Here is a 57,671-nt window from a genome sequence, read left to right on the forward strand (position 1 = left end):
TATGCGCGAGGTTACCGACTGCGGCCTGAGTTTTTTAAGTGACGTAAAATCGTGTTGAGGCCAACGCCCATAATGCGGGCAGTTGCCCGGCATCCAACGCCATTCATGGCCATATCAATGATTTTCTGGTGCGTACCGGGTTGAGAAGCGGTGTAAGTGAACTGCAGTTGCCATGTTTTACGGCAGTGAGAGCAGAGATAGCGCTGATGTCCGGCGGTGCTTTTGCCGTTACGCACCACCCCGTCAGTAGCTGAACAGGAGGGACAGCTGATAGAAACAGAAGCCACTGGAGCACCTCAAAAACACCATCATACACTAAATCAGTAAGTTGGCAGCATCACCCTGGATGCCTTCATTTATATTTTTTGCCTTTTGACTTACCCCAGTAGCTTTTGAAACAACATCAAAAGTTAAGGTAATTTCTGCCTTATTTATTTTTCCTATATCCATCTCTGTAAAAGAGTTTTTTTTATCATACAAGATATGTGCAGGGTCAGAAGAAAATGTAGCCCTCAAATATATGTCACCAGCATCAGCATGGTATACATAATAGGTTTCCCTAGGAAATTCTATACTAAATACAGTTCCCCCCCCCCATGTCAAATAAATTTCTACATATAGGCTTATGCGTAAATTTAAAATTGGATATATTGACAACATTGCCTTTCATATTATTAAGCTTTAATTCATCGCCAGACACATAGGTTTCAGCCCCATTAGAAATATAACAATGACTACTTGCACCAAAACTAATTAATGCAATTAAAAAAAACAAATATTTCATATCCACCTCTCACCGACAAATATAAACTTTACTTTCATCAATCGTTTTGCCGAAAGTGATTGAGCATGAAAGTCCCTGTTGTTTATCGACCGCCACTTTTATCACCGATGGCACTTCATTGGTGCGAATAAAAAGCTGGCTTCCCTGGCCTACTACGCCAATATTGTGTCCATGATTGTCTTCAACTTCATAACCAAACGTCAGCGGTAAACCATCAGGGCGCTGCGCCCGGATATACCACGGTTTACGCTGGTCAGTATCAAATGTTGTCAGCACTACCGCACCGCGATATGGCGCAACGTTGCGGCGGTTCCCCTGCAGATCGGTTTCACTATTGGTATTGGACACATCCAGCATCAGATGGTTTTCGCGATAAGGCGTTAAGCCGTCGTAAACCACCACGCCATTGTGGTCAGTGGTGCGATATTTCTGCCCGTTCACATACGCCCCTTCCAGACCAGGCGCATGCATGACGGCAAACGTTTCTGACAGTCTGTTGGCTAAATTCACGCCACCAGACCAGGCCACAAGGCCACCTGAAATACTGCCGCCAGTTTGTGTGTATTTAGACGACTGACTGTAGCTGCCGTTAAGCGTCGCAACTGGCGCATTCCACGTCAGATTGCCGCCTGCTGTTGTTTCACTACCCTGCCGCTGATGGCTCAGATTCACCCCATAGTTAAACTGATCGCGACTGCCTGCGGTGCCCGAAAGTCCGGTATTGTTGGACGCAAAACCATCATCATCAAACGTCGTGGAATTAGACACATATAAATGCCTGCGTGGAGCGCTAATATCATCTCCCCAATCGAAAGGTATAGAGATAAAGACGTTAAAACGTTTATCTTCATGATGATCTTCATCGTAAGTCTGGCTGGCGGAAAAGGTATAGCTAATCCGTTGCCAGCTATTGGAATAACTCACCTGATAATCTTTACTGTTACCGCTCCGTCCCCAGTAATCGCGCCACAGCGTACTGAGCGAAAACGAGCCCCAACCTTGCGGCAAAGACTGGCTGACGTTAGCCGAAAAGCTGTTTTTACGACCAAAATCATTCTGGTAATAATCCGCGATGTCGTACACATCATTTTCATCGCGATGGTAGTTGTTCTTATTGTTTGCCCAGACATGATCGTTAAATGTCCGATAATCCCGTGATGAGTAGCGATAAGCTGCCAGGCCAAAACGGGTGGCGGTTTGCGTCAAATATTTGTTATAGGCAATCTGGTAGCTCTGCCCGTCAAACACATCACCATTATCCTGTTTGCTGTGCGATTGTGTCGCATCGACGGAAATCGCGCCGATACGTGTATTCCAGCCGGTTCCAAGCGTAAACGCATTGTAGTTATCTGCCAGCATGGTGCCGCCATACAGCGTTAACAGATTATTCAGCCCGTATTGGTAGCTCATCTGCGCAAAATCGGTCTGGTTGCTGGCGCCTTCGATATGGCTACGTCCAGCGGCAAAATCATATTTTGAGACCCCCGGCTGCAGCATATTGGGCACCGCAGCGTACGGTACCAGATAGGTTGTTACCGAGCCGTCAGCCTCTTTGATACTGACGTCAAGATCCGCTCCCCCTCCAGCCAGCTGCAAATCAGCAATGGAGAACGGGCCAGGCGGAACCTCTTTCTGGTAAACCACAAAACCGTTTTGTTCGATGGTAACCAGCGCGTTGCTTTGCGCAATCCCCTGAACCAGCGGCGTAAAATTCTGCTTTGAGTTTGGCAGCATCTGCATATCGCGATACAGCCGCACGCCACGAAAGCGCACTGCGTCAAAAATATCTGATGAGGTATACATATCCCCGGCACGCAGAGTGCCCAGAATTTGCGGGATGCCACGTTCCAGATACAGGGTATTACTTTTCCACTCCCCGTTGCTGTCATCGGTTTTGTTATAGCTGGCATCGGAATGCAACTGCCAGCCCAGCAGATTTAACCCACTGGTAAAGCGTGCATAGGTACTTTTACTGTTACCAGAATCCTTATAGTCGCTGTAATACTGGCTGGCATAGTACGAGGTATAGAAGGCATTGATGCCACGATCCCAGTTTTCCGGAGGAACATAGCCATTCTCAAGCTCATCGACATACGCCTGCGGTACGCTGAGATCAAGACGAAACGTGCCGATATTCCAGGCGTAACTGCCTCCCTGTACCGCCTGCTTTAGGGTTGGGCATTCATTCTGCTGGTCCAATGCTTGTGTATTTATCCCCAGACGCGTTAATGCGTCACGGGATAAACAGGTGTCATCCGGATTATCCTTAACGGTTATTTCATACTTACCACGCCACTGCTTATTGACGTAGATATCAATATCATATTGGCCTGGCAGTGGTTGGTTATCATCGAGGCGAAAATTTGAGACTTTTTCGCCTTTCATACCGCCCATCATAAAGTGGGTGTCAAACGTATCTTCTGCGGCCTGGGCGTCAATGCCAACCAACAACAGCAGTATTGCCGAAGCAAGCGGAGTCATCCTTAACATAACCAGCTCCTGTTATTTTAGGCTGACGTTATCACTAATATAATTGCCGTGATCGTCAATAATGGTCATTTTATACTGATTGGCATTAGTATTTTTCAATACCACATTCGCACTGGAGAGCGGAGCAAGCATAATACTTTCATTGTTGATTTTGACATTATTAGCTTTAACTTCTGTCACCGTAACCCAGTTAGCAGCATCATTTCTGATAGAATAACTATTACCACTGCGTGTTAACGCCAGTTTATGGAAAGTATTTTTATTAACGGCGGCAATACCTTTTGGCCGATAAAAAAGTTTAATTCGATTCTGCATGGCGAATTTGAGTACATTTTTTCCGGCGCTATCAGGATTATTCGGTGGAATATCCAGTACATTAAGAAAAAATAAACTCTCTTTATCGTTAGGCAGCGTATTCGGCATTTTTTTAATTTTCAACTGCTGGCCTGAATCTCCGGGAATCTTCGCTACTGGAGGTGTAAGCATAAAGGGTACGTTAATTTTTTCCGGCGGTAATGACGTATTGCCGTCATCAATCCATGATTGCACCAGTGACGAACGCTCCCCTTGGTTCATCAACTGTACCAGAACTTCATTTTTTTCTGCTGGGTAGATTACGCGAGTACCATAAATCACGATCCCTGCGTGTCCAGAAAAAGAGCATATCACAAGCATTGAGATAAATATTCGTTTCATACGGTGCCATCCAAAATAATGCCGGTAATAATTACCGGCAAAATAATTTATTCAGCCGAAACAGAAAAAGTGACTGTGGCGCTAAGTTGACCATTTTTAACCGGATTTAAATTCAATCGAGAATAGTCGGCATCAAAATTCAAAGTATAGATCTCCCCTTCCCCTCCCAGCGTTTTATTTAAAGATGAAATATCAATAACGCCAGTTTTATCAATATGCTTTTCGTCCATTTTAAGTTTGAAACCAACGTTAGTATCCGCCCCTGTTGACGGTTTAATAATGCCGCCATCACCAAAAACAACATTTGTGATATTAATGCTTGTTAACTTCGAATTCCCAGGGCAAATTATCTTCATATTTGTTGCTTTTTGGGCATTGCCTTCAACCACCTCCCCGACCGCTTTATTGGCGAAAAGTGATGCATCAACGGCATTCAATTGAAGAATTTCAGAGTCTTTGCCACTGTCAAAATAGCAAGAAGATCCTTTAATTTCCCCATTAATAGTTAGAGTACCCTCTTCATTATTAGCAGCAAAAACCCCAGCGCTCATAAATACAGCAGACAAGACAGCAGCAGAAATAATTGAACGTTTCATAATATCTTCCTTAATGAATTAATTTCGATTTGTTAAGAGGGGTTATCTCTTGAAATTAAATTCTCACAGGTGAAACGTTGCCGCAATGTAAACACGTTGTTTTATTGATTTAAAACAAGTTACAAATCGCAATATACATGTAACAAATAAATCAGGATTTGTATTATTTTCAGGATTAATAAATTTATGCGATTAACTGTCTGGATAAATTTATTCTATGCATAGAAAACCACATATCATTCATTAAAATGATATGTGGTTAATAAAGGCGTTCTTTTTAATCGTAGCGATTGAGTACGATCTGTCGCGTGGTATCGCCAGGGACTGTAACCATTTCCGTCACCACCCCACGTGCTGGTGAAGAAGCGACATTGTTAACAGTTGAAAAATGGAACGTCTTACCACACCGCTGTTGCACGTCGTTATTCACAACATCGGTACTACAGGTTGGTTCGGTTACTCGTCCACTGATTGTTAAGGTCGCGGTATCGGAAGCAAACGCAGATGCACTTATTCCATAAGTCAGAATTATAGTTCCCATCAGCGAGCTAATTTTCATTTTTATCGTCACCTCTGTGGTTAACATCAAATAATATGCAGATGGCCTGTCAGCGTAATACGGGTGAAACGCGCTGTTCAATCCAATGGAAATTATAGATTAATGAGATCAATTTGATCAATTACAATGATGCATTGAGGGCGTTCATTCAGAAAAAGACATGGTTTATTAAGGCAGGATGAAATATATCGTGGACTTTTTAGCTCAATATATTCACCACATCAATATATTATTGATGTGGTGAATATTTGTAACACTGTTAATTACACGGCGCGGAAGGCGATCTCACCAGGGATAACTTCTCCCTGCCAGTAAAGCTGGGCAGCAACACGCCCTGCCAGGCTGCGGTAAATCGCGGTGAATTCACTGTCGGGACGACTGATAACCGTCGGCATACCGCGGTCGAGATCTTCACGCAAGGAAATATGCAGCGGCATTTGTCCCAGCAGTTGGGTATGATACTGCTCGGCCAGTTTCTGCGCGCCACCCGTGCCGAAAATCGGTTCATGATGACCGCAGTTGCTGCAAATATGCATGCTCATATTTTCAACAATACCCAGCACTGGTACTTCCACTTTTTCGAACATCACGATGCCTTTTTTCGCATCGATCAGCGCAATGTCCTGCGGCGTAGTCACCACAACAGCACCCGTTACCGGAATGTTCTGCGCCAGCGTCAACTGGATGTCACCCGTACCCGGCGGCATATCCAGTACCAGGTAATCCAGATCTGGCCATAAGGTTTCCTGCAGCATCTGCAGCAGCGCTTTACTGGCCATCGGGCCGCGCCACACCATCGCGTTATCGTCAGTGACCAGATAACCAATGGAGTTCGTCGCCAGACCGTGAGACATGATCGGCGCCATATGAGTGCCGTCTGGCGAGGTTGGACGCTGATTTTCCGCACCAAGCATTGTCGGGATAGACGGACCATAAATATCGGCGTCCAGAATACCTACCTTCGCTCCTTCCGCAGCCAGCGCCAGCGCCAGGTTCACGGCGGTAGAGGATTTACCCACACCGCCTTTACCCGAACTGACGGCGATGATATTTTTCACACCATTAATACCCGGCTGGTTTTTCACACGCTTCAGCGTCGCGATGTTATGCGACAGCTTCCAGTCAATGGCTTTCGCACCGGTAATGCGCAGCAGATCGGCGCTACATTGCTCTTTTAAGTCCTCAAACGCGCTATGCCAGACAAACGGCATGACCAGCTCAACGTGCAACGTGTCATCCATCCAGGCGACGTGATGCAACGCTTTAAGCGTCGTCAGATTATGCTTCAGGGTTGAATGCTGAAAATTCGCCAGCGTCCCGGCAACCATCGCGCGCAGGGTCTCTGGTGATTTGGCCTGGGATTGTGCGTTCATCCCGACTCCTTTTTGTTGTTCTGAATATACAATAGTCACCAGGTAGTTTACTCCAACCGCAACAATTATTCATTTACGGATAAATGCCCTTATCGCTTGGCGCAGTAATTACCATTTTGGTACTATCAAAGCCCTTTTCACTACAAAAGAAGTAATTGCCCACTATGACTCAAGTCGCGAAGAAAATTCTGGTAACGTGCGCGCTGCCGTACGCCAACGGCTCAATCCACCTCGGCCATATGCTGGAGCACATCCAGGCTGATGTCTGGGTCCGTTACCAGCGAATGCGCGGCCACCAGGTTAACTTCATCTGCGCGGACGACGCACACGGTACGCCAATCATGCTGAAAGCACAGCAGCTTGGGATCACGCCAGAGCAGATGATCGGTGAAATGAGTCAGGAGCATCAGACTGATTTTGCAGGTTTTGACATTAGCTATGACAACTACCACTCAACGCACAGCGAAGAGAACCGTGAGCTGTCTGAGCTGATTTACACACGCCTGAAGGAGAACGGTTTTATTAAGAACCGTACGATTTCCCAGCTTTACGACCCGGAAAAAGGTATGTTCCTGCCGGATCGTTTCGTTAAAGGCACCTGCCCGAAATGTAAATCTCCGGATCAGTACGGCGATAACTGTGAAGTCTGCGGCGCAACCTACAGCCCGACTGAACTTATCGAGCCGAAATCCGTTGTGTCTGGCGCGACGCCGGTAATGCGTGACTCCGAGCACTTTTTCTTTGACCTGCCGTCGTTCAGCGAAATGCTGCAGGCGTGGACGCGCAGCGGTGCGTTGCAGGAGCAAGTGGCGAACAAAATGCAGGAGTGGTTTGAATCCGGCCTGCAGCAGTGGGATATTTCCCGCGATTCACCGTACTTCGGTTTTGAAATCCCGAATGCACCGGGCAAGTATTTCTACGTCTGGCTGGATGCGCCAATTGGCTACATGGGCTCGTTCAAAAACCTGTGCGACAAGCGTGGCGACACAACCAGCTTTGATGAGTACTGGAAGAAAGACTCCGACGCCGAGCTGTATCACTTCATCGGTAAAGATATCGTCTACTTCCACAGCCTGTTCTGGCCTGCCATGCTGGAAGGCAGTAATTTCCGTAAGCCGACCAACCTGTTCGTTCACGGGTATGTGACGGTAAACGGCGCGAAGATGTCCAAGTCTCGCGGAACCTTCATTAAAGCCAGCACCTGGCTGAAACACTTTGATGCCGACAGTTTGCGTTACTACTACACCGCGAAACTCTCTTCGCGCATTGATGATATCGACCTGAATCTGGAAGACTTTGTCCAGCGCGTTAACGCCGATATCGTTAACAAAGTGGTCAACCTGGCGTCGCGTAACGCGGGCTTTATTGCTAAGCGTTTTGACGGCATTCTGGCTGCTGAACTGGCCGATCCGGCACTGTACAAAACCTTTACCGACGCCGCAGCGGTAATTGGCGAAGCGTGGGAAAGCCGTGAATTCGGGAAAGCAATCCGCGAAATCATGGCGCTGGCCGACGTGGCGAACCGCTACGTTGACGAACAGGCACCGTGGGTCGTGGCTAAACAGGAAGGCCGTGACGCCGACCTGCAGGCAATTTGCTCCATGGGTATTAACCTGTTCCGCGTTCTGATGACGTACCTGAAACCGGTACTGCCGACGCTTGCTGAACGTGTTGAGGCATTCCTGAACAGCGACCTGTCCTGGGATGCCATTGAGCAACCGCTGCTCGGTCACAAGGTCAACACCTTTAAGGCGCTCTACAACCGTATCGACATGAAACAGGTAGAAGCGCTGGTGGAAGCCTCCAAAGAAGAAGTGAAAGCCGCAGCCACACCGGTGACCGGCCCGCTGGCGGATGACCCTATCCAGGACACTATCACCTTTGACGATTTCGCTAAAGTTGATCTGCGCGTGGCGCTGATTGAAAACGCCGAGTTCGTGGAAGGTTCCGACAAACTGCTGCGCCTGACGCTGGATCTTGGCGGTGAGAAGCGTAACGTCTTCTCCGGTATTCGCTCCGCCTACCCGGATCCGCAAGCCCTGATTGGTCGCCAGACTATTATGGTGGCGAACCTGGCGCCGCGTAAGATGCGCTTCGGTATCTCTGAAGGGATGGTGATGGCAGCAGGCCCTGGCGGAAAAGACATCTTCCTGTTAAGCCCGGATGACGGTGCTAAACCTGGTCAGCAGGTGAAATAACAAAAAAGCCGGAGATAATCTCCGGCTTTTTTTTGTTTTTTTCCGGCTGTCGGCTTCGCCTTACCCGGCCTACAAATCCCGTAGGTCCTGCAAGCACCGCGCCGCTGGCCAAAAATCACGACTTCGCGTTATGTACTCGCGCAGTTAAACCGCGCAAGAAATAGCGCAAGAATTGATCGCCACATTCGCGATAGTTCTTATGGTCCGGTGCACGCATCATCGCGGTGATTTCCGGCATCGATACGCGAAATTTCTGTTCGGTCATGATGGCCAGAATATCATCAGTTTTCAGTGAAAACGCGATACGCAGTTTTTTCAGCACCGTATTGTTGTTAACACGACGTTCAATCGCCAGTTCCGGCGCAGAATCATCTTTGCCACGCAGATGATAGATAAGACCGTTCAGGAAACCGGAGAGAATGATATCCGGGCAGCGAACAAACCCGTCCTCATCTTCTTTTGTCATCCAGGTGTCGAAACCTGCTGAGGTGGATTCCATCTCAGCAAGCGCAAGAATGCGCACCATATCGTTATTGTTCGCTTTCAGGGTGTAGCGCAGGCTACGAAGAATATCGTTACTTAGCATAGAGCCTTCAACTGTCGGTGATGCAATAGCGCGCAGTGTACCAGTTTTACAGGCCAATCGCCTCTTTTAGACTTTTGAGGTACCGACGGCTCACCGGGACAGTCAGTCCGTTACGTAAAATCAGCTCAGCCTGACCGTTATCTTCCAGACGGATCTCCTGCAAATGGGCCATGTTGACCAGGTATTGTCGGTGGCAGCGCAGCAGCGGAGTACGGCTCTCCAGCGTTCTGAGCGTCAGCTCGGTGAATCCTTCTTTGCCATCGCTACTGGTCACATAAACGCCGCTCATCCGACTGCTGACAAACGCCACATCATCCATTTGCAGCAGATAGATTCGGCTATGACCGCTACATGGAATGAACTTAAGCGCCTGCTGATGTTCCGGCAGTAACGACACATCCTGCTTCGTGCGCTCCTGACGTAAACGGATCAGCGTTTTCTCCAGCCGCGTTTCTTCAATCGGCTTAAGCAGATAATCAAAGGCATGTTCTTCAAAGGCTTTCACTGCATATTCGTCAAAAGCGGTGAGAAAAACGATATACGGGCGATGCTCGGGATCCAGCATACCCACCATTTCCAGCCCGCTGATACGCGGCATCTGGATATCGAGGAACAGCACATCCGGACGCAGCTTATGTACTGCACCAATGGCCTCTACCGCATTCGAACACTCTCCGACTATCTCGATGTCGCTTTGCTCCTGTAACAGGATCCGCAGGTTCTCCCGCGCTAACGGTTCATCATCGACAATCAGCACTTTGATCATGCCAGTTCCTCCAGGGGAAGTCGTAAAGTAATTCGGGTAAAGAGGTCAGGCTCACAGGCTACGCTGATGCCAAAATCATCGCCAAACCGTTCCCGCAGGCGTTTGTCCACCAGACTCATTCCAAGCCCGCTGGACTCAGTCGTGGGCTGATACAGTCCGGCATTATCTTCAATATCCAGCATCAGATACTGCCCTTCCTGACGAGCCGTGATAGAGACTTCTCCGGTATCAAGTAGCTGGGAAGTGCCATGCTTAATCGCATTCTCGACTATCGGTTGCAGAGTAAACGCAGGCAATTGCTGATACGCAAGCGCTTCCGGGACCGTTAAGGTCACCTGCAGACGGGACTGGAATCGTGCCTTTTCAATTTGCAGATAGGCATTTACGTGTTCAATTTCATCAGCCAGCGTCACAATTTCCGACGGTCGTTTTAAATTCTTACGAAAGAAAGTCGAGAGATATTGCACCAGTTGGCTGGCCTGTTCGCTGTCACGACGGATCACGGCTTTAATCGTATTCAACGCGTTAAACAGAAAATGGGGATTAACCTGAGCGTGCAGAAGTTTGATTTCTGACTGCGTCAGCATCGCTTTTTGTCGCTCATATTGTCCGGCCAGGATTTGCGCGGAAAGCAACTGGGCGATCCCTTCTCCCAGCGTGCGGTTAATTGAGCTAAAGAGACGGTTTTTAGCCTCATACAGTTTAATCGTCCCCATCACCCGCTGGTTTTCACCACGCAACGGGATCACCAGCGTCGACCCTAATTTGCATTGCGGATGCAGTGAACAGCGATAAGGCACTTCATTACCATCGGCATACACGACTTCTCCGGTTTCAATCGCCCGTTGGGTATATGAAGAGGATATGGGCTTGCCTGGCAGGTGGTGGTCATCACCAATGCCGGTAAACGCCAGTAACTTCTCGCGGTCAGTAATCGCCACCGCACCGATATCCAACTCTTCATACAGCACCTGAGCGACCTTCATGCTGTTAACCTCGTTAAATCCCTGTCGCAGAATCCCCTCCGTAGAGGCGGCAACTTTTAGCGCAGTGGCAGAAAACGCCGAGGTGTATTTTTCAAACATCGCGCGTTTGTCGAGCAGAATACGCATAAACAACGCAGCGCCAACGGTATTGGTCACCATCATCGGCGCGGCAATGTTACTGACCAGGTGCAAGGCATCCTCAAAGGGACGCGCAATCAGCAAAATGATCAGCATCTGCACCAGCTCGGCGACAAAGGTAATCGCGCCCGCAGTCAGTGGACTAAACACTTTATCAGTACGGCCACGTCGGGTAAGGACACTGTGTACCAGTCCCCCAAGCAGGCCTTCCACGATGGTCGAAATCATGCAACTGAGCGCCGTCATGCCCCCCATCGAATAGCGATGAAGACCGCCGGTCAGGCCAACAAGTCCCCCAACAACAGGACCGCCAAGCAGACCGCCCATCACCGCGCCGATGGCGCGAGTATTCGCAATGGAGTCTTCAATATGCAGCCCAAAGTAGGTGCCCATGATGCAAAAGATGGAGAAGGTGACGTAACACAGAAGTTTGTGCGGCAGTCGTATAGTGACCTGCATCAGCGGGATAAACAGGCGCGTCTTGCTCATTAGCCACGCGATAACGAGAAACACGCACATCTGCTGAAGCAGCAGCAACACCAGATTAAACTCGTACATACCCGCCAACCACACATTTCTTAAAAGCGCGTAACATACATGGGCTGCGCGTAACTTTCTTTGAACTGTTGCAAAAAAACAGGAATTTGTGAGAACGATCACTCGAAAGCGCGAGTATGACGACAATCTCACCCTTCTTTTGATCAAAAAACAGACAAAACTACCTGGTTCGCAAAAGAGCGTCTAAAGTAAAACTGGGACCTCGCGAGCAAGAGTGAGACAACGATGGCGCTTTACACGATAGGTGAAGTGGCTTTGCTTTGTGATATCAACCCTGTCACTTTACGTGCATGGCAGAGGCGTTACGGATTACTAAAACCTCAGCGTACAGACGGGGGGCATCGCCTGTTTAACGATGCGGACATTGACAGGATCCGTGAGATAAAACGCTGGATAAATAATGGCGTTCAGGTCAGTAAAGTTAAAATGTTACTCAGCAATGAGAACATTGATGTGCATAACGGTTGGCGTGAGCAACAAGAAACGCTATTGAGCTATTTGCAAAGTAACAATTTGCACAGCCTCAGGTTGTGGATCAAAGAGCGTGGTCAGGATTACCCTGCGCAAACGCTCAATACGCATTTGTTTATTCCCTTACGCCGACGTCTGCAATGCCAGCAGCCCATTCTTCAGGCGCTATTGGGGATCCTTGACGGTGTGCTCATCAATTATATTGCGATTTGCCTTGCCTCGGCGCGTAAAAAACAGGGTAAAGATGCCCTGGTAGTCGGCTGGAATATCCACGATACCACCCGCTTATGGCTGGAAGGCTGGGTTGCCAGCCAGCAAGGATGGCGTGTTGATGTACTGGCCCACTCGCTCAATCAGCTACGGCCCGAACTGTTTGAAGGACGCACCCTGCTCGTCTGGTGCGGAGAGAACCAAACCCCTGCACAACACCAACAACTGGATGAGTGGCGCGCGTTAGGTCACGATATTTATCCACTCGGTATTTAATATTTTATTAACAAACGTGTACAATCCTTGAATTCACATAAGGAGTACAAAATGAGCGCAGCTAAAATCGGTGTTATAACCCTCTTCCTGCTGATGGCCATCGGTGGTATCGGCGGCGTGATGCTGGCAGGTTATACCTTTATTTTACGTGCCGGGTAAGGTAGTACGCTAATCGCTCAAACCCGCGATCGACAATGACTGCGGCCAATGCGACCAGCAGCGCCCCCTGGATCACATAGGCGGTATTAAACCCGCTTAACCCGATAATAATCGGTGTTCCTAACGTATTCGCACCAACGGTAGAGGCAATCGTTGCGGTGCCAATATTAATAATCACTGACGTGCGAATCCCGGCCAGAATAACCGGTGCCGCGAGCGGAAGTTCGATTTTGCGTAGCCGCTGCCCCTGACTCATGCCCATCCCGCTGGCGATATCTATTACGCTGGCAGAGATCCCTCCCAGCCCTGCCAGCGTTGCCTGTAAGATCGGTAACACCCCATACAGGATCAGCGCGATAATCGCAGGCTCCGGGCCAAACCCCATCACCGGTACGGCGATCGCCAGCACCGCAACCGGCGGAAAAGTTTGCCCCACCGCGGCAATCGTTTCAACCAAAGGTCTGAACTCTACTCCCCATGAGCGGGTTACCGCTACACCTGCCCCAACGCCAATAATGACAGCAATCAGGCTTGAAATGCCCACCAGCGTGAAATGCGCCAGCGCCAGTGCCATAAAGCTCTCTTGCTGATAAACAGGACGCGGCAATTGGGGAAATAACGCGCTGAACAGTGTCTGGCTGTGGGGCAATCCCACCAGCAACACCAGGAACAGCGCAATGAGCCACAGCAGAGGATCAAACAGATGTTTCACTGTGCGGTGTCTCCGAAAGCAGATCGTGAAAATGCAACGTACCACGGGCCACGCCCTGGGCATTAACCACCGGCAACGCATCACAGCCACGGGCGACAAAAACAGATAACGCATCACGTAACGTCATCTCGTCCACCAACGGCTCACCGGCCAACTGTTCACCACGACGGGTAAAATCTCCCACCGTGCGCAATGACAGCAGTCTTACACCCAGTTCACTGTGGCCAAAAAAGGTCCGCACGAAATCATTCACCGGAGCCGTCAACATCGACAGCGGCGTGCCCTGCTGCACCACCTGGCCCGCATCCATTAACACCAGGTGCTCCGCCAGTCTCAGCGCTTCATCGATATCATGCGTCACCAACACGATGGTACGACCCAACAGACGGTGGATACGCGTCATCTCCTGCTGTAGCGCACTGCGTGTTACCGGATCCAGCGCGCCAAAAGGTTCGTCCATCAGCAATACCTGAGGGTCAGCCGCCAGCGCGCGTGCCACACCGACCCGCTGCTGTTGGCCGCCGGAAAGCTGATGCGGATAGCGGTGACGCAAATCCGTTTCCAGCCCCAGCAACGCCATCAGTTCTTCTGTTCGGTCATCAATACGTGCACGTGACCACTTCTGCAGCTGTGGTACGGTGGCAATGTTCTGGGCGACAGTCCAGTGTGGAAATAAGCCAATCGACTGGATGGCATAGCCCATACGTCGTCTTAATTCCAGCACCGGCAGGCTACGGATCTCTTCCCCGGCAAAACGGATCTGCCCACTGTCATGCTCGACCAGCCGGTTGATCATTTTCAACGTGGTGGATTTCCCCGAACCGGAGGTCCCAATTAATACCGAAAAGCTCCCTTCGCCTAAATGCAGATTGAGATCGCTCACGGCCTGTTGCTGGTTATAGGTTTTATTGACATGGCTAAATTCAATCATCGTTTGTCACCTTCAGCAGCGCTAAGCCTAAATCAAACAGCGCATCAATCAGCACTGCCAGTACCACCACCGGAATCACACCCAGTAGCACTAAATCAACGGCGCTACTGAGCAGTCCCTGAAAGACCAACGCGCCAAATCCGCCAGCCCCAATCAATGCGGCAATGACCGCCATCCCCACCGTCTGTACCATCACCACCCGCAAACTACGCAGGAAAACGGGTAGCGCTAACGGAAGCTGCACCGAAAGAAAACGCTGACGCGCGCTCATCCCCATCGCCCGCGCACTTTCCATCACATCACGCGGAACCTGATTCAGCCCGGCCACCACGCCACGAACCAGTGGCAATAAGGCATACAGCACCAGCGCAATCAGCGCCGGCGTCAGGCCCGTTCCCGCTACGCCGAGCAAGCTAAGCCACGGGAAATGCTTAACCAGTCCGGCAAGCGGCGCGATCAACAAACCAAACAACGCGACGGAGGGGATCGTCTGGATGATATTCAGCACAGCAAATATTGGCCCCTGACGCGAAGCAGAAAAGGTGCACCAGATGCCCAGCGGCACACCAATACACAGCGCAGGCACCACTGTACCGAACAGAATAGTCAGGTGCTGCGCCAGAGCATCATCAAAGACATCATGGCGGTTGGCATATTCTTTGAGCAGAGAAAGATCGTTAAGGGTGCCGGTCAGAAGCAGCGCCACTGGCACAATGACAATTTGCGCATGCAGCACCCAGCGCCACAGCGGCTGAGCGGTGATACGCCGAATGGCGTCACTGCCAGCCAGCAACAACACCCCTAGCCCAAGCCAGAAACCGCTCCCCAGGCTGGTTCTGGCGACAGAAGTTCCCGTCTGAGCCAGATGCGTTGCCGTTTTCCCGGCCATAAACAACGCCGCTATCACCAGTAACTGGACAACAACCAGCGTCAATACACTGCCGGATTTACCGGGTATGAAGCATAGAACCACGAGCAGTAAAAGTGTCGCCGCCAGTCCCCACGCCATGTGGGGCCAGACCTCCCAGAGTTGGCAACCTTCACCGGAAACCAGACGATTAGGGGCATAACTGATGAAAGGAAGCGCGGCTGCGGCCACGGTCAGAACCACCAGCAGCAATAGCACCCGATTAACGGATATCTTCGACACAACTCGCACCTGCTGCAAATCCGTTACTTCACCCATCCTTTTTGCTTCAGGTAATCTGCCGCGACTTTTTTCGCATCCAGCCCCTCAACGGCGATACTGGCGTTGAGCTGCTGCAGCGTTTTTTCATCCAGGCTGGCAAATACCGGCTGTAGCCATTCCCCCATTTGCGGGTAGTCTTTCAGCACCGACTCACGCACGACGGGCGCTGGCGCGTAAATCGGCTGAACCCCTTTAGGATCGCTTAATGTTTGCAGCCCCAGCGCGGCAACAGGGCCATCGGTTCCGTAAGCCATTGCGGCATTAACTCCGGAGGTCTGCTGCGCCGCAGCTTTAATTGTCACTGCGGTATCGCCCCCTGCCAGCGACAACAATTGGTTCTGATTGAGTTTGAAGTCATACGCTTTTTCAAACGCAGGCAGCGCGTCAGCCCGTTCGATAAATTCAGCAGAGGCGGCAAGTTTGAACGTTCCCCCGTCTTTCAGGTAACGGCCTAAATCAGCAAGGGACTCAAGTTTGTTCTTTTGCGCGACATCCTGGCGTACCGCAATGGTCCAGGTATTATTGGCAGGTGCAGGAGTAAGCCAGACCAGCTTATTTTGCTCTGCGTCCAGCTTTTTCACTTTGTCGAATCCAGCCTGCGCATTTTTCCACGCGGGATCATTTTCATCTTTAAAAAAGAATGCGCCATTACCGGTATATTCCGGATAAATATCCAGCTCACCGGAGGTGATTGCCCCACGCACCACTGGGGTGGTACCAAGCTGTATTTTATTGACAGTTTTCACGCCATGGCTTTCGAGCACCTGCAAAATAATGTTGCCGAGCAGCGCCCCTTCGGTATCTATTTTTGAACCGACCGTGACGGGTGACGCGGCCTGTAAGGGCAAGCTTATCGTCGCTAACAGCGCCAGCGAACCCACCCAAACTTTTGAGATTATCATGCAGCTCTCCTCATTCTTTTACGGCCCCTTTCAGAGACTTGAGGAAAAAGCATAGTCGAAAAATCAGGGCTTAACCTGGCAATTGGGGAGTAAGAGAGGGATTCGTTAGCAGTAACGAGATGAGAAATAAGAAGCAGACACGGCGCGTACGCCTAAAGATAAAGGCCGGAAACCCGGCCTTTATTCGCTAATCAATTACAGCAGCTCAAATTCGCCCTGCTTCACTCTGGCAGAATCCACGCCGATAAAGACGTTAAACTTGCCCGGTTCGGCATCGTATTGCATACGCTGATTCCAGAACTTCAGCGCTTCAATGTCTATCGGGAAGCTGACGGTCTGGGTTTCACCTGGCTTGAGGTTCACTTTCTCAAAACCTTTCAGCTGTTTGACCGGACGACTCATTGAAGCGGTCACATCCTGCAAATACATCTGAATAACCGTTGCACCTTCGCGCTTGCCGGTGTTGGTCACCTGCACGCTGGCCGTCACGGTCCCGTCACGCTTCATCGTTGGGGAGGAGAGCTTCACATCAGAAACCGTGAACGTGGTGTAGCTCAGACCATAGCCAAAGGGATACAACGGACCATTCGCTTCATCAAAGTAGCGCGACGTGTACTTGTTCGGCTTGTCCGCATTATACGGGCGACCGGTATTGAGATGGCTGTAATAGACCGGGATCTGTCCAACAGAGCGCGGGAAAGACATCGGCAGCTTACCTGACGGGTTGTAATCACCAAACAGCACATCGGCGATGCCGTTACCGCCTTCCGTCCCGGCAAACCAGGTTTCGAGGATCGCATCGGCCTGTTGATCTTCTTTAACCAACGCCAGCGGACGACCGTTCATCAGCACCAGCACCAGTGGTTTACCGGTTGCTTTCAGCGCGGCAATCAGGTCACGCTGACTCTGTGGAATAGTGATATCGGTGCGGCTGGAAGCTTCATGCGCCATACCCTGCGCTTCGCCGACTACCGCAACCACCACGTCAGACTGCTTCGCTGCGTTCACGGCTTCATCGATCATCGCCTGCGGCGAGCGCGGGTCAACCTTCACCGCCTCTTCATACAGATTGAGGAAATCGACAATGCCTTTGTCGTTGGTGATATTCGCCCCTTTGGCGTACAGCACTTTGCCCTTATCACCGACGGCATTTTTAATCCCAGTCAGTACCGTTACCGACTGATCGGCAACACCGGCAGCGGACCAACTGCCCATCACATCACGCTTGCTGTCGGCCAACGGACCGACGACTGCCACGGTGGCGGATTTTTTCAGCGGCAACGTTTCCAGACGGTTTTTCAGCAGCACCAGGCTTTCTCGCGCTACTTCACGCGCCTCTTTACGGTGCAAACGGCTTTCCGCGTTGGTGTCCTGTGGGTCAGATTCTTTGGCCCCCAGATGACTGTACGGGTCATTAAACAGCCCCATATCATATTTTACATTCAGTACATGACGCGCGGCATCATCGAGTTCCGCCATCGTAACCTTGCCCGACTTAATCAGCCCCGGCAGATACTTACTGTAATACTCATCGCTCATACTCATATTGATGCCGGACTTGATCGCCACACGCACCGCATCTTCAGGATCGGAGGCGGTACCGTGCTTAATCAGTTCCTTAATCGCGCCGTGATCGGAAACGGTAATACCCTTAAAGCCCCATTCATCACGCAGCACGTCTTTTAGCAGCCAGGCATCAGAGGTGGCGGGCGTCCCATTCAATGAATTAAGCCCCACCATCACCGCACCGCTACCGGCATCCAGTCCGGCCTTGTATGGCGGCATATAGTCGTTGAATAAACGCTGCGGACTCATATCCACAGTGTTGTACTCTTTTCCGCCCTCAACGGCGCCATAAGCAGCGAAGTGCTTGACGCTGGTCATCACTGAATACCTGTCGGCCGGGCTTTTCCCCTGCATCGCTTCCACCATGGTTTTGCCCATGATGGCGGTCAAATACGTATCTTCACCAAAACCTTCGGATGCACGGCCCCAACGCGGATCGCGAGAGACATCGACCATCGGCGCCCAGGTCATATTCAGACCATCGTCTGCGGCTTCATACGCAGAAATACGGCCAACGGTTCTGACCGCATCGAGATTAAAAGAGGACGCCAGGCCGAGACTTATCGGGAACACAGTACGTTGGCCGTGCAATACGTCGTAGGCAAAAAAGAGAGGAATTTTCAGGCGGCTGAGTTCCATCACCTGATCCTGCATTTTGCGGATATCCTGGCGCGTGACGGTGTTAAAAATCGCCCCAACCTGTCCATCTTTGATCATCTCGCGGATGGCTTCTTTCGGGTTATCAGGTCCGACGCTTATCAACCGCAATTGCCCGATTTTCTCATCCACGGTCATCTGTTTGAGTAAATCGGTCACAAACGCATCCCGCGCTTCAGGCGTCAGTGGATGGTTACCAAACAAGGTGTCCGCCAGCGCTGGTTGCAACGCCAGGCCCACAGCGACACCTACAGAACATAGCCATTTCATGTTGATTCTCTCTTAATTTCTACCCGACGAGGCAGCGAAAATATAACAAAAACCGCAGCTTGCCGTAAGCCTAAACGGGAGTGGGGAAGAAAGCTAAGGATATTCTCTGAATTTTCAAAACCAGCATGAATCAGTGGGATACAACACAGAGACAATGCGAATGAGAAAGCGTATTGTCATACATAGCGCTATGCTTGTTCCTGATATTGAGTCCCACCACAAGGAGTGGAGAATGTCTTCCATTACAACAATTGATAATAAAGCGTTTCTGACTGAATTGACCCGACTGGTCGGCCATTCACACCTGCTCACCGAACCGGCCAAAACTGCCCGTTATCGTAAAGGCTTCCGCTCGGGCCAGGGCGATGCGCTCGCCGTCGTATTCCCTGGCTCGCTATTAGAGCTGTGGCGTGTCCTCAACGCCTGCGTCTCGGCTGACAAAATAATCCTGATGCAAGCCGCCAATACCGGTCTGACCGAAGGCTCTACGCCTAGCGGCAATGATTACGATCGCGACATCGTTATCATCAGCACTCTGCGCCTCGATAAGCTGCACGTCATCGGCAACGGTGAACAGGTGCTGGCTTATCCCGGTACGACACTTTATTCGCTGGAAAAGGCGCTCAAACCTTTTGGCCGTGAGCCACATTCTGTGATCGGCTCTTCCTGTATTGGCGCTTCGGTAATTGGCGGCATTTGCAACAACTCCGGCGGATCGCTGGTGCAACGTGGTCCGGCATACACAGAAATGTCGCTGTTTGCGCGTATTGACGAACAAGGTAAATTGCAGCTGGTCAACCATCTGGGTATCGAGCTGGGTCAGACTCCGGAGCAGATCCTGAGCAAACTTGATGACGAGCGGATCAAAGATGATGATGTCCAGCACGATGGGCGTCATGCACACGATCACGATTACATCACCCGCGTCAGAGATATTGAGGCCGATACGCCGGCACGCTATAACGCAGACCCTGAGCGTTTGTTTGAATCTTCTGGTTGCGCCGGAAAGCTTGCGGTGTTCGCCGTGCGCCTGGATACCTTTGAGGCTGAGAAAAACCAGCAGGTATTTTATATCGGTACCAACCAGCCAGAAGTGCTGACAGAAATCCGTCGTCATATTCTGGCCAAATTTGAACATCTGCCGGTCGCGGGTGAATATATGCACCGCGATATCTATGACATCGCCGAAACCTATGGCAAAGATACGTTTCTGATGATCGACAAACTCGGCACTGACAAAATGCCGTTTTTCTTTACGCTGAAAGGCCGCACCGATGCGATGCTGGAAAAAGTGAAAATTTTCCGCCCGCACTTTACTGACCGGGCGATGCAGAAGTTTGGCCATTTATTCCCCAGCCATTTACCGGCACGGATGAAAAGCTGGCGTGATAAATACGAACATCACCTGCTGTTAAAAATGGCCGGTGGCGGTGTAGCTGAAGCACAAAGCTGGCTGACTGAGTTTTTCAAAACTGCCGAAGGTGATTTCTTTGCCTGTACGCCGGAAGAAGGTAGCAAGGCATTTTTGCACCGCTTCGCAGCGGCGGGCGCGGCCATTCGATATCAGGCCGTCCATGCGGATGAAGTGGAAGATATTCTGGCGCTGGATATTGCGCTGCGTCGTAACGATACCGAATGGTATGAGCACCTGCCGCCGGAAATAGACAGCAAACTGGTGCACAAACTCTATTACGGCCACTTTATGTGCTATGTTTTCCATCAGGATTACATCGTGAAGAAAGGTGTGGATGCTCACGAACTGAAAGAGCAAATGCTAGTGTTACTGCGTGAGCGCGGGGCACAATATCCTGCAGAACATAACGTGGGGCATCTGTATAAAGCACCTGAAACATTGACGCGTTTTTATCGCGAAAACGACCCGACCAACAGTATGAATCCGGGTATTGGCAAAACCAGTAAGCAGAAGTACTGGAAAGAATCGTAGGCCCGATAAGCGTAAGCGCCATCGGGCACGTTGCCGGGGGCGCTTCGCTTGCCCGGCCTACGGTTTAATCGTTTTGCGCGGTTTGCTCACCTGTCGCTGAACCCGCTGCCGCCATCTGTGCGGCTTTTTGCTTTTTATAGCTCAGCGCCGCGGCCGGAACAGGCATCACCTTGCCGGTTTCGATCCAGGTGCGTAAACGACTGGCATCAGCAAAGTGGGTATATTTGCCAAAGGCATCCATGACCACCAACGCTACCGGCTTGTTATTAATAACCGTACGCATCACCAGGCAGTGACCAGCGGCATTAGTAAACCCAGTTTTGGTGAGCTGAATGTTCCAGTTATCACGGTACACCAGATGGTTGGTGTTACGGAACGGCAACGTATAAGCCGGATTAGCAAAGGTCGCCATGTCTTCACGCGTCGTACTCAACTGACCAATCAGCGGATACTGCTTGCTGGCAATCAGCAGTTTAGTTAAATCACGCGCCGTCGAGACGTTATGAATCGATAACCCGGTCGGTTCCACAAAGCGCGTCTGGGTCATTCCCAACGACTTCGCCTTCGCATTCATCGCCTTGATAAATGCGTTATAACCGCCCGGATAGTGGTGCGCCAGGCTTGCCGCTGCGCGGTTTTCTGAGGACATCAGCGCCAGTAGCAGCATATTCTTACGACTGATCTCACTGTTCAGACGCACACGAGAGTAGATGCCTTTCATTTCCGGCGTCTGACTGATGTCAACTTTCAGTTTTTCATCCAGCGGCAGTCGTGCATCAAGCACCACCATCGCCGTCATTAATTTGGTAATCGACGCAATCGGACGCACGAGGTCCGGGTGGTTCGAATAGATAACTTTGTTGGTATTCAGATCAACAATCATCGCACTACCGGAAGCAATCTCAGGTTGAGATGCCGCTGCAGTAGTCGCCGTTTTCGCTACGGCTTGGGGTGCAAAAGGAACAGCCAGCACCAGGGCAAGACTTAATAATGAAACTCGGAATTTCAGCATGATGAGGTTTCTGATAATGGTTCACGCACGTCACAACGCACACCGCCTGAAATAAGGATTATCTCAGGCTAGCTCTGGCATCATAGCGATCCGGCAGGTTTGCCGCTACAGAAGAATCATCTCGAAATGCTGCGTTGCTGACTTTTACGCCAACAACGCAGCACAGACAGGTTGTACGCCTAGAACAATCGGTACCCGTAACCCCACAGGATCACCGTAATCGCCAGCAGAACCTCCAGCACCAGCACGCCAATCGCCAGCGTTGAACTGGAAAAGCTCAGCCCTTCTTCTTTAGTGATATTCAGGAACGTTGGAATACCGAGATAGAGTAAATAGCCGGTGTAAAACAGCGCGATGGTTCCCACGAGCGCACACAGCCAGACCAGCGGATACAGCGCCACCAGCCCGCTTAAAAACAGCGGCGTGGCAACATATCCGGCAAAGACCATACAATGCGCCAGCGACGGGCGTCGCGAGTAATTACGCGCCATCCACCAGATAACTCTGCCCATGATGGCCACACCCGCCAGCATCACGCCGTAAAACAGAATTGCCATCGCAAATCCGGTAAACAGGGATAACTTCAGTATATTGCCGTCGCCAAAATTCCAGCCAATTTGCGTGGTGCCAATAAACGCACAAATCACCGGGATTGCCGCCATCAGCAGTACATGGTGGGTATAGTGATGCGAAACACTTTCGTTTTCGCTGTTGATCACGTGCATTTCACGATCGGGATGGGAAAACAGCCCCCAGACATGGTTCATACCGCCCCCTTCTTGTCAGCTCCGGACCTCAACACTTCAAGTATAATTCAGCTTTTGATTATTTTATGTACACATGAAAAATACCGATACGCTGAGTTGCTGCTTTTCCGGCATGAACTATTCACTGGGTGTATGCTATGGAACGTGGAGGTCATACAACGTATGGATATAACGCATTATGTTGAGCAATACGGCTATGCGGCGCTGATTATTGGCAGCCTTGCCGAAGGCGAAACCATTACCTTGCTAGGCGGTGTTGCTGCGCATCAGGGAATTCTTAAATTTCCGCTGGTGGTACTCTCCGTCGCGTTGGGTGGGATGATTGGCGATCAGTTACTCTTCTTACTTGGGCGTCGTTTTGGCGGCAAAATCTTACGTCGTTTCTCGCGTCATCGGGCAAAAATCCACTACGCGCAGAAGATGATCCAACGGCGTCCCTACCTGTTTGTGGTCGGCACGCGCTTTATGTACGGTTTTCGCGTCATTGGCCCGTTGCTGATTGGGGCCAGCCACCTGCCACCGAAGATTTTCATCCCACTGAATATCCTGGGGGCGTTTGTCTGGGCATTGCTGTTTACCACGCTCGGCTATGTGGGCGGTGAAGTGATTGCCCCATGGTTGCATAGCCTCGACCAGCATATTAAACATGGGGTGTGGTTGGTTCTGGTTATCGGCGTTGTAGTGGCTGCCCGCTGGTGGATGAAACGGCGAAGTAAACGCAAAGAACACGCAAATTGACCCGACAGAGGCTTCTGCCGGGTCAGACTATCAGGAGGCGCGGTAACCGCCGCCCAGTGCGCTGGTCAGCTGTATAGAAGCATCCAGCCACTGTCCCTGCAGAACCAGACCATTAAGCTGTTCGCGTAATGCCGGAATTTTGGCCTCGCTAACCCGGGAACCCGCAATAATACCGGCGCTATATCGTGCCTGCGCAAGCCCCACGACGCGCTGTGCGTCATGTTCAATTTGCTGCTGATGCTGGTTCTTCTGCGCCAGCGTTTCTACCTGTGATGCCGCACGCGCCACGTCATTCACCGCATCGACCACTGCCTTGTTGTAATTTGCCACCGTCAGGTTACTCTGCGCTTTCGTGATATCGAGATTCGCATTCAGTCTGCCGCTATCAAAAATAGGCAGCGTCAGTCCAGCCGTCACGCCCATCTGCTGTGCGGAATGGCGGAATAAATCGCTCAGATGCAGCGCATCCTGCTGTAAAAACGCCATCAGGTTAACGTCCGGATAGAATGCCGCTTTTGCCACATCAATGCTGCTCAGCGATGACTCGATGTACCAATGCGCGGCCTGTAAATCAGGGCGGCGGGCCAGCAGCGAATAACCAAGCTGTGACGGTAGCTGGCTTTCTACCGCCGGTAGCGTCGTTGCTTTAAGCTTCATGACGGAAGATTGCGAGTTGGTCAGTGCGCTCAGCCGCGCCTCTATCACCTTCATTTTGCCGCTGACATCGTTCAGCTGCTGCTCCGTTTTACTGGAATCGATATCCGTCTCAACACCTTCGACAGAAGAGGTAATCCCGTTTTGATACAGTTGACGATCGACGGTGATGACGTTCTGTTGCTCGGTTTTAATCTGCGTCAGCACGGTTTTAAGCGCCGCCTGTGTCTGCCACTCCCAGTACAAACGCGATACGCCGCTCGCCAGTAGCTGGCGAGTTTGCTCACGTTCAGCCTCACGCGCTTTCACCTCGCCAATACGCGCCGCCACTTCAGCCCGGTTTTTACCCCACAGATCCAGGTTCCAGCCTGCGGTTAAACCAAAGGTTCCATTGGTGTACCACGGCCCGGTCGTGCCTGCAGCAGGATCGGTAATGGCAAACGGTCCCATTAAACCTTCTGCCGACATTCTTTGACGTTCAACGTCTGCGGAAAAATCAACTTCTGGACCATCCTGCGCCTTAACCGCTTTAGCCTGCGCTTCTGCCAGTTGAATGCGCTGTTCTGCTACCTGCATGTCTGGAGAATTCTTCAGGGTGCTGTCAATCAACGCATTCAGCTGTGGATCGTGATACGCCTTCCACCATTGGCTGTCCGGCCAACCATTTTTTAATGCCGCGGGCAACGCGGAGTCAACGTTCACAGCGGGCGTCTGCTGTGACAGCGATTGACGATTGTCATGCATAGGCGCACAACCGACCATCAAAATAAGCAGCGGCAAACATGCCGTTGCAACAAGAACAGAGTTACGATTCATGGGAATATACAGGTAAGAAAAGATGCACAGAGAGTACGACTTATCGCATTCTCTTTTTTAGTTACGCGTGGCAATACATCTTTTGAAATAAAATCACATAGTAAAGAAACATATACATGGTAAATGGTTCTGTCAAAATAATTCCAATAAATTATAAATGGAGGCGTAATGTCACAAAATATCTATGATGACCCGACATTCTTTGCCGGATATGCCACGCTGGATCGTTCAGTAAAGGGACTCGACGGCGCACCAGAGTGGCCAACAATACAAGCCATGCTCCCTCCCCTACAGGGAAAAAATATTCTTGATTTAGCTCACTGGCACTGCATTATTTGCACGATATAGAACGATTATTGCAAACCATTTACCAATCATTAATACCGTGCGGAATGCTGGTTTTCTCCGCTGAACATCCTATTTATACCGCGCCGCTCAGCCAGGGGTGGATTAAAGATAAAACCAGGTTTGGATGAATGGGGTCCATCGGTTGAACAAATTGCCGCCATCCGGCAATAAATCAGGCAACACTTGTGATGGCCTGAATCGCGCGTGCAATATCCGGTGAATTATTCAAAGCCCGAATTTCCTGAAACAGTTCTGTCGCTTCAACATATTCTTTACGAAGATAGCCCAGCCACTGTTTGATACGCGCCACATGATACAGCCCGGTATCACCTTGTTTTTCCAGTCGGGTATATTTTTGCAGTAACGTCACGACTTCAGGCCATGGCATACGCGGTTCATTATATTTCACCACGCGACTCAAATTCGGGATATTAAGCGCACCGCGCCCGATCATGACGGCATCGCATCCGCTGATGGCCATACAGTCCTGTGCGCTTTGCCAGTCCCAGATCTCACCATTCGCGATAACCGGGATATTGAGACGCTGGCGAATCTCGCCAATGGCCTGCCAGTTAATGTACTCGGCCTTATAGCCCTGTTCTTTGGTTCGACCGTGTACCACCAACTCGCTGGCACCGGCCTGCTGGACGGCATCAGCAATTTCGAATTGCCTGTCACTGCTGTCCCAGCCCAGACGCACTTTTACCGTCACCGGTAAATGGGCCGGAACCGCATCACGCATGGCCTTAGCGCCACGGTAAATCAGCTCAGGGTCCTTCAGTAACGTTGCGCCGCCGCCGCTGCCATTCACCAGTTTCGACGGGCATCCACAATTTAGATCGACGCCATACGAACCCAGCTCAACCGCGCGGGCTGCATTTTCTGCCAGCCACTGCGGATACTGCCCCAGCAGTTGTATACGCACCGGCGTACCGGATGTCGTGCGGCTGGCGTTAAGCAGTTCAGGGCAAATGCGGTGAAAGACTTTTACCGGCAGTAGTTGATCTACCACGCGAACAAATTCGGTGATACAGAGATCATAATCATTTACTTCAGTCAGCAGCTCGCGCACCAGTGAGTCGAGCACGCCTTCCATCGGCGCCAGTAAAACACGCATATTGTTACCCGCAAAAAAGAGAGGCGCTATGGTAACGTCTCTATGCAGGAGATTAAAGCGTCTCAGCGCCGGGCACAGATTTGGTTATGCTGATTGGGGGTATTGCCTGATGTTCCTGATATCTATTTCCACTATGCTTAGAATTCATGATGTGATCGGTAGCACGTTTTAAAGTTTAATTGTATGATGAATCAGTCTCGTCAAGGGTTTCAATTATGAGCAAGTCACTGAACATTATCTGGCAATATTTACGCGCATTCGTCCTCATTTATGCCTGCCTCTACGCAGGTATTTTTCTTGCATCACTGCTGCCTATAACGATTCCAGGCAGCATTATCGGCATGCTGATTCTGTTTGTATTACTGGCATTACAGATCTTACCAGCAAAATGGGTAAACCCAGGGTGCTACGTACTGATTCGTTACATGGCCCTGCTGTTTGTCCCGATTGGCGTGGGGATCATGCAGTACTTTGACTTGCTACGCGCACAATTTGGTCCGGTCGTGGTGTCCTGCACCATCAGTACACTGGTCGTATTCCTGGTAGTGAGCTGGAGCTCGCACATTGTTCACGGCGAACGCAAAATCGTTGGCCAAAAAGGGTCTAAACAATGATGTCGTATATCTGGTGGTCGTTACCCCTCACCCTGGCGGTATTTTTTGCTGCACGTAAGCTGGCAGCGCGATTTAAAATGCCGCTATTGAACCCGTTGCTGGTCGCCATGGTGGTGATTATTCCCTTTCTGATGCTGACCGGTATCCCCTACGATCACTACTTCAAAGGCAGCGAGGTGCTGAACGATTTACTGCAACCTGCTGTCGTCGCGCTAGCCTATCCGTTATATGAGCAGCTGCACCAAATCCGTGCCCGCTGGAAATCAATCATTGCTATCTGTTTTGCCGGGAGCGTTGTGGCGATGGTAACAGGTACAACAATCGCTTTGTTGATGGGCGCATCACCGCAAATTGCCGCGTCTATTATGCCTAAATCGGTAACCACGCCTATCGCTATGGCTGTGGGTGGCAGTATTGGCGGCATTCCAGCTATCAGCGCCGTATGCGTTATTTTTGTCGGTATCCTCGGCGCCGTATTTGGCCATACCCTGCTTAATGCGATGCGTATTCGCACCAAGGCCGCTCGTGGGCTGGCCATGGGCACCGCTTCGCACGCCCTGGGCACAGCTCGTTGTGCGGAACTGGACTACCAGGAAGGCGCGTTTAGCTCACTGGCGCTGGTGATTTGCGGGATTATTACCTCATTGGTTGCCCCATTCCTGTTCCCGGTTATCCTGGCAGTGGTTGGCTAATCTGCATTTTTAAGCTGTTTATTTGCGATGCGTTGCACATTTTTCATTTAAGTTTCATTAGTTGCATAAACAATGAGATTTGGATTACATATAAAGCCCTATCAGGCCCGTAAACTACGGTTCCATTACATTGTTATGAGGCAACGCCATGCATCCACGTTTTCAAACTGCTTTTGCCCAACTCGCGGATAACTTGCAATCAGCCCTGGCCCCTATTCTGGCGGATGTACATTTCCCCGCCATGCTGACGGCTGAGCAGGTTTCTTTGCTGAAACGTGAATCGGGACTGGACGAAGACGCGCTGGCATTCGCTCTGCTGCCTTTAGCTGCGGCCTGCGCGCGTACTCCGCTGTCCAACTTCAACGTTGGCGCAATCTCACGAGGTATCAGCGGAACCTGGTATTTCGGTGGGAATATGGAGTTTCTTGGTGCCACAATGCAGCAAACCGTTCACGCCGAGCAGAGCGCCATCAGCCATGCCTGGTTACGTGGCGAAAAAGGACTCGCTGCGATTACCGTCAACTACACCCCTTGCGGGCACTGCCGTCAGTTTATGAATGAGCTGAACAGCGGACTGGATTTACGTATTCACCTGCCTGGGCGTGAACCACACGCACTACGCGACTATCTGCCGGACGCTTTTGGGCCAAAAGATCTCGACATCAAAACGCTGTTGATGGATGACCAGGATCACGGCTTCGCGCTGCAAGGCGATGCGCTGACCCAGGCGGCGATTGCCGCCGCCAACAGATGCCACATGCCGTACAGCAAATCCCCGAGCGGCGTGGCGCTGGAGTGTAAGGATGGTCAAATTTTCAGCGGCAGTTATGCTGAAAACGCCGCCTTCAACCCAACGCTGCCACCGTTGCAGGGTGCATTAAACCTGCTGAGTCTGAACGGTTACGACTATCCGGACATTCAACGTGCGGTGCTGGCAGAAAAAGCGGATGCGGCGCTTATCCAGTGGGACGCGACATCTGCCACTCTGAATGCGCTGGGCTGCGACAATATCGAGCGCGTACTACTCGGTTAATGGTTTCAATAACGCCAGTTCGTAGGCTGGATAAGGTGTTTACACCGCCATCCGGCAATACGCAGAATGCCTAAAATCCCCTCAATCAGACTGCTGTTTCTTGCGCTCCGCCGTTGGGTACAGTAGCCTGATTGAAATTCCATCCAAATAACGAGTTTTCTGCATGTTAAAGCGCGTGTTTTACAGCCTGTTAGTCCTGGTAGGCTTGCTGCTGTTGACTGTGCTTGGACTCGACAGATGGATGAGCTGGAAGACGGCCCCCTACATCTATGACGAATTACAGGATCTCCCCTACCGTCAGGTTGGCGTTGTCCTCGGCACGGCAAAATACTACCGTACCGGCGTCATCAATCAGTATTATCGCTACCGCATTCAGGGCGCATTAAATGCGTATAACAGCGGCAAAGTAAACTATCTGCTACTTAGCGGCGACAACGCGCAGCAAAGCTATAACGAACCGATGACGATGCGTAAAGACTTGATTGCCGCGGGCGTCGATCCCGCTGACATCGTGCTTGATTACGCAGGATTCCGTACGCTTGATTCGATTGTACGCACCCGCAAAGTATTCGATACCAACGATTTCATCATCATTACCCAGCGATTCCACTGTGAGCGAGCGTTGTTTATTGCGCTACATATGGGGATTCAGGCCCAGTGTTATGCGGTACCTTCGCCAAAAGATATGCTTACCGTGCGGGTGCGCGAATTCGGTGCTCGCTTTGGTGCGCTGGCCGATCTCTACCTTTTTAAACGCGAGCCACGTTTTTTAGGTCCGCTGGTGCCCATCCCGACCATGCATCAGGTACCTGACGATGCTCAGGGATATCCGGCAGTCACTGCAGAACAATTACTCGAATTACAAAAGAAACAAGGAAAATAAGCATGGATGTACAAACTCTCTTCGTCGTATTGGCCTTTCTGCTCATTCCCCTCTTTTGTTTCCGTGAAGCCTGGAAAGGCTGGCGTACTGGCGCGGTAGATAAAATTAAGAAGAATGCGCGTGAGCCGATTTATGCCTACCGGAATGAAGCCCCATTACAGTTCTGGTCTTATGTATTAGTTTATGCCGGATGCGGATGTTTATCTTTCGGTATGGTTATTTATTTAGTCTTTTATCGCTAAAGAGATTACCGTTATATTAGCACTTGAGAATAGCTAATATTATGATAATGGTTACCATTTCAATATAAGGGATTAATGCTGCCCGCCAGCATTTCCCTCAAACTATCTTCTATTTGTGAATCCTTTCACAGAATACTCTTCCTGCAGTGCTTAGCCTTAAGAATAGCCTTTCACTTTTTATATTTTGTTATTAACGGTTTGCCTTAATTTACTCAAGCATTAAGGAAGAAAATATGCCACAACAAAATTATCTGGATGAGCTCACGCCTGCTTTTACCCCTTTATTAGCCATAAAAGAGGCTTCCCGCTGTTTATTATGTCACGATGCCCCTTGTAGCCAGGATTGCCCGGCGCAAACCGACCCGGGGAAATTTATTCGCTCCATTTATTTCCGTAATTTTAAAGGCGCAGCCGAAACTATCCGCGAAAATAATGCGCTCGGTGCGGTGTGCGCTCGAGTTTGCCCAACCGAAAAATTATGCCAGCGCGGGTGTACGCGTTCAGGAATTGATAAACCTATCGATATCGCGCGTCTGCAGCGCTTTATTACCGATTTTGAACAGCAAACCGCGATGAAAATCTATCAGCCGGCAACAAAAACGCTGGGTAAGGTCGCCATTATCGGTGCAGGTCCGGCAGGATTACAGGCCAGCGTAACGCTGAGCAATCTTGGTTATGACGTCACCATCTTCGAAAAACAGGCTCAGCCAGGTGGCTGGTTGCGCTATGGCATCCCTGAGTTTCGTTTGCCGCAATCGGTTTTGGATCTTGAAATTGCCCGAATCATTGAAATGGGCGTGACCATCACGTGCAATTGCGAAGTTGGCCATGCCCTTTCCATTGAGCAACTCAAAGCTGAATATCGCGCTGTACTGGTTACCGTAGGGATGTCTTATGGTTCAACGTTACCTCTGTTTGAGAGAGCGAATCACGTTGAAATTGCCGTCGATTTCCTGCAGCGCGCCCGACAAGCCAGCGGCGATATTACCGTCGCAAAAAGTGCATTGATCATCGGCGGCGGCGATGTGGCGATGGATGTCGCCAGTACACTGAAACTGCTGGGCTGCCCGTCCGTCACCTGTGTCGCGCGTGAAGAACTAGCCGAATTCCCTGCCAGCGACAAAGAGTTCAACAGCACCCAGGCATTAGGGGTATCAATTATTGACGGTTTCACGCCTGTGGCGGTTAGTGGAAATCGCGTAACCTTTAAGCACGTACGCCTGCCAGGAGAACTCTCGCTTGAAGCCGAACATATTATTCTTGCCGTCGGTCAACATGCGCAGCTTGATGATTTTGCCGCGTTAAAGCCACAGCGCAATCTTATCGATACGCACAATTACCAAACCGCCGATCCGGTTATGTTTGCCGCGGGCGATATTGTTAAAGGCGATAAAACCGTTGTATACGCCGTGAAAACCGGAAAAGAAGCCGCTCAGGCCATTCATCACTATTTAGAGGGAGCTTGCTCATGTTAACGAAAGATCTTTCTATTACCTTTTGCGGCGTCAAATTTCCCAACCCGTTCTGCCTCTCTTCTTCTCCGGTAGGCAACTGCTATGAGATGTGCGCCAAAGCCTATGATAGCGGCTGGGGCGGCATTGTTTTTAAAACGATCGGGTTCTTTATTGCCAATGAAGTCTCCCCGCGCTTTGACCATCTGACCAAAGAAGATACCGGCTTTATTGGCTTCAAAAACATGGAGCAAATTGCCGAGCATCCGCTGGAGGAGAATCTGGCTGCTATTCGGCGACTGAAACAAGACTACCCGGATAAGGTCCTGATTGCGTCGATCATGGGTGAAAACGAAGAACAGTGGCAGGAACTGGCCCGCCTGGTTGAAGAGGCAGGTGCCGACATGATCGAGTGTAACTTCTCGTGCCCGCAAATGACCTCGCATGCTATGGGCAGCGATGTAGGACAAAGCCCTGAGCTGGTTGAAAAATATTGTCGGGCAGTGAAACGCGGCTCGTCTCTGCCAATGCTGGCTAAAATGACGCCGAATATTGGTGATATGTGTGAAGTGGCGCTGGCGGCAAAACGCGGAGGTGCGGACGGTATCGCGACCATCAATACGGTTAAATCCATCACTAATATCGACCTGAACAGGAAAATCGGGATGCCGGTCGTCAACGGTAAATCCAGTATTTCCGGCTACTCCGGCAAGGCCGTCAAGCCTATCGCCCTGCGATTTATCCAACAGTTGCGCACGCATCCCGAACTGCGCGATTTCCCGATTAGCGGCATCGGGGGAATTGAGACCTGGGAAGATGCCGCCGAGTTTTTACTGTTAGGCGCGGCCACGCTGCAGGTGACCACCGGGATCATGCAGTATGGCTATCGGATTGTGGAGGACATGATCAGCGGACTGTCACATTACCTCGCCGATCAAGGGTTTGACTCACTGGAGGAGATGGTGGGGCTTGCTAATAGTAATATCATCCCCGCCGAGGAGCTTGACCGTAGCTACATCGTTTATCCGAACATCCATCTGGATAAATGCGTTGGCTGTGGGCGCTGCTACATCTCATGTTACGACGGTGGGCATCAGGCGATGGAATGGAATGAGGAAACCCGTACACCGCACTGCAATACGGAAAAATGTGTGGGATGCTTATTGTGCGGTCACGTTTGCCCGGTAGCCTGTATTGATCTGGGCGAGGTGAAATTTAAACCCGGAGAGAAAGAACATGCGTTAACGTTGTAACGCAGATAAAAAAGCCCGGTGCAGATTGCGCTGCACCGGGCTTTTTACATTGTACGATTACTTCTTACGCGCGTATTTCAGTGAATCCAGCGCGACCGCGAAGATGATGATGCCGCCCTTGATAATATACTGCCAGTAAGGGTTCACGCCGATGTAGGTCAGACCGTAGTTGATGACGGTGAAGATAATCACACCGGTCACCACGCCAAACACGGTTCCTACCCCGCCGCTAAACGACACGCCGCCAACCACGCACGCGGCAATCGCATCCAGCTCATACATAAAGCCGAGGTTGTTGGTCGCCGAGCCAATACGCCCAGCTTCGAGCAAACCACCAAAAGCATAGAACACGCCAGACAACGCATAGATGATCAGCAGGTTCAGCGCGACGTTTACCCCGGACACTTTCGCCGCTTCAGGGTTACCGCCGATAGCGAAAATATTTTTACCAAAACGGGTCTTGTTCCACAGCACCCATACAAAGGCCACGGCAATCAAGGCATAGAAAGTAATGTAGGAGAGTCGGAAACTGCCCAGCGCAATAAAGCCCTGCGCAAAGGTTGAGAACCCGCTGTCAAAGCCAGAAATTGGCGATGCGCCGACGAAGTCGTAGTACAGGGAGTTGATCCCGTAAACGATAATCATCGTACCGAGGGTGGTAATAAATGGCGTCACGTTCAGATAAGCAATGATGATACCGTTCACCAGACCGATAATGGCACCAATCACGCAGACAATCAGCACCACCACGATGATTGGCATCGTCGCCATTTCCGGGAACACCTTGTTGGCGTTCTCCATCGACTGCAGCAGGGTTGCCGCCACAACCGCCGCCAGCCCGACCTGACGCCCTGCAGACAGGTCGGTCCCCTGGGTAACAATCAGCCCGGCTACGCCCAATGCGATAATAATACGCACCGAGGATTGCGTCAGAATATTACTCAGGTTCAGTAAACTTAAGAAAGTGGGATCCTGGAAAATAATAATCGCAAGCAAAACCAAAAGAACAACGTAAATTCCGCCTTCTTTCAGATAAGTAAGAAAACTTTTCTTATTTAACGCACTCATGAGGAGCCCCTAATCTTAAAGGTGCAAAGACGCAAGACGGAGGATTTCGTTTTGCGTTGTGGTTTTGGTTTCAACAATTCCAGCGACGAGGCCATTGCTCATCACCAGAATACGATCGGTAATACCTAACAACTCCGGCATTTCAGAGGAAATAATAATGATCCCCTTTCCTTTTTTCGCCAGTTCAGCAATCAACTGATAAATCTCAAATTTCGCGCCGACATCGATACCGCGTGTAGGTTCATCCAGCATCAGGATTTCAGGCTGCGTTAACAACCAACGGCCAATGACCACCTTTTGCTGATTACCACCAGAAAGCGAACCTATTTGCGTACGATGCCCTGGCGTTTTTACCCTCATCGAGTCAATTACCCACTGGGTATCGCTCTTCATGCGGGAATTATCCAGCAGGCCGACTTTATTTTTATAGTTCTGGATATTGGAGATTAACGAGTTAAAACCAATGTCCAGATAGGCATAAATACCGGTTGAGCGACGCTCTTCGGTGACCAGCGCAAAACCATGGTTAATCGCTTCATTCGCGCTGTGGTTATTGATTTTTTTGCCGTGGAGCGTAATCGTGCCCGATGATTTCTCACGAATGCCAAACAACGTTTCAACAATATCGGTGCGTTTCGCGCCAACCAGGCCGGCAATGCCGAGAATTTCCCCTTTATGGAGATCAAAAGAGATATCACGAATCGACGGCTGACGCAGAGAAGTCAGGTTACGCACTTCCAGAATCACTTCTCCCGGCTTGTTCTCTTTATCCGGGAAACGTTGGTTCAGTGAGCGTCCGACCATCATGGCGATGATCTTATCCATGTCCAACCCTTCCAGCGGCTGGGTCGCAATCCATTGACCATCACGCAGCACGGTAATTTCATCACACAGTTGAAATATTTCTTCCATTTTGTGAGAAATATACACAATCCCGCACCCACGCTCTTTCAGCTTACGGATGATGGTAAACAGGTGATTAACCTCTTTCTCGGTTAACGATGAGGTCGGTTCATCCATAATGACGATTTTGGCGTCATACGAAAATGCTTTCGCAATTTCAATCATCTGCATTTGCGAAACAGATAATGTTCCAACGCGCGCACGCGGATCGATGTCAATATCCAGTTCATCGAAAATCGCTTTGGTATCGCGATACATTTTTTCCTGATCGACAAACATACCTTTGGTGGGATAGCGCCCCAGCCACATGTTATCCATTACAGAACGTTGTAATACCAGGTTTAATTCCTGATGTACCATTGAAATACCATTCTCAAGCGCTTCTTTAGCAGAATGAAAATCGATTTCTTTACCCTGAAATAAAATACTACCGGAATCTTTTTGATAGATCCCAAAAAGACATTTTAATAATGTTGACTTTCCAGCGCCATTCTCGCCCATTAGAGCATGAATAGAATGTGGGCGGACTTTTAAATTGACATTATCAAGAGCCTTAACGCCGGGAAAGGACTTGTTGATGCCGCTCATTTCCAACAAGTATTCGCCTGACGACTGAGTATTAGTGCTGACCATAATTATACCTTGTTGGCCTTGCAGAGTGCGCAATTAAGGGCGCAATGAAATTGCGCCCACAGACGGAGTATTTATTTGTTGGTGAACTCGGCCAGATTATCTTTATCGACACCTACATATGGAACGCGAACAATTTTGTTCTCAATTTTCCAGTTGGTGCCGTCTGCCGCGCCTTTGCCATCAGCCAGGTTTTTCGCCAGATCAAAGGTGGCTTTCGCCTGGTTGTTTGCATCGTTCAGCACGGTACCGGCCATAGCGCCAGATTTCACCAGAGCCAGGGCTTCAGGCAGCGCATCGACGCCAAATACCGGGACGCTGGTTTTGTTGTGTGCTTTCAGCGCTTCAACTGCGCCCATTGCCATCGCATCGTTGTTGGCGATAACCACTTCGATTTTGTTTGCGTTAGGACCGGACATCCACGCATCCATCTTATCTTTCGCCTGAGCGGTATCCCACATTGCAGTATCTAACTGCAGTTGTTCAGTTTTGATGCCTTTATCGTTCAGCTCTTTAATTACGTAGGTCGTACGAGCTTCGGCATCCGGGTGTCCCGGTTCGCCTTTCAGCAGAACAAACTGAATTTTGCCATCTTTGTTCAGATCCCAGTTCGGGTTAGCGGCCCAGTGCTTGGCAATCAAGTCACCCTGAATAATCCCGGACTCTTTAGAGTCGGTACCGACATAATAGGCTTTGTCATAGCTGTCCAGCGCTTTACGGGAAGGCTCTTTGTTGAAGAACACAATCGGTACGTTCTGACCGCGTGCTTTTTCAATGACCGTTCCTGCTGCTGCCGGGTCAACCAGGTTGATAGCCAGTGCTTTAACGCCTTTTGCCAACAACACATCAATCTGATCGTTCTGTTTGGACTGATCGTTTTGCGAGTCATTCATCAGCAACTGTACATCCGGCGCCGCTTTGGCATCTTTTTCAATAGCCTTACGTACCACGGACATAAAGTTATCGTCATATTTATAGATAGTCACACCAATGCGGGTATCAGCAGCGTGCGCAGCCGCGCCGAATAACATGCTTGCCATTACAGCAGACAGGGTCAACACCTTCTTATTCATGGTATCTCCGGTTTTATTATGCAGGGTAGTGCTTGAGATAAATGCTCGGCAGGCAGAACGTTACTGAAGTGTTACTGAACGCCGAAGCTCACTTTTAAAAATATTTCTTCCGTGTCTGGCAACGCTCCAAAAACAGGCTTTAATTGTTGTTTAAGACGCCTATACCTCGATGAAAGTGATTATTCACCGTTACATAGTAGTTACAGCGCAGCAAACAGTGTCATCATAGCTATCGCATTGTTAAGATACTGTGAATTTACTCACATATTGAAAGCGGTTACATAGCCCGACATTATCAGTTAGTGATCGGTGCCGCATTCTGCCGCAAAGCCACAGAATGACGTCGCACCAGCGTCGGCATAAAGCAATGTGTTGCGTCAGGATCCAGCGTTCCCGCCGCGCCTTGTAGCGCAAGCTCAGTGGCCATTTTTGCCATAGAAGCAATGGGATAGCGCACCGTTGTCAGCTGCGGGTCAGTGTAACGTGCGATAGGAATATCGTCGAAACCAATGATAGATAGATGTAATGGAATGGCGATGCCGTTGTCTTTTAGCGCGGTCAGCGCGCCAGCGGCCATATTGTCGTTGTAAGCGAAGACTGCCGTCAGTTGCAGGTTACGTCCCAGTAGTTCCACCATTGCGGACTCTCCGCCCTGCATATCCGGTGAACCGGTACCTATCCAACTGTCTGCCGGGGTAACCCCCTGTTCTTTCAGGGCACTTAGCCACCCTTCTTTACGCATTGCATCGTCCTCAATGCGGTGACTTGATGCCAGGTAACCAATACGTTGATGCCCATTATTCAGCAGCATACGGGTTGCCATTTTAGCCCCGCTAATATTATCCAGACAGACGCAACGATGCGCATAGCCCGGCACAATGCGGTTGATCAGCACCATGCCAGGGATCTGATCCATGAACCCGGCCAGCTCGCGATCGCTCAACGCTTTCGAGTGAACAATCAGTGCGTTACAACGCTGACGAATCAGTACCTCAATGGCATGACGTTCTTTTTCAGCCTCATGGTAGCTGTTGCCAATCAGGACGTACTTCTGATGCTGTTGAGCAACCATATCCACGGCCTTGACCAGCGCGCCAAAAAATGCGTCTGAAACATCCATCACCACAACGCCAATCGTGTCGCTCACCTGCGTCGCCAGCGCTTGCGCGTTGGCATTCGGTCGATAGCCGAGCTGAGTGACCGCCTTCATTACCGCTTCACGCGTATCGGGACTCACCAGCGCGCTGTTGTTCAGTACGCGGGAAACAGTCGCGACAGAAACGCCAGACTGTCGTGCCACATCACGGATGGTTACCATATTCACTACCCTGTTTAAGATGCGGTTACCCGCAGACACCCCAGGCTGGGTATTTTGTCAGCACAACGAAACGGACTGCGTGAGTGATGTCACAGGAATGAAAGCGCTTACATCCATTTTGTTAATGAATGTGATCCAGATCGTTATCTGGATGTTCGCGGTAATGATGTCCCTGACGCACGCAGGGTTAATTGACGCCATAGCCATTCTACCGGGCCTTGCCGGTAAAAATGCAACCAAATGACGGAGAAAAGCAGGTTAACGGCCCAGACCGGAATGACGAAATACAGCAACTCCAGCCGGTCGAATTTCATAAATAAGCCGAATTGATAAAACAGCGTGGTGCAAATTAAGGTTTGTAACAAATAGTTGGTTAGCGCCATGCGCCCAACGCAGGCTATGGCAATGACCCATTTTAAACGGCTAAGCTGCGGCCAGAAACCGAACATCAGCGCAGCGTAACCAATGGTCTGCAACGGCGCGCCCAGCTCTCGCGGGGCTTGTAACAGGAAAGCACACCAGCGGTAGGCCCAGTCCAGATGCCACTGCGCAACGATAGCAGGCAGGTTAATCGCCATCCCAATAATGACCAATAACGCGCCGGTACGTCGATAGTGCTGCAAACTGTACTGCCCTTTCAGCCAACCGCTGCGCATCAATGCCGCGCCCAGCAGCATCATCCCCGCCAGTTGCCAGCCGTACTGCGCACCCAACGCCAGCAAGCTATTGGACATCATATCTACGCGATTGCTGACCGCTTCCATACCGCCGTTCACCTTCCAGTATTTCTCATACAGCAACGCAGAAGCATCCGGTGTCCAGGCCCGACTGGTCTCACTTCCGGAGATAAATCCCAGCAGCAACAGCACACCAACGCCCGCCAGATAGAGCAACACGCCGGTATTAAACAGACTTTTGACGGAAGGGGCATCGCGAACCAACCGCCAGCAAATCAGCCCAATCAGGCCATACGCCAGCAGGATATCGCCATCCCAGAACAGCAAACCGTGAATAAACCCCAGCAGAACCAGCAAAGTGAGTCGTGACTGGATCCAACGTTTGCCTCGCGGTAGCAGCATCTGCAGACCCGCGCCAAACAGCAGCGCAAATAACGTGAGGAATTTCACCTGCGCGAAGAGATCAAGCACGGCCCAGGTCCAGGCATCTGACGGGGTAATGTTGCCGTACCAGGCAGGATTCAGATAGGCCGCCTTTGGCAGACCAAAGGCGCTAATATTTAGAAGCAGGATGCCGAGGATGGCGACGCCACGAATAAAATCCAGCGTGACATTACGCTCCATGGCCCCTGCCCTGATCAGTTGTGGTGACGTACGGCGCGCAGGAATTCCTGACGCGTATTCTGGCTGGACTTAAACAATCCGCCAAGCGAGGTAGTGGTGGTAGCGCTGGTCGCATCACGAATACCACGCGCTTTCACGCAGTAATGCACAGCATCAATTGAAACCGCCACATTATTCGTCCCGAGCAACGTTTGCAGCGCGGTGAGAATTTGCTGAGTCAGGCGTTCCTGGACCTGCGGGCGCTGAGCGAAGAACTGCACAATGCGGTTAATCTTCGACAGACCGATGACCGAATCTTTCGGGATATAGGCCACCGTCGCTTTGCCATCAATCGTTACGAAGTGATGTTCGCAGGTGCTGGTCAGCGTGATATCGCGAACCGTGACCATCTCATCAACCTTCATCTTATTTTCAATGACGGTGATTTTCGGGAAGTTGGCGTAATCGAGGCCGGAGAAAATCTCATCGACATACATTTTAGCGATGCGATGTGGCGTTTCCATCAGACTGTCATCGCTCAAATCAAGATTGAGCAATTGCATAATCTCGGTCATATGACCGGAGATAAGACGTTTGCGCGTTTCATTATCCATCTCTTGCACAGGCGGGCGTAGTGGTGTTTCAAGACCACGCGCGACCAGCGCTTCATGAACCAGTGCCGCTTCTTTACTGAGTGATGACATTTCTTTTTCTCCTGCAGGTGGGGCGCCTCTGCCCTGCGTGGGGCAAAGTTTTTAGGCTGTGTCACAGCCAGAACATTGTGCGTGAGGCGGCGCACATAATCCAGTATTCACCGCGATAATTATTGAAATTGGTGCTGCCTTTTAGCACACAGATTTCATATGTCGTTCAACCGGGTGAATTCGAGTGTTAATGTAAAGTTATATAGATGATGAAGTATGTTTGCTCAATGCGGAAGTGAAAGTTACTCACAGTGCAATGAATAATCTGTATTATGGTGAGTTCGCAAACACATTCAGGTTCAACACAACAAGGAGCCACGCATGGAAATGCTTGAAGAGCACCGCTGTTTTGAAGGCTGGCAACAACGCTGGCGTCATGACTCCACCACGCTAAATTGCACCATGACCTTCAGTATTTTTCTTCCACCCCCCCGGGATAACACCCCACCTCCGGTGCTGTACTGGCTGTCAGGTTTGACCTGCAATGATGAAAACTTCACCACTAAAGCCGGAGCACAACGTATTGCGGCTGAACTGGGCATCGTTCTGGTGATGCCTGATACCAGCCCGCGTGGCGAACAGGTCGCCAATGATGAAGGCTACGATTTAGGCCAGGGTGCCGGATTTTATCTCAATGCCACGCAACAACCGTGGGTCTCACATTTTCGCATGTATGACTATATGCGTGACGAGTTGCCGGCACTCATTCAGTCACAGTTTAACGTCAGCGATCGCTGCGCCATCAGCGGGCACTCTATGGGGGGGCATGGTGCACTGATCATGGCACTGAAAAACCCTGGCAAATACACCAGCGTTTCTGCCTTCGCCCCCATCGTCAATCCATGTCGCGTACCGTGGGGTGAGAAAGCCTTTAGCGCCTACCTGGGTGAGGATAAATCACGGTGGGCGGAATGGGACAGCTGTGCGCTGATGCTGGCCAGTAAACCCGCAGATGCGATCCCAACGCTTATTGATCAGGGGGATAGCGATCAGTTTCTCGCCGATCAACTGCAACCCGCAGTGCTGGCCGAAACGGCCCGTCAAACCGCATGGCCGATGACATTACGCATTCAGCCGGGTTACGATCATAGCTACTACTTCATTGCATCATTTATTGAAGATCATCTGCGTTTCCACGCCCAATATTTGCTGAAGTAACGCCTGAGTGAGGGCGTCAGCCCTCTTCATTTCTCCATCATTCCTTCACTTTTTCTCCTTTTTTATTTCACCACTATCCCTCTGAATTAAAAAGATTTTCCATGCTAAACACATCAAACACAAATGATTTCTATTATCATTTGTGTTTACAAAAATTCATACTTTTGTACAATCCCCCCGCTTCTTTACTGAAAAGAGTCCTTAAAAGACAAATACATACAATTGTCATGGCCTTTCACATGACACGTAGTTAGATTCATTTAAATGGAATGATACAAATGACTATACCTCACGTTAAGGCTGTAGCCGCCGCAGTATGCGTCGCGAGTCTCCCATCACTCGTCTATGCCGCCGACCAGGATACCGTGGTCGTCACCGCCACCGGGTTTGAGCAAAAAATTCAGGATGCCCCCGCCTCCATTTCGGTTATTACCAAGCAACAGATCGAAGATAAAGCGTATCGCGATGTGACCGATGCACTGAAAGACGTCCCTGGCGTCGTCGTCACCGGCGGGGGGAGCAGCAGCGATATCAGTATTCGCGGTATGGCTTCGCAATACACGCTCTTCCTGGTCAACGGTAAACGCATCAGCACCCGCGGCACACGTCCTAATAGCGACAACTCAGGTATTGAACAAGGCTGGCTGCCGCCGCTTGAATCCATCGAGCGTATCGAGGTGATCCGCGGCCCGATGTCGTCTCTGTACGGCTCTGACGCTATGGGCGGCGTGATTAACGTGATCACCAAAAAAGTCTCGAATACTAAAGCCTGGACCGGCTCCCTGCATGGTGATGCCACCCTCCAGGAAGATCGGGACTCCGGAGACCTTTACCAGACAAATGCATACGCGTCCGGACCACTGATCGACGGGCTACTCGGCGCAAAAGTGACCGGGCTGTTCTCCCATCGCGGAGAAGATAAGATAGTCAATGGTTACAATGAACAACGCCTGCGCAACGGCGGACTCACCCTCAACTTCACCCCGGATGATAAAAATGACATCGACTTCGATGTCGCGCATGAACTACAGGATCGCAACAGCACACCGGGCGAATCGATGGCGGCAGAAAACTGCCGTAACGGTGTTTGTAAGCCAAACAGCAAAAGCTACAACCGTTATGAACACACAACGTATTCATTAACCCACAGCGGTTATTACGACGATTTCAACTCCACCAGCTATGTCCAGCAGGAAGAGACCAAAAACCCTGGTCGTCAGATGAAATCCTACAACACGATCTTCAATAACCAGAACCAGGTCTTCCTCGGGGCGCACACCCTGACAGTTGGCGGGCAATACCGTTATGAAAAACTGCGCGATAACGGCAACCAACTGCAAGCAGCTGACGGTCTGAACAAATTGACCCGCTGGAGTTGGGCGTTGTTTGCCGAAGATGAATGGGCGGTTACCGATACTTTCACGCTGACCGGCGGTCTGCGTATGGATAAAGATGAAAACTACGGTGACAACTGGACGCCGCGCGGCTATGGCGTATGGCACCTGAGCGATCAGTGGACCTTAAAAGGGGGAGTTTCTGCGGGCTATCGTGCACCGGATCTGCGCCAGTCATCCGCAAGCTGGGGGCAAGTGACCGGTGGCGGTCGTCTGAACGGTATCATTGTCGGCAACCCGGATCTGAAACCAGAAAAAAGCCTGAGCGAAGAGATCGGTTTGCTGTGGGATAACGGCAACGACCTCAATGCGGGTGTCACGCTGTTCAATACTGACTTCAAAAACAAAATTACCGAAGTCCGTCGCTGTAACAGCAGTGCCGATCCGGCTTGTACTATTGGCAGCACTCATTACGACTTTGTCAGCGATCGGGTTAACGTTGATAAAGCCAATATGCGCGGTGTCGAATCCACCTTCGGTTGGAAGATGACCTCCGACATCAACTGGACAGCGAACTATACCTACACTGAATCTGAACAGAAAAGCGGTCAGTTCTCGGGCCAGCCGTTGAACAAAATGCCGAAGCATATGTTCAACACCACGCTGGACTGGCAGGCTACGCAGGATATCGGTTTCTGGAGCCGTTTGAATCTGCGTGGCAAAACATCAGAATACCTGAGCCGTACCTCCATGGCGCAAGGCACCCCTTCCTATACCCAGGTCGATATCGGTATGCGTTACTATGCGACCAAAGATGTACTGCTTACTGCTGGCGTGTATAACGTGCTGGATAAACAGATTGATTACGAGACCTATGACACCGTGCTTGATGGTCGTCGTTACACGGTTGGCATGACTTACAGCTTCTAAGTCTGACGCAATAAAAAACCCCGGCACTCATCATGCCGGGGTTTTTGTTATGCTTTTTATACTGTTATTTCTTCACGCGCCCCGGGAATTTCATTTCGCTGTAACGAACGAAACGGGTTCCTTTGGTCAGCTTATAGCCAAACCAGATGATCAGGAACAGCGGGATACCAATATAGGTTGCCATTACACCGCCCCAGTCAATGGTATCTTTCAGGAACGCTTCGTAGTTTTGCCCCAGGGTGATTATCAAGCACAGGACAAAGGCAAAGATCGGCCCCAGAGGGAAGAAGCCTGAACGATACGGCAGATCATTAATATCATGGCCCTGCAACACGTAACCACGGCGGAAACGATAGTGGCTAATTGCAATTCCCAGCCAGGCGATAAAGCCCGTCATCCCGGAAGTGTTCAACAGCCACAGGTACACAGTCTGGTTACCAAACATGGATGTCAGGAAGCACAGACCTGCCACAACAGTCGTCGCATACAGCGCGTTACGCGGTACGCCGCCACGAGACAGTTTAGAGAAAATACGCGGCGCTTTACCGTCACATGCCAGGGTGTAGAGCATACGTGTTGATGCATACATCCCGGAATTACCCGCCGACAGCACCGCCGTCAGGATAACGGCGTTCATCACCGCCGCCGCAGACAGCAGACCCGCATGCTGGAATACCAGCGTGAACGGGCTGACGCTGATGTCTTTTACATCATTGCGCAGCAGGCTCGGATCGGTATACGGGATAATCAGGCTGATAATCAAAATCGCGAACACATAGAACAGCAGGATTCGCCAGAATACCTGACGCACCGCGCGTGGAATGTTCTTCTCTGGATCTTCAGATTCGCCCGCGGCGATACCAATCAACTCGGTCCCCTGGAAAGAGAAGCCGACGATCATCGCCACACCAATCATGGCGGCAAAACCGCCAGCAAAGGGGGCATCACCTGTCGTCCAGTTACTCCAACCCACCGGTTGAGCACCTTTGAAGATACCGATAATCATCATTACGCCAACCACGATGAAGATAATCACGGTGGTGACTTTGATCAGTGAGAACCAATACTCCGCTTCGCCAAATCCACGTACCGAGATGTAGTTCAGCAGGAAGATAACGCCAAGGAACAGCGCACTCCAGATCCAACCAGGCGTATCCGGGAACCACCAGCTCATTACCAATTGTGCGGCCACCAGGTCCACGGCGATAGTCACCGCCCAGTTGTACCAGTAGTTCCAGCCGAGCGCGAAGCCAAAGCCTTCTTCTACATAGTTCTGACCGTAGGTAGAGAACGAACCGGAAACCGGCATGTAGGCAGCCAGCTCACCGAGACTGGTCATCAGGAAGTACACCATCAGGCCAATCAGAATATAAGAAAACAGCGCGCCGCCAGGACCCGCCGCAGAAATGGTTGCACCAGATGCAACGAAAAGACCCGTACCGATGGAACCACCAATGGCGATCATCGTCAGGTGACGCGCCTTCAGTTCACGGCGTAGCGTGGGCGCTTCTGTGGTTTTAGTTTCGGAAACCATGTGAAAATGCTATCCATCCAAAAAATGAGGCGCGATTGTAGCAGACGAAATGGCATTCTTCCGGCACAAATGCGCTGTTATAAGAGACCTTCATGACTGGCCGCGGATTATAAGTAAAGCAGAAATGGGCAACGTATGACGATTGCCCTCAGTTGACGATGGGGTGTTTATTGCAGGTACGACGCATCAGCGCCTTATTCAACCTGCTCTACCTGGTCGCTATAACGTAAAAAACGCAGCAGCGAGTTTGAAAGATGTTTTTGGCGATGATGGACGCGCCAAAGCGTGCGGACCAGACGTGGCAACGGCACCGGAACTTCGCTTAACGTTCCTGCCTGCAGTTGTTCTGCAATAACCCGACGCGACAAGCAGCTGATCCCGAGACCATGGCGCACCGCATGCTTAATGGCCTCAGAGTTACCCAACTCCATTGCCATCTGAAATCTCGGTAGATGAGACAACAGCAGATAATCCACCAGCTCGCGAGTACCAGACCCACGTTCGCGCAGGATCCAGGGCGAAGCCGCAAGTTGCTCCAGCGTCACGGGCCCCGTGGTTAGCGGCGATGACGGCGCAGCAAATACCACCAGTTCATCTTCCAGCCACGGTTCAGAGATGATTTCGGTACTGTGACAGGGCCCTTCAATCAGCCCGATATCGACCCGAAAATCCAGCACGGCATTGATAACATCCTGGCTGTTGCCCACGCTGAGTTCCAGCGGCAAATCGGGGAAATCCCGCCGGTAACCTGCAATCATGGCAGGTAAAATATAGTTGCCAATGGTGCTACTGGCATAGACGCGAATCGCGCCATTATCTTCACGAAAAAGCTGTTCAATTTCTGTCGTTTGCTCGAGCAAGGCCAACGCACGCGGATAGAGTAAGCGCCCGTGCTCATTAACGACCAGTCGCTTGCCGACGCGGTCAAACAGTTGCACGCCAAGTTGCCCCTCTAAATCGGTAAGCGCAGCACTGACCGCTGACTGCGACAATGACAACATGACAGATGCCTGAGTCGTCGAGCCGCTTTTCAGTACCTCAGCAAAAACTTCAAGTTGTCGCAGGGTGATATGCATAGTCGTTTTCCACCGGGTAGCCCGTGCTTACCACTTATAAAGATTAATTATAAATATATAATCAATTTTATTTTTAAGCCACTTCACCTTACAATTTTTGCCAAGAAATCATTCAAATTGTTCAGGAGGGGTTATGACTGAACTCGCCCTACAGAATCATCGTCGTACAGTGTGGCATTTTATTCCGGGGCTTGCCCTGAGTGCAGTTATCACCGGGGCCGCCTTATGGGGAGGTTCCATTCCCGCCGTCGCAGGTGCCGGGTTCAGCGCCCTCACCTTAGCCATTTTATTCGGGATGGTTATCGGCAACACCGTGTATCCACAAATCTGGAAAAGCTGTGACGGTGGCGTGCTGTTTGCCAAGCAACATTTACTGCGTCTGGGGATCATCCTTTATGGTTTCCGCCTCACCTTCGCGCAAATTGCTGACGTCGGCGTCAGCGGTATCGTGATTGATGTGTTAACGCTCAGCAGCACCTTTATGATTGCCTGCTTCCTTGGGCAGAAAGTGTTTGGTCTGGACCGCCACACCAGTTGGCTGATTGGCGCGGGGAGCAGCATTTGTGGTGCCGCCGCCGTATTAGCCACCGAGCCGGTGGTGAAAGCAGAAGCCAGTAAGGTAACGGTCGCCGTTGCTACCGTGGTTATCTTCGGGACCATTGCTATCTTCCTGTACCCGGCAATGTACCCGCTACTGGCGCACTGGTTTAGCCCGGAAACCTACGGGATTTATATTGGCTCCACGATGCATGAAGTCGCACAGGTTGTTGCTGCCGGGCATGCAATCACCCCGGAAGCTGAAAACGCAGCCGTCATTGCTAAAATGCTGCGCGTCATGATGCTGGCTCCGTTCCTCATCATCCTGGCAGCACGTGTTAAACAACTGTCTCCGTCGGCCAGCGGAGAAAAAAGTAAAATCACTATTCCGTGGTTTGCCATCCTGTTTATTGTGGTCGCGATTTTTAACTCGTTCCACCTGCTGCCGCAGTCGGTAGTGAACATGCTGGTAACGCTGGATACCATTTTGCTGGCAATGGCGATGGCCGCGCTGGGGCTGACCACTCACGTTAGCGCCCTGAAAAAAGCCGGTGCAAAACCTCTGCTGATGGCACTGGTGCTGTTTGTCTGGCTGATTGTGGGCGGTGGCGCGATTAACCTCGCTATCCACGCGCTGATGGCATAAACGAGCACGACTCCCCCCCATTAACCCGCTATACTCTCCCCTTTTGAGTATGGCGGGTTTAATTTATGAAATATATTGGAGCGCACGTAAGCGCCGCTGGCGGTCTGGCTAACGCCGCTATTCGAGCCGCAGAAATCGAAGCGACCGCATTCGCCCTGTTCACCAAGAATCAGCGTCAGTGGCGTGCCGCGCCGCTGACCACCGAAATCATTGATGATTTCAAATCTGCCTGCGAGAAGTATCACTATACTTCTGCGCAAATCCTGCCTCACGACAGCTACCTGATAAACCTCGGTCATCCGGTCAGCGACGCGCTGGAAAAATCACGCGATGCTTTTCTTGATGAAATGCAGCGCTGCGAGCAGCTTGGTTTATCCCTGCTTAACTTTCACCCGGGCAGCCACTTAATGCAGATCCCGGAAGATGAATGCCTGGCGCGTATTGCCGAATCAATCAACATTGTCCTTGCTCAAACTCAGGGCGTGACGGCAGTCATTGAAAACACCGCCGGGCAAGGCAGTAATCTTGGTTTTAAATTCGAGCATCTGGCGGCAATCATCGACGGCGTCGAGGATAAATCCCGTGTCGGCGTCTGCATCGACACCTGCCACGCCTTCGCGGCCGGTTACGATTTGCGTTCCGTTGACGAGTGTGAAAAGACATTCGCTGAATTTGAACGTATTGTCGGCTTTAACTATTTACGCGGTATGCACCTGAACGATGCCAAGAGCGCATTTGGCAGCCGCGTTGACCGTCACCATAGCTTAGGGGAAGGTAATATCGGTCACGATGCATTCCGCTGGATCATGCAGGACAACCGTTTTGACGGCATCCCACTGATACTGGAAACCATTAATCCAGATATCTGGGCAGAAGAGATTGCCTGGCTGAAAGCGCAGCAAACTGAAAAAGCGGTGGCCTAATCATGAACGACAGGGAAAAGCAGATCCTTAAGATCCTGCGACGTAATCCGTTGATTCAGCAGAATGAAATCGCCGATATTTTGCAGATCAGCCGTTCGCGCGTCGCCGCACATATTATGGATTTGATGCGCAAAGGAATGATCAAAGGTAAAGGTTATATCCTTACCGAACAAGATTATTGCGTCGTCGTCGGAGCTATCAACATGGATATCCGGGGTATTGCAGACATCCACTATCCTCAAGCCGCATCTAACCCCGGCAGCATCCACTGTTCTGCAGGCGGCGTGGGACGCAATATCGCTCATAATTTGGCGCTGCTGGGCCGTGACGTGCATTTAATCTCCGCTGTTGGTAGCGATTTCTATGGCGAAACGCTGCTGGAACAGACCCGTCAGGCTGGTGTTAACGTTTCCAATTGCATTCGTCTGCATGGACATAACACCTCCACCTATTTGTCGATCGCGAATCAGCAGGAAGAGACCGTACTGGCGATTAACGATACCCACATTCTGCAACAGCTAACGCCGCAGTTGCTGAACGGTTCACGGGATCTTATCCGCCATTCCGGCGTCGTGCTGGCGGATTGCAACCTGACTGCTGAAGCCATCGAGTGGGTATTTACTATTGCTGATGACATTCCGGTATTTATTGATACCGTTTCAGAGTTCAAAGCGGCAAAAATGAAGACCTGGTTTACACGTATTCATACGCTCAAACCCACGCAGAAAGAGCTGGGCATTTTATGGGGTAAGCCTGTCCAGTCGGATGCGGATCGCATGCAGGCCGTCAACGACCTTCATCAGCAAGGAGTAAAACGCATCTTTGTGTGTCTGGAAGACGAATCCGTTTTTTGCAGCGAAAAGGACGGCGAACAGTTTTTATTGACGCCGCCTGAGCATACGGTGGTAGACAGTTTTGGCGCCGATGACGCTTTTATGGCGGGATTACTGTACAGCTTTCTGGAAGGTAGCGAGTTTCGTGAAAGCGCGCAGTTTGCCATGGCCTGCGCGGCATTATCGCGGGCCAGCGTCAGTATCAACAACCCAACGCTCTCCGCCGATAATGCCCTGTATTTGCTGAAAACCGCTTAGATATAATGCCGGATGGCGCTCTGCTTATCCGGCCTACAAACTTTATTTTATGCCAGTCCGATAAAGAAACCGGCTATTGTGGCGCTCATCAGGTTAGAAAGCGTTGCCGCTGCCAAAGCACGCATTCCAAGTTGCGCGATTTCCGGTGCGCGCTGTGGCGCAATGGCTGAAAACGCACCGACGACAACACCAATTGAACCAAAGTTTGCAAAACCACACAAAGCAAACGAGATAATCGCGATGGTCTTCACGTCCAGCGCACCGCCCATTTGCAGATACGGTGAGAAGTTGAGATAAGCGACAAATTCGTTGATCGCCAGCTTCTGTCCAATCAGGCTACCTGCCAGCGTCGCATCGCTCCAGTCCACGCCCATAATCCACGCCAGCGGGGCCAGAATATAGCCAAAAATGCCTTCCAGAGTGGCGTGACCGAAGCCAAACCAACCACCAACGCCACCAATAATGCCGTTAATTAACGCAATAATGGCGACAAATGCCATTACCACCGTCGCCACACCTGCGGCGATCTTCAATCCGGTCATCGCCCCACTGGCCGCCGCTTCGATGATGCTTTTCGGTGGTGTCTCAGTAAACGACAGATTCTCGAAGGTAACGCGAGACTCTTCCGTTGCCGGACTCAGCATACGCGCGAACAAAATACCGCCAGGGATTGCCATCAATGATGCCGCCAACAAATAATCGATGGGTACACCCATTCCGGCATAACCAATCATCATTGAACCCGCAATAGATGCCATCCCGCTACAAATTGCAGTAAACAGCTCATTGCGATTCAGGCGATCAATAAAGGGTTTCACGATTGCCGGAATTTCGTTTTGCCCGAGAAAAATCGTCGTCACCGCGACAAATGATTCGATTTTGCTGATGTTCAGCGCTTTCTGGAAAATACCACCGAGAATACGGATCAACAGTCCCATTACGCCAATGTAGTAAAGCAGGCTTATCAGCGCGGTAACAAAAATGATCGCGGGGAGTACCCGGAAGGCAAAGATAAAACCGGCACCGTCAAACAGCACATCCATTTTAGGACCGACCAACGAGCCGAAAATAAATGCGCTTCCCGCATCGCTATATGACATAACCTTGTGGACGCCGAGTGCAGCCTGTTCAACCAGCCATTTCCCCGGAGGGAAATACAACATGATACCGCCAATGGCGATTTGCAAAACCAACGCAGCGCCAACGGTACGCAGGCTAATCCGTTTTTTATTTACTGACAGCAGAAACGCGATGGCCAGTAATACCACCATACCCACAACACTTCTCATTATATCCATAATGAAATCCCTTCATGCCAGGAAACCCGGCGCTAACGCCAGGTTTTGGTAGGTTTGATATTCACGGGCGACCGCTTTCTGCCCGAAAAATTTGGTCAGGCGAGGCGTTGGTATTCCTTCGCAATCTCGCAAGCCAGTACGGCGTTGTTGAACACCAACTGAATGTTTGATTTCAGACTGTCGCCTCCGGTCAGTTCCGCAACCCGCGCCAGCAGGAACGGCGTGCTATCTTTGCCCACAACGCCCTGTTCTTCAGCTTCCTTCACGGCCCGATCGATTGCCGCGTTAATTTTTTCCTCTGCCATGGCAAACTGCTCCGGGATTGGATTGGCGACAACCAGGCCGCCGTTCAGACCGGTTTGCCATTTCACCGCCATCGCGCGGGCAATTTCTTTTGCGCTGTCCAGACGAATACTGACGTCAAACGGGCTGGTGCGGCAGAAAAATGCTGGCAGCGATGTTGTCTGATAACCAATGAGCGGTACACCGAAGGTTTCTAAATATTCAGTTGTTAATCCAAGGTCGAGAATAGATTTTGCCCCTGCGCAAATAACCGTGACATTGGTATGAGCCAGTTCTTGCAGATCCGCAGAAATATCAAATGTATGCTCAGCCCCGCGGTGAACACCGCCGATCCCCCCGGTTGCAAATACTTTAATTCCCGCCATAGCGGCAATAATCATGGTAGAGGCAACGGTAGTCGCGCCATTTTTCCCTGCGGCTACAACAAACGGTAAATCTCGGCGGCTAACTTTAGCAACGTTATGCCCTTCACGTCCTAAAAGTTCAATTTCGTCTTTACTCAAGCCAACTTTCATTACCCCGCCAATAATGGCAATGGTTGCAGGCACAGCACCATGTTTGCGAATAGTTTCTTCTACTTCAATTGCTGTTTGCGCATTTTGTGGAAATGGCATGCCATGGGAAATAATGGTTGATTCAAGTGCAACAATGGGTTTTTTACTGTTTAATGCTTCCTGAACTTCTGGAGATATTTGTAATAATTCAGAGGAAAGAGTTAATTCAGACATTCTGTGTTCTCCACTATTAAGCTAACATTCGCAACAGACAAATCAGGGTTGTTGGTATATTCACAGGCCAGTGCCATAGATGAGCAACCCTGCGCAAATCGAACCGAATCAATAAAGGGCAGACCGTCTACCCAGCAGGAAGCCAGTCCCGCCATCATGGCATCACCAGCCCCCGTGACATTAATGACGTGAGTTTTAATGGGCAGCGACCAGCCGCTACTCCCCGAGATATCACTGTAATAAACACCGTCCCCCCCCATGCTGAGCACCAGGCGGTTTAGGCCGCGTTCATGAAACCACGTGGCAACTTTGCCAACATCCTCTCGCCCGGAGAGTGCAATCCCACTCAGGGTTTCAGCTTCAAGTCGATTAGGTTTTAAGGTATGGATTTTGCCGAGCTGCTCGCGAATTTTAACGCACTTCCATGCCGATACCGGGTCAATAAACACCGGTACCTCGCCCGCATTTTCCAACACCCATGTCAGCGCGTCTTCACTGATATTACAGTCAGCGACAATGACTTTTGCTGCACGAATAAAATCACGATGTTGCGACAAAAAATCCGCTGAAATGTGGTCGGTAATACTCATATCATTTATGGCAACCAGCATCTCACCGGTATTATCAAGCAGCGACAAATAACTTGATGTATTTTCTCCAGCAACAATCAGGCATTTTTCGACATGAACGCCAGATTGATTAGTTTGCGCCAGCAATGATTGTCCATAGAAATCGTTACCAACTGCAGTCAGTAACCATGAATCTTTTCCCAACAGCGCCAAATTATGAGCGATATTGCGTCCCACGCCGCCTGGCGTAAATTTTATTTTCCCTGGATTCGAGTCCGCATAATTCAGAGAAGCATGCGAATACCCGGCGACATCCATATTGGCCGAGCCAATGGTTACTATGTATTCCTTTTCACGCATAGCACGTCCCCTGGCAATATAATTACCACTAATGAGTTCGTCAAAAATAACCATTGCTACAGCAAAGGTTATTAGAGCACATGTTCACTATCAAACATGTGTTCATGTTAGCCAGGTTTTTTGTAAAGTAAATCCATCCGCAAGATCTAAAACAAATAGATATGAACAGAGTCACAATTTTTTATAGATACAGTTTGCAAGGGAGAGAAAAAATGAGAGGCAGAACACAAATTGAGCAAACCAGAAAAAAGCCTCCGGACAACCGGAGGTTTTTCAGATGTGCCAGGCAGACTGGTGTGTATTAACTGAGCGAAACCAGGTCCTCCGGCATGTGGTTGTACAAAATCCGCCAGAAGTGCTCAGCCGTTTTATTCAAGCGGGTATCCATCCGGTAAATATAGGCCTGAATAGGCACCATCAGTTCCGGCGTCTGCAGACAAACCAGCCGCTTGTCACGCAGTTCGTTTACGATAGTCCACGCCGGCAGCCAGGCGATACCATGGCCATCTAATGCCATATTTTTCAATAACTCACTCATCGAAGACATAAACAGTGTACGAGCAGAAATACCGCCCACTTCCGCCAGATGACGGTTTACCAATCTTCCCATGTAGGATGTACTGGTATAGTTCAGAATCGGCACCTGCGGCTGATAGATATCAAACAACGCCTTCCCCTTCGCATCAGCCGCACAAACGGGATACAACTCAGACTCAAAAACCTTCAAACCGCAGAAGGGTGACTGCATTAAATCTTCATCCCGAAAAGAGATAATAAAATCACTTTTCCCTTCACGCAGGGTATTCACCGCTTGCACCACATCAATCGCCTCGACGTGATAAACAAACTCTTCCCCCCAGGCCGCCATTGAGTGCACTAATCTCGGCAACATCGTCAGCGACAGAGAATGTGCCGCCGCTATTTTAATATTGGGAACCCCAAGCAGGTTGTGCCCACTTAGCTCATCCAGATTGCATTCCAGCTGTTGCAGCAGGCTACGGGTTTGCGAATGGAATAGCTTGCCCTCCTCCGTGAGTTGCAGTGGACTCGTCGTGCGATCAAAAAGCTGTACTCCCACGGCGGATTCGAGCGCCTTGATCCGCCTGCTAAATGCCGGTTGGGATATATTGCGTTCCTCAGCCGCCTGGGAAAAATGACGACACGCCTCCAGCGTCAGGAAATCATATAACCATTTTGTCTCAATATTTTTCATGCCTGTCACGCGGATGTTTAAATAGGGTGATTAACCTAAAACATCATGCCAGAGGCGTTCCAGAGATGATATTGGCGATTAGCCACCGATGATTCGTTTTTTGCATCAAGCCTTCGTTTTTGGCATTAACATGTTGGCTTCGCCATTCAGTCATCCCCCTTCTCTGCAGGCAAAACTTCAGGTTTCGCACGCTTTCCGGACCTCATGGGAGGACGAAAGAAACTACAGTCATGCAGTTTTTGCATTTAGACAAACATTATTGCATTTCTCCTCTCGACTCTCTGCTGTTAAACATTAGGGCAAGATAAAAACAGCTTGAATATTATTTAACGGTAAATCGAGGTATATATCGTGAAAGGTTTAATTGGCGTACTGGGTGGTATGGGGCCAGCGGCAACCGTCGATCTCTTTAATAAATTCGTCACCTTTACCGCGGCACAACGTGACCAGGAACATATCCCATTAATTATTTCATCTATTCCTGACATTCCTGACCGAACTGACGCGTTAATGCATCATGGTAATTCCCCACTCCCGGCAATGCGCGATTATATGCATAAACTCGAAGATGCTGGCGCTGAGTGTATTGTTATCCCCTGTAATACCGCCCACTTTTGGTTTAATGAATTAAAAGAGTGCTGTCACACAGAGCTGCTCAGTATCGTTGAAACGACCATCAATGAGGTCAGGAACTGTGGAAAATCACGTATTGGACTACTCGCCACCAATGCCACCTTGTACATGGGTCTCTATCAAAAAGGCATTGAATCTCTTGGGTTAACCTGCATCAGTCCTGACTCTGCCAGTCAGGAAAAAGTGATGGAAAGTATCTATTGCTTAAAAGCCGGTGATGTTAAGCGGGCGCAAACGCTGATGAATGAACAGGCTCAAGCACTCTTCTCTCGCGGCGCACAAGTTATCGTACTGGGATGTACTGAAGTTCCCGTCATCCTTGCTGAGGCTGTCAAAACGTCACCTGAAAAATATATTGATTCAACCGGTTCGTTGGTTCGCGCCGGTATTAAATGGTACGAGAAACGCGTTGGTAAAGATCATCTTTTGGTGCAATGAAAATCTATGCCTGGCTAATTATTGAATTAAATAAACACCCATTTTAATAACGAATTATTCTCTGGCGGAGGCCATTATGATTTGGCTGGAAATTATCGTAGTGTTGGGCGCAATATTTTTTGGTATCCGCTTCGGCGGTATTGGTATTGGTTTATGTGGCGGGCTGGGGCTGGCTATTTTAACACTGGGATTTGGGTTGCAAATTGGTTCGCCACCCGTTGACGTGATTCTCATTATTATGACGGTGGTAGTGGCTGCCTCAGCACTACAGGCCGCGGGTGGTATGGATTATCTGGTACGCGTTGCCGGGAATTTTATGCGGCGTAACCCTAAATATATCAATGTTATTGCGCCCATTATTACCTGGTCGATGACCATTATGGCGGGGACCGGATTTATTGTCTTCTCTACCCTACCGGTCATTGCCGAAGTAGCAAAAGAGTCCGGTATCCGCCCCTCACGCACGCTCGCAGGATCCGTCGTCGCCTCCCAGGTGGCAATATCCGGTTCGCCGATCAGCGCTGCAATGGCCGCAATGTTGACCATCATGGAGGGAAACGGCGTCAGCTTTATACAGGTCATGGCAGTATGCCTGCCGGCCTCGTTCGTTGCCGCAATGGTGGCGGCATTAATCGCTTCACGCCAGGGGTGCGAGCTACAGGATGATGAAGTGTATCTGCAACGCCTGCAAAAAGGTCTGGTCCGTAAATATGAAAGCCAGAGTAGCACGACGCCGGGTGCCGTGCTTTCCGTTGCCCTGTTTATGCTGGCAACGGTCGTCATCGTTATTCTTGCAGCATGTCCTCAACTACGTCCTGGATTCGATGCAGGTAACCCAATTAATACCCGGGATATCATCATTATCTGCATGTTATCTGCCGCTTGTCTGATGGTCGTACTGTGCAAAACATCGACAGATGCCATTGTACTGACATCCACTTTTCGAGCAGGTATGAGTTCGCTGGCCGTCATTCTCGGCATTGTTACACTGGGAACCACATTCATTGACGCACACTTAGCGGAAATTAAAGACATCGCGGGTAATATTCTACAGGCCTACCCGATGCTGTTGGCTCTGGTACTGTTTGGGACCTGCGCGCTGCTCTATTCGCAGGGAGCCACCACGCCGCTGATTATCCCGCTTGCCGTCGCGCTCGGCGTACCCACCTGGGCCATTCTGGCTTCCTACGTGGCAGTGACAGGTGTGTTTGTTCTACCCACATACCCCACTTCACTGGCGGCAATGGAGTTCGACACCACCGGGACAACGCGCGTGGGCAAATATGTCTTAAACCATCCGTTTATGTTGCCAGGACTGGGTGGGATCATCGCGGGCGTTGCCTTTGGTTTTATCATCGCGCCAATGATTGCCTGACCCGTTTTATTCAGGGGGCCGAAAGCGATATCGCCTCCTGAATACTTCGCGACTTACCTGACCTGACTCACCATAGCAATACCGTCTTACCTTTAGCTATTTGCTTCACATCGCTGCTTTTAATCACGCGGTGATAGCCATAGGTGTCAGCATATTTTGTCAGTCCAGTCCCGGAATCCTGCTCAGGCTTGCCTTGCGTCTCTATCGTTGCCCCTGATGTTGTTGTCATCACCCAGGTGGTTGAGCACCCCGTAAGCAACAGCGTAGCGAGTGACAGAGAGGCAAAAATGTGCGTTTTTTTCATATTCGATTTCCGTGACGAGTTTGATTTAAGGGCACTTTATCGAATTTGGTTAAGACAGGATGGATTATTGTGGCGGTGCCGCAACTGCCGGGATCAAAGAATAAAAAAGGGCAGAGAAATCTCTGCCCAGGGAAGTAAAGAAGAGTTAGGCTACTTTCGCGACAGCGTCCACTTCCGGGCGCTTCAGCACCGCGTAGGAGAGACCGGCCACCAGCGTACCAGCAACAATCGCCAACAGGTAACCCAGTACAGGGGTAATGGCTCCTGGGATCAGCAGTACAAATAGTCCGCCGTGTGGCGCCATCAACTTCGCACCCACAGCCATTGAGATTGCTCCCGTCACCGCGCCACCGACGATACAGCATGGCAGAACACGCATCGGATCGCGTGCCGCGAACGGAATTGCCCCTTCGGTGATAAAGCATAAACCCAGAACCAGCGCCGCTTTGCCACCTTCCTGTTGTGCTTTGTCGAACTTGCGACGCGCAACCAGCGTTGCCAGACCCAGCGCCAACGGTGGCACCATACCTGCCGCCATAATGGCTGCCATCGGTGCATAAGTTTGCGTACTCAGCAGCCCCACTCCAAACGCGTAGGCCGCTTTGTTCACCGGACCGCCCATGTCGGTACACATCATGCCGCCAAGAATAGCGCCAAGCAGAACCGCATTCGCCGTCCCCATGGTTTGCAGCCAATGAGTCAGGCCTTCCAGAATGCCCGCAACCGGTTTACCAATCAGGTAAATCATTGCCAGACCAACGACCAGGCTCGAAAGCAGCGGAATAATCAGAATCGGTTTCAGCGCTTCCATACTCTGTGGGAGTTTCAACTTCGTGCTGATGAGCTTCGCCACATAACCGGCAAGGAAACCGGCGATAATCCCACCGATAAAGCCAGAACCGGTGCTTACCGCCAGCATACCGCCGATAAGACCCGGCGTCAGACCAGGGCGGTCAGCGATAGAAAATGCAATGTAACCTGCCAGAACGGGCACCATCAGTGCGAAGGCTGAGCCCCCACCAATCTGCATCAGTGCTGCCGCAAGCGTTCCCTGCTCTTTGAATGCTTCAATACCAAAGGCGAATGACAGCGCAATACACAGACCGCCCGCAACCACCATCGGCAGCATGTAAGACACACCGGTCAGCAGGTGACGATACGCGCCCGCGCCCTCTTTTTTTCCTTCGGTGGCCGCAGTCTGATTTTTCCCGGCTGGCTGATACGGGGTCGCTTCATCCAGCGCTTTATCCAGTTCCTGCTTCGTTTTCTTCAGCGCCAGGCCCGTAGACGTGCGATACATCGGTTTTCCAGCAAATTTCGCCAGATCAACCTCAATATCAGCCGCCACAATCACCAGATCGGCCTCGGCAACCTCTTCCGGCGTAATGGCATTACCTGCCCCTACTGAGCCGCGGGTTTCCACTTTCACCCACCAGCCGCGTTTTTTCGCTTCGGTTTCGATAGCTTCAGCAGCCATAAACGTATGTGCGACGCCTGTCGGACAGGCTGTCACTGCCACCACACGTTTTGGACCATTGCTTGCCGCTGGCGTTGCCACAACCGGCGCACTATATGGCTGCGCATGACCTTTTGCTTCACTGAGAAAA

51 protein-coding genes and 2 pseudogenes (1 of these 53 running past the window's edge) are annotated in these 57,671 nt (G+C 50.6%); 20 read left to right on the top strand and 33 right to left on the bottom strand.

Annotated features, from left to right (window positions below; all coding sequences use genetic code 11):
- The 7 genes and pseudogenes from OGY19_RS06185 to apbC form a co-directional block, all read right to left on the bottom strand.
- Window positions 1-287 (bottom strand): annotated as a pseudogene (locus OGY19_RS06185) (IS1-like element IS1A family transposase); the annotation flags it as partial.
- Window positions 288-315: 28 nt separating this feature from the next.
- Window positions 316-660 carry a hypothetical protein gene (locus OGY19_RS06190; RefSeq protein ID WP_286596271.1) on the bottom strand — a complete coding sequence of 115 codons (345 nt, stop codon included), beginning with the start codon at window positions 658-660 and terminating at the stop codon, window positions 316-318.
- A gap of 133 nt (window positions 661-793) precedes the next feature.
- The gene (locus OGY19_RS06195) at window positions 794-3,274 is read right to left on the bottom strand and encodes a fimbrial biogenesis outer membrane usher protein (RefSeq protein ID WP_115601790.1); all 2,481 of its coding nucleotides are present in this window, start codon (window positions 3,272-3,274) and stop codon (window positions 794-796) included.
- A 12-nt stretch (window positions 3,275-3,286) separates the two neighbouring features.
- Window positions 3,287-3,970 (bottom strand): fimbria/pilus periplasmic chaperone, encoded by a 684-nt coding sequence (locus OGY19_RS06200; RefSeq protein WP_115601789.1) that lies wholly within the window; start codon window positions 3,968-3,970, stop codon window positions 3,287-3,289.
- 47 nt (window positions 3,971-4,017) lie between these two features.
- Entirely contained in the window at window positions 4,018-4,566 is a 549-nt protein-coding gene (locus tag OGY19_RS06205; protein WP_061068153.1) for a fimbrial protein, read from the bottom strand.
- Between the two features lie 277 nt (window positions 4,567-4,843).
- Window positions 4,844-5,125 carry a DUF2574 family protein gene (locus tag OGY19_RS06210; protein WP_071887363.1) on the bottom strand — a complete coding sequence of 94 codons (282 nt, stop codon included), beginning with the start codon at window positions 5,123-5,125 and terminating at the stop codon, window positions 4,844-4,846.
- Window positions 5,126-5,388: 263 nt separating this feature from the next.
- Window positions 5,389-6,498, bottom strand: coding sequence for an iron-sulfur cluster carrier protein ApbC (gene apbC, locus OGY19_RS06215; protein ID WP_048211189.1), 1,110 nt, complete (start codon window positions 6,496-6,498; stop codon window positions 5,389-5,391).
- A gap of 164 nt (window positions 6,499-6,662) precedes the next feature.
- On the opposite strand from apbC, the gene metG reads away from it, so the two are divergent.
- Window positions 6,663-8,696 (top strand): methionine--tRNA ligase, encoded by a 2,034-nt coding sequence (gene metG / locus OGY19_RS06220; RefSeq protein ID WP_048211188.1) that lies wholly within the window; start codon window positions 6,663-6,665, stop codon window positions 8,694-8,696.
- A gap of 115 nt (window positions 8,697-8,811) precedes the next feature.
- Here metG and OGY19_RS06225 read toward each other — a convergent pair whose 3' ends face one another.
- The 3 genes from OGY19_RS06225 to OGY19_RS06235 are packed head-to-tail and all read right to left on the bottom strand — an operon-like array spanning window position 8,812 to window position 11,730.
- On the bottom strand, window positions 8,812-9,282 hold the full coding sequence (locus OGY19_RS06225) for a YehS family protein (RefSeq protein WP_005129173.1): 471 nt from the start codon (window positions 9,280-9,282) through the stop codon (window positions 8,812-8,814).
- Between the two features lie 46 nt (window positions 9,283-9,328).
- A complete protein-coding gene (gene btsR / locus OGY19_RS06230) occupies window positions 9,329-10,048 on the bottom strand; it encodes a two-component system response regulator BtsR (protein WP_005129174.1) in 720 nt (239 codons plus the stop codon).
- Entirely contained in the window at window positions 10,045-11,730 is a 1,686-nt protein-coding gene (locus OGY19_RS06235) for a sensor histidine kinase (RefSeq protein ID WP_061068154.1), read from the bottom strand. The genes btsR and OGY19_RS06235 overlap by 4 nt, the downstream gene beginning before the upstream one ends.
- 225 nt (window positions 11,731-11,955) lie before the next feature.
- On the opposite strand from OGY19_RS06235, the gene mlrA reads away from it, so the two are divergent.
- Window positions 11,956-12,687, top strand: a complete 732-nt coding sequence (gene mlrA / locus OGY19_RS06240) for an HTH-type transcriptional regulator MlrA (RefSeq protein WP_048211186.1) — start codon at window positions 11,956-11,958, stop codon at window positions 12,685-12,687.
- Window positions 12,688-12,738: 51 nt separating this feature from the next.
- On the top strand, window positions 12,739-12,846 hold the full coding sequence (locus OGY19_RS06245; RefSeq protein ID WP_003027354.1) for a protein YohO: 108 nt from the start codon (window positions 12,739-12,741) through the stop codon (window positions 12,844-12,846).
- On the opposite strand, the gene OGY19_RS06250 is transcribed toward OGY19_RS06245, so the two are convergent.
- The 5 genes from OGY19_RS06250 to bglX form a co-directional block, all read right to left on the bottom strand.
- Window positions 12,827-13,558, bottom strand: coding sequence for an ABC transporter permease (locus OGY19_RS06250; RefSeq protein ID WP_115601788.1), 732 nt, complete (start codon window positions 13,556-13,558; stop codon window positions 12,827-12,829). The two genes, OGY19_RS06245 and OGY19_RS06250, sit on opposite strands and share 20 nt — an antisense overlap.
- Window positions 13,542-14,489: an ABC transporter ATP-binding protein gene (locus OGY19_RS06255; RefSeq protein WP_115601787.1), complete on the bottom strand. Its 948-nt coding sequence runs from the start codon at window positions 14,487-14,489 to the stop codon at window positions 13,542-13,544. Before OGY19_RS06255 ends, OGY19_RS06250 begins: the two co-directional genes overlap by 17 nt.
- Window positions 14,482-15,675, bottom strand: coding sequence for an ABC transporter permease (locus OGY19_RS06260; protein ID WP_286596272.1), 1,194 nt, complete (start codon window positions 15,673-15,675; stop codon window positions 14,482-14,484). Before OGY19_RS06260 ends, OGY19_RS06255 begins: the two co-directional genes overlap by 8 nt.
- Window positions 15,663-16,580: a glycine betaine ABC transporter substrate-binding protein OsmF gene (gene osmF / locus OGY19_RS06265; protein ID WP_115601785.1), complete on the bottom strand. Its 918-nt coding sequence runs from the start codon at window positions 16,578-16,580 to the stop codon at window positions 15,663-15,665. The genes OGY19_RS06260 and osmF overlap by 13 nt, the downstream gene beginning before the upstream one ends.
- 195 nt (window positions 16,581-16,775) lie before the next feature.
- Window positions 16,776-19,073, bottom strand: coding sequence for a beta-glucosidase BglX (bglX, locus tag OGY19_RS06270; protein ID WP_115601784.1), 2,298 nt, complete (start codon window positions 19,071-19,073; stop codon window positions 16,776-16,778).
- A gap of 232 nt (window positions 19,074-19,305) precedes the next feature.
- Here bglX and dld point away from each other — a divergent pair, with 232 nt between their 5' ends.
- A complete protein-coding gene (dld, locus tag OGY19_RS06275; protein WP_061068158.1) occupies window positions 19,306-21,018 on the top strand; it encodes a D-lactate dehydrogenase in 1,713 nt (570 codons plus the stop codon).
- 64 nt (window positions 21,019-21,082) lie between these two features.
- On the opposite strand, the gene pbpG is transcribed toward dld, so the two are convergent.
- Together pbpG and OGY19_RS06285 are read right to left on the bottom strand one after the other, a co-directional pair.
- Window positions 21,083-22,030 (bottom strand): D-alanyl-D-alanine endopeptidase, encoded by a 948-nt coding sequence (gene pbpG, locus OGY19_RS06280; RefSeq protein ID WP_048211180.1) that lies wholly within the window; start codon window positions 22,028-22,030, stop codon window positions 21,083-21,085.
- A gap of 179 nt (window positions 22,031-22,209) precedes the next feature.
- The gene (locus OGY19_RS06285; RefSeq protein ID WP_005129189.1) at window positions 22,210-22,797 is read right to left on the bottom strand and encodes a Yip1 family protein; all 588 of its coding nucleotides are present in this window, start codon (window positions 22,795-22,797) and stop codon (window positions 22,210-22,212) included.
- A gap of 162 nt (window positions 22,798-22,959) precedes the next feature.
- On the opposite strand from OGY19_RS06285, the gene OGY19_RS06290 reads away from it, so the two are divergent.
- On the top strand, window positions 22,960-23,535 hold the full coding sequence (locus OGY19_RS06290) for a DedA family protein (protein WP_048211179.1): 576 nt from the start codon (window positions 22,960-22,962) through the stop codon (window positions 23,533-23,535).
- A 30-nt stretch (window positions 23,536-23,565) separates the two neighbouring features.
- Here the strand turns inward: OGY19_RS06290 and mdtQ are convergent, their stop codons facing one another.
- A complete protein-coding gene (gene mdtQ, locus OGY19_RS06295) occupies window positions 23,566-25,005 on the bottom strand; it encodes a multidrug resistance outer membrane protein MdtQ (protein WP_115601783.1) in 1,440 nt (479 codons plus the stop codon).
- 168 nt (window positions 25,006-25,173) lie between these two features.
- On the opposite strand from mdtQ, the pseudogene OGY19_RS06300 reads away from it, so the two are divergent.
- Window positions 25,174-25,466, top strand: a pseudogene (locus OGY19_RS06300) (SAM-dependent methyltransferase); the annotation flags it as partial.
- Between the two features lie 59 nt (window positions 25,467-25,525).
- On the opposite strand, the gene dusC reads toward OGY19_RS06300, so the two are convergent.
- Window positions 25,526-26,470 (bottom strand): tRNA dihydrouridine(16) synthase DusC, encoded by a 945-nt coding sequence (dusC, locus tag OGY19_RS06305; RefSeq protein WP_048211177.1) that lies wholly within the window; start codon window positions 26,468-26,470, stop codon window positions 25,526-25,528.
- 215 nt (window positions 26,471-26,685) lie between these two features.
- Here dusC and OGY19_RS06310 point away from each other — a divergent pair, with 215 nt between their 5' ends.
- From OGY19_RS06310 to preA, 7 genes are all read left to right on the top strand, one after another.
- Window positions 26,686-27,084, top strand: a complete 399-nt coding sequence (locus OGY19_RS06310) for a CidA/LrgA family protein (RefSeq protein WP_005129194.1) — start codon at window positions 26,686-26,688, stop codon at window positions 27,082-27,084.
- The gene (locus tag OGY19_RS06315) at window positions 27,081-27,776 is read left to right on the top strand and encodes a CidB/LrgB family autolysis modulator (protein ID WP_048211176.1); all 696 of its coding nucleotides are present in this window, start codon (window positions 27,081-27,083) and stop codon (window positions 27,774-27,776) included. Before OGY19_RS06310 ends, OGY19_RS06315 begins: the two co-directional genes overlap by 4 nt.
- Before the next feature lie 148 nt (window positions 27,777-27,924).
- Window positions 27,925-28,809: a cytidine deaminase gene (gene cdd, locus OGY19_RS06320; RefSeq protein ID WP_005129196.1), complete on the top strand. Its 885-nt coding sequence runs from the start codon at window positions 27,925-27,927 to the stop codon at window positions 28,807-28,809.
- 163 nt (window positions 28,810-28,972) lie between these two features.
- Window positions 28,973-29,692, top strand: coding sequence for an outer membrane permeability protein SanA (gene sanA / locus OGY19_RS06325; protein ID WP_048211175.1), 720 nt, complete (start codon window positions 28,973-28,975; stop codon window positions 29,690-29,692).
- Window positions 29,693-29,694: 2 nt separating this feature from the next.
- Window positions 29,695-29,934: a DUF2542 family protein gene (locus tag OGY19_RS06330; protein WP_115601782.1), complete on the top strand. Its 240-nt coding sequence runs from the start codon at window positions 29,695-29,697 to the stop codon at window positions 29,932-29,934.
- Window positions 29,935-30,167: 233 nt separating this feature from the next.
- Window positions 30,168-31,409 (top strand): NAD(P)-dependent oxidoreductase, encoded by a 1,242-nt coding sequence (locus OGY19_RS06335; protein WP_115601781.1) that lies wholly within the window; start codon window positions 30,168-30,170, stop codon window positions 31,407-31,409.
- Window positions 31,403-32,638: an NAD-dependent dihydropyrimidine dehydrogenase subunit PreA gene (gene preA / locus OGY19_RS06340; RefSeq protein WP_061068161.1), complete on the top strand. Its 1,236-nt coding sequence runs from the start codon at window positions 31,403-31,405 to the stop codon at window positions 32,636-32,638. Before OGY19_RS06335 ends, preA begins: the two co-directional genes overlap by 7 nt.
- 57 nt (window positions 32,639-32,695) lie before the next feature.
- Here preA and mglC read toward each other — a convergent pair whose 3' ends face one another.
- The 6 genes from mglC to folE form a co-directional block, all read right to left on the bottom strand.
- Window positions 32,696-33,706: a galactose/methyl galactoside ABC transporter permease MglC gene (gene mglC / locus OGY19_RS06345; RefSeq protein ID WP_003027393.1), complete on the bottom strand. Its 1,011-nt coding sequence runs from the start codon at window positions 33,704-33,706 to the stop codon at window positions 32,696-32,698.
- 15 nt (window positions 33,707-33,721) lie between these two features.
- Entirely contained in the window at window positions 33,722-35,242 is a 1,521-nt protein-coding gene (mglA, locus tag OGY19_RS06350) for a galactose/methyl galactoside ABC transporter ATP-binding protein MglA (protein WP_048211171.1), read from the bottom strand.
- 71 nt (window positions 35,243-35,313) lie between these two features.
- Window positions 35,314-36,312, bottom strand: a complete 999-nt coding sequence (gene mglB, locus OGY19_RS06355; protein WP_003027399.1) for a galactose/glucose ABC transporter substrate-binding protein MglB — start codon at window positions 36,310-36,312, stop codon at window positions 35,314-35,316.
- Window positions 36,313-36,607: 295 nt separating this feature from the next.
- Window positions 36,608-37,630: an HTH-type transcriptional regulator GalS gene (galS, locus tag OGY19_RS06360; RefSeq protein WP_061068163.1), complete on the bottom strand. Its 1,023-nt coding sequence runs from the start codon at window positions 37,628-37,630 to the stop codon at window positions 36,608-36,610.
- A gap of 143 nt (window positions 37,631-37,773) precedes the next feature.
- Window positions 37,774-38,931 carry a DUF418 domain-containing protein YeiB gene (gene yeiB / locus OGY19_RS06365; protein WP_061068164.1) on the bottom strand — a complete coding sequence of 386 codons (1,158 nt, stop codon included), beginning with the start codon at window positions 38,929-38,931 and terminating at the stop codon, window positions 37,774-37,776.
- A 14-nt stretch (window positions 38,932-38,945) separates the two neighbouring features.
- Complete coding sequence (gene folE / locus OGY19_RS06370; protein ID WP_003027410.1) at window positions 38,946-39,614, bottom strand: GTP cyclohydrolase I FolE; 669 nt, start codon at window positions 39,612-39,614, stop codon at window positions 38,946-38,948.
- Between the two features lie 321 nt (window positions 39,615-39,935).
- Here folE and fghA point away from each other — a divergent pair, with 321 nt between their 5' ends.
- Together fghA and OGY19_RS06380 are read left to right on the top strand one after the other, a co-directional pair.
- Window positions 39,936-40,772 carry an S-formylglutathione hydrolase gene (gene fghA / locus OGY19_RS06375; RefSeq protein ID WP_115601779.1) on the top strand — a complete coding sequence of 279 codons (837 nt, stop codon included), beginning with the start codon at window positions 39,936-39,938 and terminating at the stop codon, window positions 40,770-40,772.
- A gap of 278 nt (window positions 40,773-41,050) precedes the next feature.
- Complete coding sequence (locus OGY19_RS06380) at window positions 41,051-43,036, top strand: ligand-gated channel protein (protein WP_115601778.1); 1,986 nt, start codon at window positions 41,051-41,053, stop codon at window positions 43,034-43,036.
- Window positions 43,037-43,100: 64 nt separating this feature from the next.
- On the opposite strand, the gene lysP is transcribed toward OGY19_RS06380, so the two are convergent.
- Both lysP and yieE read right to left on the bottom strand, forming a co-directional pair.
- Window positions 43,101-44,570 carry a lysine-specific permease gene (gene lysP / locus OGY19_RS06385; protein ID WP_115601777.1) on the bottom strand — a complete coding sequence of 490 codons (1,470 nt, stop codon included), beginning with the start codon at window positions 44,568-44,570 and terminating at the stop codon, window positions 43,101-43,103.
- A gap of 194 nt (window positions 44,571-44,764) precedes the next feature.
- A complete protein-coding gene (gene yieE / locus OGY19_RS06390) occupies window positions 44,765-45,646 on the bottom strand; it encodes a DNA-binding transcriptional regulator YeiE (protein WP_048211165.1) in 882 nt (293 codons plus the stop codon).
- Between the two features lie 133 nt (window positions 45,647-45,779).
- Here yieE and OGY19_RS06395 point away from each other — a divergent pair, with 133 nt between their 5' ends.
- The 3 genes from OGY19_RS06395 to OGY19_RS06405 all read left to right on the top strand — a co-directional run bounded on the left by OGY19_RS06395 (window position 45,780) and on the right by OGY19_RS06405 (window position 48,843).
- Window positions 45,780-46,829 (top strand): YeiH family protein, encoded by a 1,050-nt coding sequence (locus OGY19_RS06395; protein WP_121584818.1) that lies wholly within the window; start codon window positions 45,780-45,782, stop codon window positions 46,827-46,829.
- Window positions 46,830-46,894: 65 nt separating this feature from the next.
- On the top strand, window positions 46,895-47,752 hold the full coding sequence (gene nfo, locus OGY19_RS06400; protein ID WP_048211163.1) for a deoxyribonuclease IV: 858 nt from the start codon (window positions 46,895-46,897) through the stop codon (window positions 47,750-47,752).
- A 2-nt stretch (window positions 47,753-47,754) separates the two neighbouring features.
- Entirely contained in the window at window positions 47,755-48,843 is a 1,089-nt protein-coding gene (locus OGY19_RS06405; protein WP_048211162.1) for a sugar kinase, read from the top strand.
- A gap of 47 nt (window positions 48,844-48,890) precedes the next feature.
- Here OGY19_RS06405 and OGY19_RS06410 read toward each other — a convergent pair whose 3' ends face one another.
- The 4 genes from OGY19_RS06410 to hypT form a co-directional block, all read right to left on the bottom strand.
- A complete protein-coding gene (locus tag OGY19_RS06410; protein ID WP_048211161.1) occupies window positions 48,891-50,141 on the bottom strand; it encodes a NupC/NupG family nucleoside CNT transporter in 1,251 nt (416 codons plus the stop codon).
- 95 nt (window positions 50,142-50,236) lie between these two features.
- Entirely contained in the window at window positions 50,237-51,172 is a 936-nt protein-coding gene (locus OGY19_RS06415; RefSeq protein ID WP_048211160.1) for a pseudouridine-5'-phosphate glycosidase, read from the bottom strand.
- The gene (locus tag OGY19_RS06420; RefSeq protein WP_048211159.1) at window positions 51,160-52,101 is read right to left on the bottom strand and encodes a pseudouridine kinase; all 942 of its coding nucleotides are present in this window, start codon (window positions 52,099-52,101) and stop codon (window positions 51,160-51,162) included. The genes OGY19_RS06415 and OGY19_RS06420 overlap by 13 nt, the downstream gene beginning before the upstream one ends.
- A gap of 301 nt (window positions 52,102-52,402) precedes the next feature.
- Window positions 52,403-53,314 carry a hypochlorite stress DNA-binding transcriptional regulator HypT gene (hypT, locus tag OGY19_RS06425; RefSeq protein WP_048211158.1) on the bottom strand — a complete coding sequence of 304 codons (912 nt, stop codon included), beginning with the start codon at window positions 53,312-53,314 and terminating at the stop codon, window positions 52,403-52,405.
- Between the two features lie 351 nt (window positions 53,315-53,665).
- Here hypT and cuyB point away from each other — a divergent pair, with 351 nt between their 5' ends.
- Window positions 53,666-54,385 (top strand): cysteate racemase, encoded by a 720-nt coding sequence (gene cuyB / locus OGY19_RS06430; protein WP_115601775.1) that lies wholly within the window; start codon window positions 53,666-53,668, stop codon window positions 54,383-54,385.
- A 76-nt stretch (window positions 54,386-54,461) separates the two neighbouring features.
- A complete protein-coding gene (locus OGY19_RS06435) occupies window positions 54,462-55,760 on the top strand; it encodes an anaerobic C4-dicarboxylate transporter (RefSeq protein WP_115601774.1) in 1,299 nt (432 codons plus the stop codon).
- A gap of 67 nt (window positions 55,761-55,827) precedes the next feature.
- On the opposite strand, the gene OGY19_RS06440 is transcribed toward OGY19_RS06435, so the two are convergent.
- Together OGY19_RS06440 and fruA are read right to left on the bottom strand one after the other, a co-directional pair.
- Window positions 55,828-56,064, bottom strand: coding sequence for a YgdI/YgdR family lipoprotein (locus tag OGY19_RS06440; RefSeq protein ID WP_061068170.1), 237 nt, complete (start codon window positions 56,062-56,064; stop codon window positions 55,828-55,830).
- A 145-nt stretch (window positions 56,065-56,209) separates the two neighbouring features.
- Window positions 56,210-57,671: the 3' portion of a PTS fructose transporter subunit IIBC gene (gene fruA, locus OGY19_RS06445; RefSeq protein ID WP_048211154.1), read on the bottom strand. Its footprint extends 227 nt past the window's final position; 1,462 of the gene's 1,689 nt are visible here — the last part of the coding sequence; the start codon falls outside the window, past its right edge; its stop codon occupies window positions 56,210-56,212.

The sequence above is a fragment of the Citrobacter sp. Cy070 genome (assembly GCF_030332245.1).
Classification (GTDB): domain Bacteria; phylum Pseudomonadota; class Gammaproteobacteria; order Enterobacterales; family Enterobacteriaceae; genus Citrobacter; species Citrobacter youngae.

Excerpts from the sequence above, each read along its gene's own strand:
- bglX (WP_115601784.1), bottom strand. The coding sequence starts at position 19,073 with ATGAAATGGCTATGTTCTGTAGGTGTCGCTGTGGGCCTGGCGTTGCAA.
- apbC (WP_048211189.1), bottom strand. The coding sequence starts at position 6,498 with ATGAACGCACAATCCCAGGCCAAATCACCAGAGACCCTGCGCGCGATG.
- OGY19_RS06190 (WP_286596271.1), bottom strand. The coding sequence starts at position 660 with ATGTTGTCAATATATCCAATTTTAAATTTACGCATAAGCCTATATGTA.
- OGY19_RS06435 (WP_115601774.1), top strand. The coding sequence starts at position 54,462 with ATGATTTGGCTGGAAATTATCGTAGTGTTGGGCGCAATATTTTTTGGT.
- OGY19_RS06330 (WP_115601782.1), top strand. The coding sequence starts at position 29,695 with ATGGATGTACAAACTCTCTTCGTCGTATTGGCCTTTCTGCTCATTCCC.
- galS (WP_061068163.1), bottom strand. The coding sequence starts at position 37,630 with ATGGTAACCATCCGTGATGTGGCACGACAGTCTGGCGTTTCTGTCGCG.
- OGY19_RS06255 (WP_115601787.1), bottom strand. The coding sequence starts at position 14,489 with ATGATTGAATTTAGCCATGTCAATAAAACCTATAACCAGCAACAGGCC.
- dld (WP_061068158.1), top strand. The coding sequence starts at position 19,306 with ATGTCTTCCATTACAACAATTGATAATAAAGCGTTTCTGACTGAATTG.
- OGY19_RS06210 (WP_071887363.1), bottom strand. The coding sequence starts at position 5,125 with ATGAAAATTAGCTCGCTGATGGGAACTATAATTCTGACTTATGGAATA.
- OGY19_RS06290 (WP_048211179.1), top strand. The coding sequence starts at position 22,960 with ATGGATATAACGCATTATGTTGAGCAATACGGCTATGCGGCGCTGATT.
- OGY19_RS06315 (WP_048211176.1), top strand. The coding sequence starts at position 27,081 with ATGATGTCGTATATCTGGTGGTCGTTACCCCTCACCCTGGCGGTATTT.
- mdtQ (WP_115601783.1), bottom strand. The coding sequence starts at position 25,005 with ATGAATCGTAACTCTGTTCTTGTTGCAACGGCATGTTTGCCGCTGCTT.
- OGY19_RS06195 (WP_115601790.1), bottom strand. The coding sequence starts at position 3,274 with ATGTTAAGGATGACTCCGCTTGCTTCGGCAATACTGCTGTTGTTGGTT.
- OGY19_RS06405 (WP_048211162.1), top strand. The coding sequence starts at position 47,755 with ATGAACGACAGGGAAAAGCAGATCCTTAAGATCCTGCGACGTAATCCG.
- hypT (WP_048211158.1), bottom strand. The coding sequence starts at position 53,314 with ATGAAAAATATTGAGACAAAATGGTTATATGATTTCCTGACGCTGGAG.
- OGY19_RS06245 (WP_003027354.1), top strand. The coding sequence starts at position 12,739 with ATGAGCGCAGCTAAAATCGGTGTTATAACCCTCTTCCTGCTGATGGCC.
- OGY19_RS06235 (WP_061068154.1), bottom strand. The coding sequence starts at position 11,730 with ATGTACGAGTTTAATCTGGTGTTGCTGCTGCTTCAGCAGATGTGCGTG.
- yeiB (WP_061068164.1), bottom strand. The coding sequence starts at position 38,931 with ATGGAGCGTAATGTCACGCTGGATTTTATTCGTGGCGTCGCCATCCTC.
- mglC (WP_003027393.1), bottom strand. The coding sequence starts at position 33,706 with ATGAGTGCGTTAAATAAGAAAAGTTTTCTTACTTATCTGAAAGAAGGC.
- OGY19_RS06395 (WP_121584818.1), top strand. The coding sequence starts at position 45,780 with ATGACTGAACTCGCCCTACAGAATCATCGTCGTACAGTGTGGCATTTT.
- nfo (WP_048211163.1), top strand. The coding sequence starts at position 46,895 with ATGAAATATATTGGAGCGCACGTAAGCGCCGCTGGCGGTCTGGCTAAC.
- sanA (WP_048211175.1), top strand. The coding sequence starts at position 28,973 with ATGTTAAAGCGCGTGTTTTACAGCCTGTTAGTCCTGGTAGGCTTGCTG.
- OGY19_RS06415 (WP_048211160.1), bottom strand. The coding sequence starts at position 51,172 with ATGTCTGAATTAACTCTTTCCTCTGAATTATTACAAATATCTCCAGAA.
- metG (WP_048211188.1), top strand. The coding sequence starts at position 6,663 with ATGACTCAAGTCGCGAAGAAAATTCTGGTAACGTGCGCGCTGCCGTAC.
- OGY19_RS06205 (WP_061068153.1), bottom strand. The coding sequence starts at position 4,566 with ATGAAACGTTCAATTATTTCTGCTGCTGTCTTGTCTGCTGTATTTATG.
- preA (WP_061068161.1), top strand. The coding sequence starts at position 31,403 with ATGTTAACGAAAGATCTTTCTATTACCTTTTGCGGCGTCAAATTTCCC.
- OGY19_RS06420 (WP_048211159.1), bottom strand. The coding sequence starts at position 52,101 with ATGCGTGAAAAGGAATACATAGTAACCATTGGCTCGGCCAATATGGAT.
- osmF (WP_115601785.1), bottom strand. The coding sequence starts at position 16,580 with ATGATAATCTCAAAAGTTTGGGTGGGTTCGCTGGCGCTGTTAGCGACG.
- cdd (WP_005129196.1), top strand. The coding sequence starts at position 27,925 with ATGCATCCACGTTTTCAAACTGCTTTTGCCCAACTCGCGGATAACTTG.
- OGY19_RS06440 (WP_061068170.1), bottom strand. The coding sequence starts at position 56,064 with ATGAAAAAAACGCACATTTTTGCCTCTCTGTCACTCGCTACGCTGTTG.
- OGY19_RS06260 (WP_286596272.1), bottom strand. The coding sequence starts at position 15,675 with ATGGGTGAAGTAACGGATTTGCAGCAGGTGCGAGTTGTGTCGAAGATA.
- OGY19_RS06410 (WP_048211161.1), bottom strand. The coding sequence starts at position 50,141 with ATGGATATAATGAGAAGTGTTGTGGGTATGGTGGTATTACTGGCCATC.
- OGY19_RS06225 (WP_005129173.1), bottom strand. The coding sequence starts at position 9,282 with ATGCTAAGTAACGATATTCTTCGTAGCCTGCGCTACACCCTGAAAGCG.
- fghA (WP_115601779.1), top strand. The coding sequence starts at position 39,936 with ATGGAAATGCTTGAAGAGCACCGCTGTTTTGAAGGCTGGCAACAACGC.
- lysP (WP_115601777.1), bottom strand. The coding sequence starts at position 44,570 with ATGGTTTCCGAAACTAAAACCACAGAAGCGCCCACGCTACGCCGTGAA.
- pbpG (WP_048211180.1), bottom strand. The coding sequence starts at position 22,030 with ATGCTGAAATTCCGAGTTTCATTATTAAGTCTTGCCCTGGTGCTGGCT.
- OGY19_RS06200 (WP_115601789.1), bottom strand. The coding sequence starts at position 3,970 with ATGAAACGAATATTTATCTCAATGCTTGTGATATGCTCTTTTTCTGGA.
- OGY19_RS06285 (WP_005129189.1), bottom strand. The coding sequence starts at position 22,797 with ATGAACCATGTCTGGGGGCTGTTTTCCCATCCCGATCGTGAAATGCAC.
- OGY19_RS06310 (WP_005129194.1), top strand. The coding sequence starts at position 26,686 with ATGAGCAAGTCACTGAACATTATCTGGCAATATTTACGCGCATTCGTC.
- dusC (WP_048211177.1), bottom strand. The coding sequence starts at position 26,470 with ATGCGTGTTTTACTGGCGCCGATGGAAGGCGTGCTCGACTCACTGGTG.
- OGY19_RS06380 (WP_115601778.1), top strand. The coding sequence starts at position 41,051 with ATGACTATACCTCACGTTAAGGCTGTAGCCGCCGCAGTATGCGTCGCG.
- mglA (WP_048211171.1), bottom strand. The coding sequence starts at position 35,242 with ATGGTCAGCACTAATACTCAGTCGTCAGGCGAATACTTGTTGGAAATG.
- mlrA (WP_048211186.1), top strand. The coding sequence starts at position 11,956 with ATGGCGCTTTACACGATAGGTGAAGTGGCTTTGCTTTGTGATATCAAC.
- btsR (WP_005129174.1), bottom strand. The coding sequence starts at position 10,048 with ATGATCAAAGTGCTGATTGTCGATGATGAACCGTTAGCGCGGGAGAAC.
- yieE (WP_048211165.1), bottom strand. The coding sequence starts at position 45,646 with ATGCATATCACCCTGCGACAACTTGAAGTTTTTGCTGAGGTACTGAAA.
- OGY19_RS06335 (WP_115601781.1), top strand. The coding sequence starts at position 30,168 with ATGCCACAACAAAATTATCTGGATGAGCTCACGCCTGCTTTTACCCCT.
- mglB (WP_003027399.1), bottom strand. The coding sequence starts at position 36,312 with ATGAATAAGAAGGTGTTGACCCTGTCTGCTGTAATGGCAAGCATGTTA.
- folE (WP_003027410.1), bottom strand. The coding sequence starts at position 39,614 with ATGTCATCACTCAGTAAAGAAGCGGCACTGGTTCATGAAGCGCTGGTC.